We start from the raw sequence: 57,671 nt of genomic DNA, 5'->3' as shown, positions 1-57,671 counted from the left end.
GACCAGAGCACCTTATCGGGCTCGCAACCAAAGCCATTCAGCATCGCGCCCTCACGCTCGAGAACCGAAGGCTGAAACAAAGGAATCCTCGTAACATCACATTGGATGAACTGCTCATTGGCGAATCCGATTCCATGCAGAAACTCAAAAGCCGGTTAATGACCCTCGCCAATGCCGATGTCAACATTGTGATCAACGGAGAAACAGGCACAGGCAAAGAGAAAATCGCCCGTACCTTACACAGCCAGTCTGAACGCAGTGATAAACCATTTGTCGCCATTAACTGCGGCGCTATGCCAGAAAACCTAATTGAGTCGGAGCTGTTTGGTCATGAAGCAGGCAGCTTTACTGGAGCCAGTAAAAAACGGATCGGCAAAATAGAATACGCTTCTGGCGGCACCTTATTTCTCGATGAAATAGAAAGCATGCCGTTATCCGCTCAAATCCGTTTACTGCGAGTCATTCAAGAAGGTGAGCTAGAACGAGTGGGCAGTAATCAAGTCGTAAAAGTTGATTTGAAAGTTCTTTCCGCTTCAAAAGACGACTTATTCGACCTATCACAACGAGGCGTTTTCAGACAAGATTTGTACTACCGCCTAAACGTCGCCAACCTAGACATCCCACCACTGCGAGACCGAAAGTCTGATATCCCGATGCTATTGGGGTATTTCATTCACGGCGCCGAAAAGCGTCTTGGGCAGAAAGCCCCCACCCTAACGCCGATGCATTTCCAGCATCTCATGTCTCATGACTGGCCTGGGAATGTGCGCGAACTGATGAACGAAGCAGATCGGATCGTTTTGGGCATATCGGATCTTATCTTCACCAGTAACCAGCAAGAATGTCACAGTTTGGCGCATCAGATGACACAATTTGAGTTTTCTGTCCTTCACCATACCTTGATTCAATTTGATGGTCATATTGGCGCAACAGCAGAACATCTAGATATCCCACGTAAGAATCTGTACTTAAGAATGAAAAAGTTTGGCTTGAAAAAAGAAGATTACGTTTTGCCAGAAGAGTAGGTCATCGGTGACCTACTCACAGATCACATTCGTCGTCATTTGACACACTGTGAGAAGTCGAAAAACCATAACACACTAAAATTAAAGGAGTTAATTTAAATTTAACATTGGCATAACATTTGAACTATTAACGATAGGTTATCGCACAAATCGCTGGTAACCCGCACATGGATAACCCTACGTTGATAAAAATGGAGTGCACAATGAAACATGGAATCAAACTGCTGACACTAACCAGCGCAATGATGCTCGCAATGGGCAGCGCATCCGCTTGGGCAATGTCGGACAAAGACTTGGTGATCGTCACCTCGTTTTCCAATGACGTGACCGACGTTTATAAAAAAGCGTTTGAAAAAAAATACCCCAACGTAAAAGTCGAAATCTTAAAGAAAAAAACCACATCCGGTATCAAGTATCTGCAAGAAACGGCTTCTCGTAACAACTCCGATATTTTCTGGGCTTCAGCCCCCGATGCTTTTGAAGTGCTAAAAGACAACGACTTACTGGCACAGTACCAATCCTCAGTAACCGGTATTCCCGAGAAAGTAGGATCATTTCCTATTAATGACCCAGACGGTTACTACAAAGGGTTTGCGCTTTCGGGCTACGGAATGATGTGGAACGAACGCTACATGAAAGCCAAAAAGCTGCCTATTCCCAATGAATGGGAAGATTTGGCTGACCCCGTTTACCACAAACACGTAGGAATGTCGGCACCTTCACGCTCAGGAACCACTCACCTAACGGTAGAAGCGATCCTTCAAGGTAAGGGCTGGGAAGATGGTTGGGCAACGCTAAAAGCCATTTCAGGTAACTTCCGCGTAGTCACCGAGCGAAGTTTTGGTGTGCCAGATGGCGTAAACAGTGGCTCATTTGGTGTGGGTATTGTAATTGACTTCTTTGGTCTGTCGTCGAAAGCAACAGGTTTCCCGGTCGACTTCCACTATCCGACAGTGACGGCACTTGTTCCCGCTAACGTTGGTAAAGTCAAAAATGCACCGAACCAAGAAGCGGCAGGCGCTTTTATCGATTTCCTACTCTCTGACGAAGGGCAAGAGCTCCTTCTCGATGAAGGGATTCAGCGCTTACCCGTCAACCCAAATGTATACAGCAAAACGCCTGAAGGTTTCCCAAACCCATTTACAGGTGAAAAGCTTGGAACGGTGGATTTCGATCTCAACCTATCCAAATCTCGCTACAACGTCGTCAATAGCTTGTTTGACGTCATGATCACCTACCGTATGGGGGAATTGCGCAGTGCAACGAAAGCCATTCAAGAGGCTGAATCCAAAGCGAAATCTCAAAACAATGCCAAAGCGCTAGAGCTGGTTGCTCAAGCTAAAGCATTAATCAATCAAATGCCCATCACAGCGCAAGAAGCCAGTGACCCTGATTTTGCCGGTATCTTCACTAAAAAGCGTAAGAAGAAAACCGACAAAGTCGGCGCTCGTCAGGCTGAAATTGAGCAAGCTTGGGATAAAAAAGTCGTCGTTAACTACGACAAAGCGAAAGCGCTTGCCGAACAAGCTATGGATATGCTGTAAGCCTTTTCCGCTCTACAACATCTGATTCCCCCACTTGTAGGTCAGCACCACGTAATTGCGTGGTGCTGGGGGGAATTTTTATCTCAAGAACATGGAGTTTCTTATGAGTAGTGTCTCTCTTCCACAGTCAAAAGACGACACAGGACAAAAAGGCCGTGGTTTGCTGAAAAAAATTCGTGAAGATTGGGGATTATATTTATCCGCCATCATCATCGCCTTGTTCATCATCGTTTTTCTTTTTGTACCCGTGTTAAAGGTCATTTTTGTTGCTTTCCAAGATCAAGAAGGCGGCTTTTCACTGGTTAACTTTCAAGATTTCTTTGGTTCTTCTTTGTTCCAAGAATCTTTCTTTAACTCTTTCTATGTTGCCTTCATGTCGGTGGTGGTGGCGTCTATTATTGCCATGCCTTTGGCGTACTTCACCAGCCGATTCCAGTTTAAAGGTACGGTGCTGATTCAAACCTTAGGTATTGTGCCTCTTATCATGCCGCCCTTTATTGGCGCCGTCGCGATGCAATTACTGTTTGGTGAAAACGGCACAATGAACTTGCTTTTGGACGAATATTTCGGTTTCACGATCCCGGTTATGGAGGGGTTGAATGGCGTTATCTTTGTTCAAAGCGTTCACTATTTCCCATTCATTCTGATTAACTTATCTGCCGCATTGCAAAACATTGATCGCTCAATGGAAGAATCGGCGCAATCACTGGGTTCTTCAGGCTTAAAATTGTTTAGAAGAATCGTATTCCCACTCGCTATGCCTGGCTATGTTGCGGGGGCGTCGCTGGTGTTTGTGAAAGTGTTTGATGATTTAGGCACACCACTTTTACTCAACGTAAACAACATGCTGGCTCCGCAAGCGTATTTGCGCATTTCATCGGTGGGTATTTCTGATCCGATGGGGTACGTTATTTCGGTTATTCTCGTAGCGTTTTCTGTGTTTGCACTTTGGGTTTCTTTCCAAGCGTTAAAAGGAAAAGACTACTCCACCACGCAAAAAGGCGGCGGCGGTTTATCCAAGCGTGAGCTTCGTCCTATGGAAATGGTGGGTTGCTATGCGGTGATTGCCCTGATCCTCATGCTGGTTCTGGCTCCGCACTTTGCTTTGTTGCTGCTTTCATTTGGTACGATCTGGAGCTTTAGCCCACTCCCAGACGGTTTCACGATTGATCACTACACCACCGCGATCACTCAGGCTTCTGACTTCATCACCAATACTCTGCTTTACGCTGGTCTAGCGGGCATTATCGATGTCATTTTGGGCACCGCGATCGCTTACCTTGTCTGGCGCACAAAAATGGTGGGGAGAAAATGGCTCGATTTTGGTGCCATGGCCGCTCTCGCGGTACCGGGTGTTGTTCTCGGCATTGGCTATTTGCGTACCTTCTATGATGTTGAATTACCGATTGTCGGCACATCGATGGCAACGTGGTGGGGAATCATTGTGATTGCGTTGTCTGTAAGGCGCTTACCTTATGCGCTTCGCTCCTGCGTAGCCGCGTTACAGCAGGTTAGCCCTTCACTTGAAGAAGCCTCTGAAAACCTAGGAGCAACCCGCTCTCGAACCATCCGACGCATTGTCGTGCCACTAATGGCTGCAGGTATTTTGGCAGGGTTTGTCACAGCATTTGCCACTGCTGCGGTTGAGCTTTCCGCCACCATTATGCTCGTTGCACAAGAATCGGATGCCCCATTGGCTTACGGCTTGTACATCTTCATGCAAAGCGCTGCTGGGCGGGGTCCTGGTGCTGCTTTAGGTGTGATTGCCGTAGTGATAGTTGGGTTAGCGACGTACTTGTCGCACACCATTGTTGAACGTACTCGCCAAGCTCACGGCGAAAAGAGTCATTAGAGTCTGTTGACCAATAAAAAAAGGAATTTCCCATGAGTTTAGAAAACAGCCAACAAGTCGGCATTACCATTAAGGATCTCACGTTAGCATTTGGGGAAACCGAGGTGCTAAAAGGGGTGAATTTAGACATCCAGCCCGGAGAGTTTTTCGCCTTTCTTGGTCCTTCCGGTTCAGGTAAATCTACCCTGCTCCGCGCGATCGCTGGGTTTGGTCCCGTCCCTAACGGACAAATATTGTTGGGTGATGAAAACGTCATCGAACAGCCACCGTGGAAGCGCAACGTAGGCATGGTGTTTCAAAGCTACGCGTTATGGCCGCATATGACGGTGCGCCAGAATGTGGCCTATGGCTTAGAAGAACGCAAAGTGCCGAAACCGGAAATCAAAAAACGGGTGGATGAAGCGCTCAACCTCGTCGGCCTTTTTCATTTAGCTGAGCGCCGACCTTCACAACTTTCTGGTGGTCAGCAACAAAGGGTCGCCATTGCACGAACGGTAGTCGTTGAACCACGCGTGTTGCTTCTGGATGAACCCTTATCGAATCTGGATGCGAATTTGCGTGAACAAATGCGACGTGATCTTCTTGATCTGCAACGTCAATTAGGATTAACCACGATCTTTGTTACTCACGATCAGGAAGAAGCCAACACCATTTCAGATCGCATTGCGGTTTTGGATCAAGGCGTGATTCAACAGATCGGAGAACCCATTGAACTCTACGATAATCCTGCTAATAAGTTTGTTGCCGATTTCTTGGGTACTGCGAACGTATTGAATGGGCAAATCACCGAATCTGGCGGAAGCAGTGTGTTCCAATCGGAATCCGGTATTCATTTCCCGTATCAAACGAAGGAACGAGGCGATATTTCGTTGGTATTCAGACCTCAAAGCTTAGAAATTTGCCACACCTCCCCCAATGCAGACGCAATAAAATTGGAAGGAAAAGTAAAACATCGAGAGTTTTTAGGTCACTTAGTGCGTTACGGCATTGATATTGGCGGTCAAATGTTAATGGTCGATGACCCTCACTTGCGAGGTTCGACCCATATTAGAAATGGATCCCCGATCTTACTGCAACTTAACCCCGATGAAATCGTTGCGTTAAGCTAAGTTATTGACATTAGTATCAATTATCAAAGAGCCGGTCTATCTTAGTCTGGCTCTTTCACATTTTCAGAAGAAAAATCAGAGAATAAGCGCATATTAGTTGTTGTATTCTGGAGACGGTGATAATAATTAAATTAACTGTCTGTTAAAGAGTGCTTAACGTCATGGACTCGACCTACACCATCCTCATCGCCGATGATCACCCACTGTTCCGTAATGCTTTATTTCAGTCGGTACATATGGCGATCAGCGGAGCCAATCTGCTTGAAGCCGATTCTCTAGAGGCTTTACTTTCCCTTTTGGAGAAAGAGCAAGAACCCGATCTTCTGTTGTTAGACTTGAAGATGCCCGGCGCCAATGGAATGTCTGGTTTGATCCAACTTCGCGCCGAATACCCAGATCTCCCGATTGTCGTTATTTCCGCAAGTGAAGAATCCAGTGTCGTCACTCAAGTTAAAAGCCATGGTGCGTTTGGCTTTATTCCAAAATCAAGTGACATGAGAGAGCTGGTGGCGGCACTCAATCAGGTACTCAACGGAGAACCTTTCTTCCCAGAAGGGATGATCACAAATAATGCTGCATGCAATGAGCTAAGTGAAAAGATCGCCGCGTTAACCCCTCAACAATACCGCGTACTTGGTATGTTGTCTGACGGATTATTGAACAAGCAAATCGCATACGAACTCAATGTTTCAGAAGCGACCATCAAAGCACACATGACCGCCATTTTTCGCAAGCTCGGTGTCAAAAACCGAACTCAAGCCGTCATTCTTCTTCAACAAATGGAGCCAGAGTCTTAGACCTTCGGCTAAGTTAACAACGTGTTAACATCTCACTTTTCGGAACACTCCTCTTTAAGGCCCCGTTTTTAGGGGGCTTTTTCATTTTATCGCCCAGACTAAAGTAGAAAAGAGTTCTTGATTTCATCTTGCTATTGTAAATCCTGATACAAATCGTTAACAACGAGCTGTTCATGTAATGAAGAGCATTCAATATCGTAAGGAGACGGCAATGGCGTTCGAAAACAAAGAACGGGCAAAGGCCTACTGGGACAAAAACGTAAGACTCATGATTTCCTTGATGGCAATCTGGTTTGTAGTGTCATTCGGTTGTGGCATTTTGTTTGTTGATGCACTAAATCAATTCCAACTTGGCGGATACAAGCTCGGTTTCTGGTTTGCGCAGCAAGGCTCAATTTACTGCTTCCTGGCAATCATTTTCTACTACGCGTGGAAGATGCGTCAGTTAGACCGCGAATTTGACGTGGACGAGTAAGGAGTCGTTAAGATGGATCTTAAAACAATTACATATTTAGTCGTCGGTGCCACCTTTGTACTTTACATTGGTATCGCCATTTGGGCCCGCGCTGGCTCGACCAAAGAATTCTATGTTGCGGGCGGGGGAGTAAACCCTATCGCAAACGGCATGGCAACAGCAGCAGACTGGATGTCGGCAGCATCGTTTATTTCGATGGCTGGCTTGATTGCCTTTATGGGCTACGGTGGCTCTGTATTCCTTATGGGTTGGACCGGTGGTTACGTATTACTTGCTCTGCTTCTTGCTCCTTACCTTCGTAAGTTTGGTAAGTTCACAGTGCCAGAATTCGTAGGCGAGCGCTTTTATTCCAACACTGCCCGCGTTGTAGCGGTAGCGTGTTTGATCATCGCATCGGTGACATACGTTATCGGTCAGATGAAAGGTGTGGGTGTTGCGTTTGGTCGTTTCCTTGAAGTGGACTACTCAACGGGTCTGTTGATTGGTATGTGTATCGTATTCATTTACGCTGTAATGGGCGGAATGAAAGGGATTACTTACACACAGATCGCTCAGTATTGCGTACTCATTTTAGCTTACACTATTCCCGCAATCTTCATTTCACTTCAGCTGACAGGTAACCCTCTACCTCAAATTGGTTTAGGTGGGACCATGGTCGGAACCGATGTCTACTTGCTCGATCGGCTTGATCAAGTCGTCACAGAGCTTGGATTCACCGAATACACCACCGCCGTCCGGGGCGATACACTGAACATGTTCGTTTACACCATGTCTCTGATGATTGGTACGGCAGGTCTGCCTCACGTAATCATCCGTTTCTTCACCGTACCGAAAGTACGTGATGCACGAACTTCAGCAGGTTGGGCACTGTTCTTTATTGCGATCCTTTACACCACGGCTCCAGCTGTAGCAGCAATGGCTCGCCTGAACTTAATGGACACAGTAAACCCAGCTCAGAACGAATACTTGAAATACGACGAGCGTCCAGCTTGGTTCAAAAACTGGGAGAAAACAGGTCTTCTAGGATTTGACGATAAGAATGGCGACGGTGAGATTCAGTACACCTCTGACAAAGCAACAAACGAGTTAAAAGTGGACCGTGACATCATGGTTCTGGCAAACCCTGAAATTGCGAAACTGCCTAACTGGGTCATCGCATTAGTAGCAGCAGGTGGCTTGGCGGCTGCACTCTCTACTGCTGCCGGCTTATTGCTCGCGATATCGTCGTCCATATCCCACGACTTAATAAAAGGGGTGATAAATCCGAACATATCCGAGAAGAAGGAGCTCCTCGCCAGTCGGATATCGATGGCGGTGGCAATTGCGGTGGCAGGCTATTTAGGCTTGAACCCACCCGGATTTGCCGCCGGTACCGTAGCCCTCGCCTTTGGCTTGGCCGCTTCGTCGATATTCCCCGCCTTGATGATGGGTATCTTCAGCAAGAACATCAACAAGGAAGGTGCAATCGCCGGTATGATCGCAGGTATCACGATTACTTTGTTCTACGTATTCCAACTTTCTAGGTATTTTGTTCATCGCTGATTGGAAATACCTAGAAAGTTGGGGCAGCAACTGGTTCCTAGGCATTGAACCAAATGCATTTGGTGCTATCGGTGCCGCCTTCAACTTCGCAGTCGCATTTGCCGTTTCTAAAGTAACCGCAGATACACCGCAAGAAGTGAAAGACTTGGTTGAGCACGTACGTGTTCCAGCTGGCGCAGGCGACGCTCAGTCACACTAATTAAAACACACGCCACAAAAGCCCCGACAGGGGCTTTTTTTATCTCCTCATCTGAGGCATTTTAGATAAAAGTCAGCAGGAAGAAGCCCAAACATGTTTAAAAACAAGCACTTTATTATTGCCATGCTCATCGCTCCCATTCTTGCCATTATTGCGTATTTCGGTACGGACGCAGCAATAAGCGAGAAACCGCATGCTGCCAAAGAAGGGGAATCTTATAAGCTGGCAAGCAAATCCAATTGCCGCTACACCAGCGGTTTGTGCAATATGGAAAATGGGGATTTTAAAGTACAGTTTCGCTCAGAAGGGATTAAAGACGGTCAATTGACGTTAAGTTTAAAAGCAGATTTACCTTTAGAGGGCGCCAAAATCGCAATAGCAGACTCCCCTGACGATAAACGTATTCCATCAAAAATGCGTAAAATCGATGCGCAAAACTGGCACTTAACCGTTAATGCTCCACAGAATGAAGAAAGCAAGTTACTGATGGTGTTTCAGTCTGGCGACACGCTATATTACGGTGAAGCAAACACCCAATTCGTGGTTTATGAAACGCTGTTTACTGAAGACAAATAGTCGATTTAAGATAAAAATTCACTCAAGAAACGACTTAATCTGAATTTTGCACGATAGATCGATTAGCGAAATTCAGCCCTAAACAACATTAAAACTCCCCCAAAAACCGTCAACCTGACGGTTTTTCTATTTCAGCTCAATCAGGATAATCTCCAAGAAATTATAAAATAGACAATCATTAATAAATACTAACAATTTGTCCATTGATAACTATATGAATTAGAAATAATAATTCGCGCGAAAATATAGATACATCAATCAGGAAATTATAAAAGTGAATAAAACAATTCTACTGAGCGCGCTATCTCTAGCTATCGCCCTTCCAGCACAAGCTCAAGAAGACAAAGCGCCAACGTCAGTAAAAACAGAAGGCTTTTACGCAGGTTTGGATTTGGGACTTTCGGGAGAATCATCTGTCTCTGGAGAATCCATTTCTAGCGATAATTCATACAACTCTGACCTAGATATTGCATCAGGCTTCAACCTTGGTTATGAATTCAAAGCCAACGACAAAATTAATGTTGCTGCTGAGTTAGAATTTTATAACTGGGGCAACTACAAAACGTTCTCAGATAGAGCAGCTGAAGCTTATATCACTAGCACTGCATTGAATGTAAAACCAAAATACTACGTCAATGACAACATCTATATTGGTGGTACTCTTGGCTACGGTTCATACACTCTTAATCTGGACTTGGTAAACAACTTTGCAATTAAGACATCAAGTGAAAATGGCTTCATTTACGGTTTAGAAGGTGGATACCAGCACCACAACGGCGTTTTAGCTCGTGCAGGTTATAAAAAGACAAGTATTGAAGACGGTGGTATCACATTAGACCTAAGTTCGTTCTACGTAGGTATCGGCTACAAATTCTAATTGTAAAAAGAGCGCCAAAAGGCGCTCTTTTTCAACTTACCCGATTCAACACCGCCCTCAACTTCAACGGTTTTACTGGTTTGGCGATAAAACTGAATCCGTTGGATTGAATGGCGTCCAACATGTCATCGGTCCGATCGGCACTGATGATCACCCCTTCAAAGCTGTCACCCAATCTGAGTCGGCATTGCTGCAAAACTTCTAATCCCGTTCTGCCATGATCTAAGCGATAGTCGGAGAAAATCACTTCCGGTGCCCAATCGTTTTCGAGTGCTTTTAAGCTTTGGACTAAATCTTCTGCCACTTTTACATCGCAGCCCCAACGCTCCAATAGCCCTTGCATTCCTACTAAGATGTCCGCTTCGTTATCAACACAAAGAACCTTCATTCCAGCCACATCACTGGTATTGGCTGGCGCTGATATCGCTGCTTGAGGTTCAATTTGAGCACTTCGGTTTAATGCCACCGAAAAGACGGTGCCTTGCCCATGCCAAGACCTGAGCGAAATCTCGTGCCCAAGCACGCGAGCGATGCCTTTTGCTATCGCAAGCCCTAACCCCAAGCCTTGATCGCTGTGCCCCACCTCTACGCGCGTAAACTCTTCAAAAATAGCGGCTTGTTTGTCTTCAGGAATGCCAACACCATTGTCCCAAACCTCGATTCGAACTTGGTTACCCACTCGGCGAGCCCCCAGCAGTACCTTGCCTTTCGGGTTATAACGAAAAGCGTTGGTGAGGAAGTTTTGCAGCACTCGGCGCAATAATTTGGGATCAGATTCCGCCAGTAGATTGGAAGGCACCATTTTGAAATTAATACCTTGCTGTTTGGCTAACGCGCTGAACTCGGCATCCAAATTATCGAGTACGTCGTTTAAGGAAAACGCATGTACATTGGTTTCTAGTTTCCCCGATTCCAATCGAGAAATATCCAGCAAATCACCAATCAGTTCTTCCGCTGCACCAAGCGCGCTCTCAATGTGGTGAGAGAACTTTTTCGTGTCATCATCTTTGGCGGTTTCAGAAAGAGATGAAGCAAAAAGCCGCGCCGCATTCAACGGCTGCATCAAATCATGGCTGACCGCAGCTAAGAATCGGCTCTTGGAATGCGATTCTGATTCGGCACTTTGAGTGGCGGAGACCAAGCGCTTATTCAACCGTTCTAGCTCGATGGTTCGCTCATGTACCCGTGACTCCAGATTTTCGTTGGCTTCTTTCAACGCTTTTTCTGCTTCATGGAACACGGTGATATCCGTAAAACTCATCACAAAGCCGCCGCCCGGCATTGGGTTACCTTGCACCTCTATAAAACGACCATCAGGTCGAATTCGAGAAGAGGTGTGCTTGGTTCCGCGCACGAGGTGCTCAACACGTCGTTTTACGTGATCTTCAGGGTCACCAGGACCACATAGCCCTTGCTGAGCATTGTGACGAATCACATCAGCAATGGGGCGACCAACCTGAATAAGCCCCGTAGGAAAATCGAACAACTCCAGATATCGCTGATTCCACGCCACCAACCTAAGCTGCTTATCCACCACGGTAATACCTTGGCTAATATGTTCAATCGCGCCCTGTAGTAACCCGCGGCTAAAATCATACAGCTCAGAAGCTTCATCAACGATGGTCGCGACTTCTTCTAACTGCATATTTCTGCCTTGAAGCGCAGAAGTAAGGACTAACTTAGCGGAAGAGGCACCAAACACCCCAGCGAGCACCCGTTCAGTATGACGAATGAGGGCTGAAGAAGCTTGTTGGTTGGGTAGCATGTCGCCACCCTGCTGATTCCAGAAATTTCGAAATGCAGCACGGGCGCGGCTTCGCCCAACAAATCGAGACGCCAGCATCTCTAACTCTGCCACTGTCACTCGGCTTTGATACAAGCTGACATTTTCGCTTTCTGGCAACGGTGTTCCGACAAACGCTGCCGACTGTAAGCGCTCACTCAGGCTAGAGCGAGTAAAGAGAGATACTGCGATATAGAAGAATGTGTTCAGCAAAACACTCAGAAACATACCCCAGTCCGACATAGACAGCGATAGGTTTGATAGCACGTCCGGTGGCGTAACCACCCACAATAAAAAGTTACTGTCGGCGCTGCCTGCCAGCATCTCCGTTTGACTCATTAGGGTGATAAGCCACACGGTAAAGCCCGCAAATAAACCGACGTAAACCCCTTTTCGATTGCCTTCTCGCCAATACATACCACCGATTAATGAAGGCGCAAATTGTGCGATAGCAGCAAACGAAAGCAACCCAATCACCGACAACGAACTGATACTGCCAAGCACTTGATAAAATGCCCACGCTCCTGCCAATAGCAAAAGAATTAGTCCTCGGCGGATATTCAATAACATGCCAGAGAAGTGGGTATGGGTGCGCTCGGAAAGCTTCATTCGCCTTAGAATGAGCGGCAAAACTAAATCATTTGAGACCATGATGGCTAACGCGATCGTCGACACGATAACCATGCCCGACGCGGCAGACGTACCGCCCAAAAACGCCAGCAACGCTATGTTTTCTGCCCCCATGGAGAGAGGCAAACTGATCACATAGGAGTCAGGCGAAACACCTGTTAATAGCCCTTGTCCTGCCCACGCAATAGGTAAGACAAACAGCCCCATCAATACTAAGTAAATTGGAAACAGCCACCGCGCGGTGTAGAGATCTTTCGCTTTTTCGTTTTCTACCACCATGGTGTGAAACTGTCGTGGTAAACAAATAATGGCAGCCATGGTTAGTATGGTGTGAATCACGAGTGTTGGAACATTCGGTGATTCGTAGGTTTCACTGGCAATCGCCATTAAATCGAGCTCGGGCGTATGCAAAGCAACATAAGCAATAAAGCAGCCCACAGTGAGAAAAGCCACCAGCTTTACGATGGACTCAAATGCGACGGCCATCATCATGCCACGGTGGTGCTCGGTATTGTCGATGTGCCTTGTTCCAAAGAGCATGGTGAACATAGCTAACGCCAACACCACAAACCAAGAAATATTGGCGTCTTGATAACCCAAATCTTCGGTTAAATTTGGTGCTACCAGCTCTAGCCCCATGGTAATACCACGGAGCTGAAGGGCGATATATGGCAGAATCCCCACCACAGCAATAATGGTGATCGTGACTGCCAAACCTTGTGATTTTCCGTATCGGGCGGCAATGAAATCGGCAATAGACGTAATGTGTTCGCGTTTGGCGATAAGAATCAACCGTGCGAGCAATCGCCAGCCAATAGTGAAAACGAGAATCGGAGCAACATAGATGGGAATGAAAGACCAAGGATTACTGCTTGCTTGCCCTACCGTTCCGTAGAAAGTCCACGAGGTACAGTACACCGCAATCGACAAACTGTAGATCCAAGGACGCCAGCGTGACAGCCATTTCACACGGCGATCGCCATACCAAGCAATAAAAAACAACAGACCGAGATAGGTCAATGAAACGGGGATGACAATCCAACCTTGCATTAATAACTTTCCTTGTAACGCAAAAAACCAGAGCTATGCTCTGGTTTTCATTTAACGTTGTCTCATTTTTAATCTCAAACGGTTCGCTTTGAAATTGTGCTACCGCACTGATTTCTTCGAATCTACTCGTATAAAAATGGCAATGACCCCCATAGCGGCCATCATCCAGAATACATTTTCGCCCCACTTCTCATAACCCCAACCACTGAGTGTTGTCATTAATGCTATGAATGCCCCTAGAGGAATTGCATTGTACAGCGCCTGTAAGGGTACCATTTTGTTTTGGCTCTGCTTTTGAATGAATTGAATAGCAGCGATATGTGCCATAGCAAACGTCACCCCATGGAGAAGTTGAACCATGATCAGTGCCCAAATATCCGTAGTGGATGCCGTTAGTCCCCATCGCACAAATACGCCAACAGACGCCACAACAAATAATAATCGCAGTGACCACCCCATGAACATGCGTTTACTGAACGCAAATACGGAAATTTCAGCAATTACCCCTAAACTCCAGAGATAACCAATGATATCTGCTGAAATACCCGAAGACTTCCAATGCAGCGAACTAAAGGCGTAGTAAGCGGCGTGGCTCCCTTGGATTAACGACGCTAAAACCAGAAAACGAACCACGGACGAGTCTTTCAAAATCGCCGTCAGTTTTGGTCTTTCTTTGCTTTCTTCCGTTTCCGAAACAGGCATCACATTGGGGTTACGCATCACCAATAGCATTGAAGCAGCAAGCCCTGCCAATGCGGTATAAATAATGGCGCTCGCTCCGTATATCGCCACTAAATATCCCACGACTGTCGAACCCGCCACAAAAGCAATGGAGCCCCAAAGCCTTGTTCTTCCATAATCCAGTAACTTAAGGCGGGCGTAATAGTTCGCCATTGCATCGGTTAATGGAACCACAGGGCCACAAGAGAGGTTAAATAGAATGGTTGCACCAGCCAGAAGCCAAAAGTCGCCCCCAACAAATAAGTGCGCAACAATGGCGAGCATCGATGCCAAAGTGAGCCAACGAAGGGCTGGGATTAGGTGTTCAACCTTGTGCAAACGTGGGGTAATCACCAAATTGGCAAAACACCGAGAAGCCAGACCAAGCCCGATCAGCACACCAATGTCAGACGCTGAAATATCTTGTGAAGCAAACCAAATTGCCCAAAAAGGCAAATGGACGCCATAAGAGAAAAAGAAGCCGACAAAATACTGAGATATCCAGCCATATGGGGTACTGCGGAGCATTAAACACCTAATTGAATAAGGAACGGGGCGACATTATCCCAACTTCGCATCAAACTAAAAGAGAAAAATTTGAGAGATTTTTCTTCCCTGTTTAACGGAACACACCTAACAAAATGAAGCGCTTTATTATCAAACACCTATCATTTTAACAACCTAGATCGACACCCTTCGAAACCTCTGATTTGGCATTCAGCCTAATAGTATTTCCTCCGATACAACTAAGTTCTCTGCACCCATTAGACCAAAGTCGTCTGGAGCTTATCCCACTTTTTACCAACACTATTGATAATGTCATTGTGTTAGAGCTGTTCAGATATGCCGGATAAATTCAATATGAACGCCGCTCCTTTTGATCGGCTTTCAACGCACGAACAAGAACGACTAAGATCTTCTTTAGATGTAGCGTATTACCGCGAAAATGAAACCATACTTAAACCTGGTCAAACGGGGACAGCGTTACACATTCTGATAAAAGGTGGAGTAGAAGAGCGTTCAGGGGACGATCAAGAAATCTTCGCACATTATGCGAACGATGATTTGTTTGACGTGCGCGCTCAGCTAGAAGGAACCGTTAAGCACAAGTACATCGCCTTAGAAGACACCTTAAGTTATTTGCTCCCAAGTGAAGTCTTTATCGAGCTATACCAAACCAACCCGAAGTTTTCTGCCTATTTCGATTCCAACCTGTCGAAACGGCAAGAACTGGTCGAAGCGGCACAAAAGCAGCAAAATCTTGGGGAATTTATTCTCACGAAAGTCGATGACAGCATTTATCATCCAGTACTGATTCTTGATCACGATGAGCCACTCAATGCCGTAACGAAACTCATGAAAGAGCGCTCCATCGACAGTGCATTAGTACGATTGAAAGAACACGATCCGAGGCTTGCTGAATCTTCAACCCCTTACCCATTTGGCATTATTACGCGAACCAACATGCTGCATGCCGTCATGTTAGATGACCACCCACTGGATACGCCTGTAGGCACCATTGCAACCTTTCCAGTGTATTACATCGAAGATGGGGACTTCCTGTTTAATGCGATGATCACCATGACTCGTCAACGAATGAAGCGTGTGATGGTTTGCAATGGCAATGAGCCCGTTGGCATGTTAGACATGACACAAATACTGTCTAGCTTCTCAACACACTCACACGTTTTATCTCTCAGCATTGCCCGTGCTCAAACCATTGAAGAGCTCGCTCTGGCAGCCAATAGGCAGCGACATTTGGTTGAAAGCCTAATCAATAACGGCATTCGAACTCGCTTCATCATGGAGCTTATTTCCGCAGTCAACGAACAAATCATTGAGAAAGCCTTCCACCTTATCATTCCCTCCCCCATGCACGATAAATGCTGCTTGATCGTATTGGGCTCAGAAGGACGAGGGGAACAGGTACTCAAAACCGACCAAGACAATGCGCTGATATTACAAGATGGCGTTGAATGGGCAGAATGCCAAGAAATCATGGAGCGATTTACGCATACTCTGCAGCAACTCGGCTACCCTCTTTGCCCCGGCAAAGTCATGGTAAATAACCCCGATTGGGTGCATAGCCAAAGTGATTGGCAACGCACTGTTACCCGATGGATCACAAAGGGGACGGCAGAGAACGTAATGAAACTTGCCATTCTCACCGATGCTCACGCTGTGGCGGGAAACCACGAGTTACTTACCCCCGTTGCACAGCATATCTCCGACAGCATGAAGAATAACATGCTCGTGCTAATGGATTTTACTCGCCCAGCCTTGCAGTTTTCACTCCCCCTCACTCTGTTTGGGAATGTCAAAAAAAGCAAAGACGGGCTCGATATAAAAAGAGGTGGCATTTTCCCCATTGTGCACGGTATTCGCGCACTTTCGTTGGAATACGCTTTAAGTGAAAAGAACACCTTTGACCGTATAGAAGCACTACAGAAAAAGCGGATTCTTGAACCTGACACGGCTGACAACCTGACGGAAGCGCTCAAATTGTTCTTTAAATTACGTTTAGCGCAGCAGTTATCAGAGCATCACAGTGGTAACAATATAGAACTCAAATTACTGGACCGCTCTGAAAGGGATCTTCTCAGGCACAGCTTACATGTCGTGAAAAAGTTCAAGCAGTGGCTAGGCTATCATTATCAAATCCGTGACTAAGAGAAAAACAAAGACAAAGAGGTCATATGAATAGAGTGTTTCGCTGGTGGTGGCGCAGAAAATTAAAGGGAAACCCGTATCAATCATTATTTGATGCGCCCCATGAAACGGAATTTGTTTCTCTCGATTGTGAAACCACCAGCCTAGACCCTAACCGAGCCGAACTGGTCACTATTGCTGCCACAAAAATCATTGGCAACCGTATCATCACCAGCCAACCATTCCATGTTCGTTTACGTGCACCTCAATCTCTTAATGCGGATTCCGTTTGCGTGCACAAGATTCGCCATAGTGATCTTGCAGGGGGAATGAATGAAAAGGACGCACTAGAGGCGTTAATCGCATTCATTGGCAACCGCCCTGTCGTGGGCTATCACATCCGTTATGACAAAACGATTCTTGATCTAGCCTGTAAGCGCCACTTGGGCTTTCCTCTTCCAAACCCTTTGTTGGAAGTTAGCCAGATCTATCACGAAAAGCTTGAGCGCCACCTACCTAATGCTTATTTTGATCTTAGTTTGGATGCCATCTGCAAGCACTTGGGTCTGCCCCCACAAGACAACAAACACGATGCCCTGCAAGATGCCATTTCAGCCGCATTAGTTTACGTTCGGCTCACTTATGGCGACCTACCTGCTCTGACCTCTGCCTATGTGCGTTAACTTGCTCTGCAATTAAAGCGCTGATCCACCTCTCAATTTTCTAAGTAAGCCGCTGCTTATAAAGGCAAATGCCCCCTTATCATCCTAAAGTCTAATTGTAGAAAAACTGGGGGTAGCTGAGAGTTAATACCAACCGATTTCCATATCATTTCGGAAATAATGGAACTTGCTGAATTCACAAGGAGAGAGCAATGAGTGAAGCCCACGTTTATCCGGTCAAAGAAAATATTAAAGCTAAGACCCACGCTGATAACGACACTTATCTGGCGATGTACCAACAATCTGTCAGCGACCCAGAGGGCTTTTGGGGCGAACACGGAAAAATCGTAGATTGGATCAAGCCTTACACCAACGTAAAACAAACCTCCTTCGATACTGGACACGTTGATATTCGCTGGTTTGAAGATGGAACACTCAATGTTTCTGCAAACTGTATCGACCGTCACCTCGCCGAGCGTGGCAATGAAGTTGCCATCATTTGGGAAGGGGATGACCCAGCCGATGATAAAACACTGACCTTTAATGAACTCCACAAAGAAGTCTGCCGTTTCTCTAACGCCCTGAAAGAACAAGGTGTTAAGAAAGGTGATGTCGTCTGTTTATACATGCCAATGGTACCGGAAGCTGCCGTGGCAATGCTGGCTTGTACACGTATTGGTGCGGTTCACACTGTCGTTTTCGGGGGTTTTTCTCCAGAAGCACTGGCAGGTCGTATTGTTGATTCCAACGCAAAAGTCGTTGTTACAGCAGACGAAGGGGTTCGTGGTGGTCGCGCGGTTCCATTGAAGAAAAATGTCGATGATGCATTGGCTAACCCTGAAGTCGACAGCATTTCAAAAGTACTGGTTCTAAAACGCACAGGTGGCGATGTTGCTTGGGATGAGCAGCGTGATGTTTGGTGGCACGAAGCAACCGCAGCGGTATCGGATGATTGCCCGCCAGAAGAAATGAACGCAGAAGACCCACTTTTCATTCTTTACACTTCTGGTTCCACAGGTAAACCAAAAGGCGTTTTACACACCACAGGTGGTTACCTCGTCTACGCAACAATGACATTCAAGTACGTGTTCGATTACCAGCAAGGCGAAACCTTCTGGTGTACTGCAGACGTAGGTTGGATCACGGGTCACACTTACCTTATTTACGGGCCACTTGCTAACGGTGCGAAAACTATCTTGTTTGAAGGTGTGCCTAACTACCCGAAAACAAACCGCATGAGCGAAGTAGTCGACAAACACAACGTCAACATCCTTTACACCGCACCAACGGCAATTCGCGCCTTAATGGCAAAAGGGAATGAAGCCGTTGAAGGTACAAACCGCAGCAGTTTGCGCATCATGGGTTCTGTTGGTGAACCGATTAACCCTGAAGCGTGGGAGTGGTACTACAAAACCATCGGTGATGAAAAATCACCTATCGTGGATACTTGGTGGCAGACAGAAACAGGCGGTATTTTGATTTCACCACTGCCTGGTGCAACCGCATTGAAGCCGGGCTCAGCGACACGCCCATTCTTTGGCGTACAACCGGCGCTTGTCGATAACGTAGGTAACATCATTGAAGGTGCCGCAGACGGTAACCTTGTGATTCTCGACTCTTGGCCAGGGCAAATGCGTACTGTTTATGGCGATCACGAGCGCTTTGAACAAACCTATTTCTCTACATTTAAAGGCATGTATTTCACCAGTGACGGTGCTCGCCGTGACGAAGATGGCTATTACTGGATCACTGGTCGTGTGGATGATGTGCTAAACGTTTCTGGTCACCGTATGGGGACTGCAGAAATTGAATCGGCGTTGGTTGCCTTCGATAAGATTGCAGAAGCGGCTATCGTTGGTGTTCCTCACGACATCAAAGGTCAGGCAATTTATGCCTACATCACCTTGAATGACGGTGAAATACCAAGTGCAGAACTTCACAAAGAAGTGAAGAACTGGGTACGCAAAGAGATTGGTCCTATCGCAACACCAGACGTATTGCACTGGACAGATTCTCTACCGAAAACGCGTTCGGGTAAAATCATGCGTCGAATTTTACGTAAAATCGCCACAGGCGATACCAGCAACTTGGGCGATACTTCGACACTTGCCGATCCAAGCGTGGTGAATAAGCTCATCGAAGAAAATCAGAACCTGTCTTAATCTGATTCAACCTAATTTCCACCTTTATTACTTCGCCAGGTCTTTTGACCTGGCTTTTTTTATCTGAACTCCGTGTTAAGGAAAATTTTTCTGTAAAACGTCATATTAGAAAATGCCTTTCTCTTTATACGAAAAAGTCGTGCTACATTGAGAAATTACCACTCCTACTGATTGCATAGAATAGACGCTCTTTCTCAGTAACAGATAAAAGCAATGTCTAAACAATTACTTTGCACCATCACATTTGTCTCCGTTTGTTTGATATGGGGTACAACATGGATGGCGATGGAAATTGCGGTTGAAACCATCCCCCCGATTACCGCGACAGGCCTGCGGTTCCTGATTTCTGCCCCTTTATTAATCGCTGTGACACTGCTGATGAAAAAAGCCTTACTTTTCCCAAAGGGCAAACGAAAATTCATGGTGGCTGTCGCTGTATTTTACTTCGCGATTCCCTTTACCTTGATGATATTAGGTGAGCAATACATCTCTTCTGGGTTGGCCTCCATCATCTTTGCCAATATGCCGATCGCGGTTTTAGCCGTTTCTATGATCAGCTTGTCATTGCGTCTTTCTGCTCACCAATTTTTTGGATTAGGCATGGCCGTCATCGCGTTGTGTTTGATTCTATCAGGCGAACTGGAGATGGGTGACAGCAATGATAACGCAGGTATCCTAGCACTCGTGAGCGCCGTACTTATCCATGCCGTCATGTATGTGTTAACTCAAAAGTATGCAAAGGGAATCCATGTGCTCACCTATAACGCATTGCCTTCTGGTATCGCCGCGTTATTACTATTGGTTGTTGGACTGTTTATGGAACAGCCAGACACACATTATTTCACCGCCGAATCGATGTATGCCGTGGTCTATCTTGGGCTTGTTGCAAGTGTCATTGGTATTGTTGCGTACTTCTCCCTCAATCAAATGACGGCTCCCTTCACGGCTTCACTCTGTTTTCTCATATTCCCTGTGGTTGCGCTGCTTCTCGACGCTTGGATAAACGATAACCACCTATCAGAGCTGTCACAGCAACTGCTGCTGCCTTTACTCATTGGTATCGTCATTGCCAAAGTTCCACAACTTCCTACATGGTTGCTTTCTCGCTCAAGCAAATAAGTTTTCCGGGCTCGCCACTACTGTCTCCTTGAAGGCGGGTCCGGATTCTTTATCTTCCTCACAAATTTCCTTATCTTTGACATAAAATTGTCGAGGTTTGACCAGTATTTTGCTGCTAATTGCGCTGAATTGTCTATAATCGACAGTTAATTTGAGCAAGACGGTAATTTAGACCTCTAAATTTAATTATCAGCTCACAAATTTTGGAATGTCGAATTTTAACCTCTAGTTAAAGGAAGATAACCTCACGATGGCTACAAAATCACGCATTCTGGTTCTAAACGGTCCTAATCTTAATCTTTTGGGTCTTCGTGAACCGGCACATTATGGCTCTAAAACGCTCTCTCAGATCATTGATGATCTAGAACACCAAGCGGTTTCGCTTGATGTAGAGATCCAGCATCTGCAATCCAATCGTGAGTACGAACTGATTGAAGCCATACATGCTGCCATGGGAAATGTGGATTTCATTGTGATCAATCCAGCAGCGTTTACCCATACTAGCGTCGCTCTACGTGACGCGTTATTGGGCGTCGACATTCCGTTCATTGAAGTGCACCTATCTAACGTTCACGCACGTGAACCTTTCCGCCATCATTCTTACCTATCGGATAAAGCCGTCGGGGTAATTTGTGGCTTGGGTGCCCAAGGCTACCAATTCGCATTGGCTGCAGCGGTGAATCACCTGCAGTCAAATGGGTAATACCAGCAGTCAAATAAGTAATACATGACACAGAACACTCTCGATACTTGAGAGTCACCTAATTTGAGAAAGAGAAAATAAGATGGATATTCGTAAAATTAAGAAGCTGATTGAGTTAGTGGAAGAATCTGGCATCGCAGAGCTTGAAATCTCTGAAGGTGAAGAGTCAGTACGAATCAGTCGTTCCGGTCCTGCTCCTGTAGCGGCACCTATTCAATACGCAGCAGCGCCTGTCGCTCCAGCGGCAGCAGCACCTGTAGCTGCACCTGCAACACCAGCAGCAGCGGAAGCTCCGGCTGAAGCTGTACCGGCTGGACACCATGTTCTTTCTCCAATGGTCGGTACGTTCTACCGCTCTCCAAGCCCTGAATCAAAATCATTTATCGAAATCGGTCAAAGCGTTAATGCTGGCGACACTCTATGTATCGTAGAAGCGATGAAAATGATGAACCAAATCGAAGCGGACAAATCTGGCGTAGTTACAGCCATCCTAGTGGAAGACGGTCAACCTGTTGAGTTTGACCAACCACTCGTTATCATCGAATAACTGAGGCTGATTATATGCTAGATAAATTAGTCATCGCGAACCGAGGTGAGATTGCACTTCGTATCCTTCGCGCATGTAAAGAGCTGGGTATTAAAACGGTCGCTGTTCACTCAACCGCTGACCGTGACCTTAAACACGTACTATTGGCAGACGAATCCATTTGTATCGGTCCTGCTCGTGGTATCGACAGCTACCTAAACATTCCAAGAATTATTTCTGCTGCGGAAGTCACTGGTGCTATCGCTATTCACCCTGGCTACGGTTTCCTATCTGAAAACGCTGACTTTGCAGAGCAAGTTGAACGCAGCGGTTTCATTTTCGTCGGCCCTAAAGCCGAAACCATCCGCATGATGGGTGACAAAGTTTCCGCTATCACGGCAATGAAAAAAGCAGGCGTTCCATGCGTACCTGGTTCAGACGGTCCGCTAGATGACGACGGCAGCAAAAACAAAGCGCACGCGAAACGCATTGGCTACCCTGTGATCATCAAAGCCTCTGGCGGCGGCGGCGGTCGCGGTATGCGTGTGGTTCGTAGCGAAGAAGAATTGATTGAAGCGATTGCAATGACTCGTGCGGAAGCAAAAGCAGCATTCAACAACGACATCGTTTACATGGAGAAATTCCTAGAAAACCCACGTCACGTTGAAGTTCAGATCATTGCAGACGGTCAGGGTGGTGCAATCCACCTAGGCGAACGTGATTGCTCAATGCAGCGTCGTCACCAAAAAGTAGTGGAAGAAGCGCCAGCACCGGGTATCACGGCAGAAATGCGTAAATACATCGGTGAGCGTTGTACTCGCGCTTGTTTGGAAATTGGCTATCGCGGTGCGGGTACATTTGAGTTCCTATACGAAAACGGCGAATTCTACTTCATCGAAATGAACACTCGTATTCAAGTAGAGCACCCAGTTACTGAAATGGTAACGGGCGTAGACCTCATCAAAGAGCAACTTCGTGTTGCTGCTGGTCAACCGCTTTCTTACACTCAAGACGACATTAAGATCAGCGGTCATGCGGTTGAATGCCGAATCAATGCCGAAGATCCAGAGCGCTTCTTGCCTTCTCCAGGTAAGGTGGAACGTTTCCACGCACCTGGCGGTATGGGCGTACGTTGGGAATCACACATCTACACGGGCTACACAGTACCTCCTCATTACGATTCGATGATTGGTAAACTGATCACCTTTGGTGAAAACCGTGATGTTGCGATTGCTCGTATGAAGAACGCATTGGGTGAAATGATCGTTGAAGGCATCAAAACCAATGTGTCTCTGCAAGAAATGATCATGAATGATGAGAACTTCCAACACGGTGGTGCAAACATTCACTACCTTGAGAAGAAACTCGGTCTTCAGTAAGCGTTTACGCCGATAAAGACAAACCGCACTCCCCGCACTTGAGAAAGTGTCGGGGAGTGTTTTTTTTGTCCAAATCAGCTAGACTCCTCCACCAATTTCAATATGACAAAAAGGTGCACTCCATGCCCTGGATTCAAATCAAACTCAATGCGAGCGACAAGAACGCTGAACAAATCGGCGATATGCTGATGGAAAACACAGGCGCATTATCCGTTACCTTTTTAGATGCCAAAGATACTCCTGTGTTCGAACCGCTTCCGGGTGAAACTCGCTTATGGGGTGAAACGGACGTTGTCGCACTGTACGACGCTGAAACCGATACCAAACAAGTCTTAAATCAAATTGCAGATAGCGATCTGTTAGAAGATGGTTTTGCGCACAAAGTCGAGCAACTTGAAGACAAAGACTGGGAGCGCGAATGGATGGAGAATTTCCACCCAATGCAATTTGGCAAGCGTTTGTGGATTTGCCCAAGCTGGCGAGATATTCCGGATCCAAATGCTGTGAACGTTATGCTCGATCCAGGTTTAGCTTTCGGCACCGGTACGCACCCAACAACTTCACTCTGCCTTGAATGGCTTGAAGGAATTGAGCTCGAAGGTAAAACAGTGATCGATTTTGGCTGTGGCTCTGGCATTCTGGCTATCGCTGCAATCAAACTGGGCGCAAGTAAAGTCATTGGGATTGATATCGATCCACAGGCTATTCAAGCTTCCAGAGCAAATGCAGAGCGAAATGGCGTAGCGGACCAGCTCGAATTGTTTCTGCCACAAGATCAGCCTGACAACCTTATTGCAGACGTTGTGGTTGCCAATATTCTTGCAGGGCCACTGCGTGAGCTCTCTGGTGTTATTAAAGGATTACTGAAACCTGAAGGCATGCTCGCGATGTCTGGCGTGTTAGATACACAAGCAGAAGACGTAGCAAATTACTACCGAGACGAACTGAACATCGATCCGATTATTGAACAATCAGAATGGTGCCGAATTTCGGGCAAGAAAAATGCCTAAAAGCAAGAGAAAGTAAGCGCTTCTACTCTAATTGACTGAAATTTAGGCATTTTAAAAAACAAATTGTAAATGCTCAAAAATTAAGCTTTTCTCTTTGCGAAAAAATGCGTAAAATGCGCGCCCTTGCTGGTATAGAACTGAATGCTGTTTTGAAGATCGGAAACTATCAACTTAAGAACAATCTTATCGTCGCTCCTATGGCAGGAGTCACCGATAGACCCTTTCGAGAGTTATGTCTCCGATACGGTGCGGGCTTGGCTGTCAGTGAAATGATGTCGTCAAACCCCAAAGTATGGAAAACAGCGAAATCCCAACAACGCATGGTACATGAAGGCGAATCGGGCATCCGCTCAGTACAAATTGCAGGGGCAGATCCCCAGCAGATGGCAGAAGCCGCTCAATATAATGTCGATAATGGTGCACAAATTATCGATATCAATATGGGTTGCCCTGCTAAGAAAGTAAACAAGAAGCTTGCCGGCTCAGCATTACTTCAGCATCCGGACATTGTCGAAAAGATACTGACCGCTGTTGTAAATGCCGTTGATGTTCCCGTGACATTGAAAACCCGTACAGGCTGGAATACAGACAATAAGAACTGTGTTCAAATTGCTAAAATGGCCGAAGACTGCGGCATACAAGCTCTTGCTCTACATGGGCGAACTCGGGCTTGTATGTACAAAGGCGAGGCAGAATATGAAAGCATCAAAGCGGCTAAACAGGCGGTTTCCATACCGGTTATTGCTAACGGTGATATCGATAGCCCGGAAAAAGCCAAATTCGTACTGGAATACACTGGTGCGGACGCTTTGATGATAGGTCGCCCTGCCCAGGGTCGTCCGTGGATTTTTCAGGAAATCCACCACTATTTGGAAAACGGCAGCACGATGGCTTCCCTTCCTGTATTGGAAGTGAAAGACATTATGCTTGGTCATGTGAAGGCACTTCATGAGTTTTATGGGGAGTTTTTAGGTCCTAGAATCGCGCGTAAGCACGTTGGCTGGTACTTAAAAGAACGTGAGCAAGCAAGTGAGTTTCGCCGTACCTTCAACGCTATAGAAGCGGCTCCGCTGCAACTGGACGCGCTAGAAGGTTATTTTGATAACGTTGCATCATAATTACAGAAAAGAGCTAGACCGAATATGTTCGAACAAAATCTGACTTCCGAAGCATTGACAGTAACTACAGTGACCTCACAAGACCAGATCACTCAAAAGCCATTACGTGACTCAGTAAAAGCGTCTCTTAAAAACTACCTTGCTCAACTTAATGGCCAGGAAGTCAACGACCTGTACGAACTAGTATTGGCAGAAGTAGAGCAGCCACTACTAGACACCATCATGCAATACACTCGTGGTAACCAAACACGCGCAGCAACTATGATGGGTATCAACCGCGGTACGCTTCGTAAGAAACTTAAAAAATACGGCATGAACTAATCACAGATCAGTTTTCTACCGAATTTTAAAGCCCTGACTACTTGGTCAGGGCTTTTTTTATTGGAATCCAAATCTCGCACTCACTTCTGAACTCATTCACATAAAGACCAATAAAATTACTGTACAGCTCAAAAGCGTATTTTCCTTCATAAGCAATTACTTAACCACCTTCCCAAAGTAGCCCGAAATCAATCCTTTTATGTGCCTTTGGTCGAATTTATCTATCTAGCTCTCCTTTTTATAATCAATTAAAGGCTAACTTTAAATTGGTACACGTCGTTGACGTGTAACGAACACGATGTAGCTTAAAAAAATAAAAATAACGCCTAGCGAACGAATCACTAAACAAAGGATTGTCGATATGAATGGAATTAGCTTGCGCTCCGTGTCCATCAAATCACGGCTGTACATTATGACGCTTACTATTGCGTTACTTATGCTCGCCCCACTTGCCTACATAAAATACGCTTACTTTGGTGACCTGCTTACCGCTAAACAAGTAAAAACTCGCCATTTGGTCGAGACAGCGCACAGTGTAATTGAGCATTTTTACCAACTCGAAAAAAATGGAACTCTTACTAAAGTAGAAGCACAGACCCAAGCTAAGGCTGCACTAAATGGTCTGCGGTACGAGAAAAATGATTACTTTTGGGTAAACGACACCCGCCCCTATATGGTTAATCACCCAATTAAACCTCAACTTAATGGTAAGGACTTGTCCGGTGTAAAAGATCCCACAGGAAAATCACTTTTCATTGAATTCGTTAACGAGGTTAAGCGAAACAACGGCGGTGGGTTCGTCAATTACATGTGGCCAAAGCCTAGTTCGGAAGTAGATGTAGAAAAAGTGTCTTATGTAAAACTCCATGAACCTTGGGGGTGGATTGTTGGAAGTGGGGTATACATTGATGATGTAGACGCGCTGTTTTGGGAGCGAGCCCAGTCAATCATTATGATTATAATTGCCTGCTTGATTACTATGGCTCTCATTGCCACTTGGTTTGGCTACAGCATTACCAAACCTTGTATTGACACCGAAGAAGCACTTAATGATATCGCCGAAGGAGATGGCGACCTCACCAAAGACTTACCTTCGAATGGAAAGGATGAACTCAGCCACATCGCTGCGGCATTTAATCTATTTACCAACAAAATACGCTCTATTGTCACCGACATGATTCCTGTAAGTGAAGGCATTACTAGCGCCGCTACACAACTTAACCAAGTGGCGTCAGATGCGTCAATGAAGGCGGGTGAACAACATCAATCCGTCGATACAGTTGCCTCTGCGATGAATGAGCTCCACGCCAGTAACCAAGAAGTCGCTACGTCAGCCTCTTCTGCCGCAGATGCTGCACAACAAGCTGCACAATTGGGTGAGCAAGGGGTTAGTGTTATCGATAGCGCGACCAGCCATATGAGCTCACTGTCCGACCTACTGACAGAAACAGAAAAAAGTACTCTTCAACTTGCTCAGGATTCTGAAACGGTGAGTACGGTATTGGATGTTATTCGGGGTATTGCTGAGCAAACTAACTTATTGGCGCTCAACGCAGCTATTGAAGCCGCTCGTGCTGGGGAACAAGGACGAGGCTTTGCGGTGGTGGCAGATGAAGTACGCACCTTAGCAACTCGAACGCAAGCAAGTACTGATGAGATAGAGCAAATTGTAGGTAACCTACAAGCTAGAGCAAAAACGGTTACCTCTGCAATGGAGAAAACACAAGTCCAATCCAATGCCACCCACGGACAAGCTAAGGAAGCACGAGAAACATTGGCCGAAATTGGGCAACAAATCAGCCATATATTGGATCTTAACCAGCAAATAGCCGATTCAAGTGCTCAGCAGACTCTTGCTACCGAAGAGATCAGTAAAAATTTGGTCATCATTTCAGAAAACAGCGACCAGTCGGCAGCCCAAGCAACGCAAGTTGCACAAGCAAGTGAAGTATTGCTTAGTAATGGGCAAAACCTCCAAAAGATAATCCATCACTTCAAGGTTTAATCGTTCAAGGTGCGATTGGATAAACACGCTAAAACGCCACATCGAGTGGCGTTTTTTGTTGTCTATCACACACTAGAAACCGCGCTTCATTTTCCTCACCTTTCGTGATTAATATCAATTTAAATTCATATCAATTAAATGAGAATGATTATCGAAAACATTTAGTCACTGATGGAGAATCCCATGAAAGCCGCTGTGGTGAATGAGTTTAAAGGACCGCTGGTCATTAAAGATATTCCGCTGCCAAACGTAAAGGCACGCGATGTGTTAGTTAAGATCCACGCTTGTGGCGTATGCCACACCGATTTACACGCCTGTCATGGTGATTGGCCTGTGAAGCCTAAAATGCCATTGGTCCCCGGACATGAAGGTGTAGGTGAAGTTGTCGAAGTCGGCAGTGAGATCCACCACTTAAAAGTGGGGGATCGCGTTGGAATTCCGTGGCTCTATAGTGCTTGTGGTCATTGTGATTACTGCTTAGAAGGTCAAGAAACCCTTTGTCTCGATCAGCATAATGCTGGCTACTCTGTCGATGGCGGGTATGCTGAATACTGCCTCGCGAATGGCGAATATGCGATTAAAATCCCTGAAGGTCTCAACTACGTCGATGCCGCGCCTTTATTCTGCGCAGGCGTAACCACCTACAAAGCCTTGAAAGTCACCAGTGTAAAACCTGGGCAATGGGTCGCGATTATTGGTGCAGGTGGCTTAGGCCACTTGGCGATTCAATACGCAGTAGCAATGGGTATGAATGTCATCGCGGTAGATACTGGAGATGAGAAGCTGGCACTGGCAAAAGAACTCGGTGCTACTCATTGTATCGACTTTATGAAACAGAAGCCTTCAGAGGTCATTCAAGAGCTGGTTGGAGGGGTACATGGTGTTGTCTGCACCGCAGTATCCAAGCCTGCGTTCCAAGAAGCATACAGAGCCATCCGACGAGGCGGTTCATGTGTATTGGTTGGGTTGCCCCCTGAAGACATGCCTATCCCTATTTTTGATACCGTGTTGAATGGAGTGAAGGTGATTGGTTCTATTGTTGGTACGCGAAAAGACCTGCAAGAATGTCTGCAATTTGCGGCTGATGGTAAAGTGAAAGCCATCACGGAAGTAAAGCAGCTTGAAGACATCAATGACATCTTTGCTGATATGGAAAAAGGCGAAATTACTGGTCGAATCGTGATGGAGTTTGCGTAACTCTCCTTCACCCAAGCACAGTAATTCTCAACTGCAGATACACAATGGGCAGTTCTAAAGCTGCCCATTTTTATTCATCATTAACCGTTAGCCACTTTCTTTAAGCAACGTGACTTATTGTCGCTCATCACAGCAAACTCCACGACCATGCACTTTTTCTCCTGCCAATGCCTCGAGAATTGAACAATGGCTAGCATCGTCATCGACGTGCCCACAGCACGCATCATTGATTTTCTTCAATGCTCGACGAATTCGTGTTAAGTCATGAATTTTTTCATCGATAAGGGTCAGTTTCGCCGACGTGATCGACTTTACTTCAGCACAACTGTGTTCTGTCGCTTCTAACTTAATATCTAAAAGTTCACGAATTTCATCCAAACTCAACCCAAGAGACTTAGATTTGAGGATAAACTGAACCTGTTTTTGATTTTCTTCATCATAAAGCCGATAGCCGGACTCGCTTCGCCCAGCTGGCGATATCAATTTATTCTTTTCGTAGAAGCGTAACGTGTCAGTGCTGACTTCGCACCTTTTCGCTAACTCACCAATCTGAAACATGTTTTTTTAACCTTATTGTTACGATTTTGGTGTCAAAAACGGATTTTCCTAATTATTTTTGTGACGCCAAACGATTGCGCGAGCTTTTTTGTAATAATTTAGTTAGAATACGCGCCATCAAATTTCGAGTTGAAATGAATACATCGACCAATCAAAGGTCTTTACCAAAACTGGCCAATATCTTTGCTCACATGTCTCTAATAATAATGGCATGACCTAAGGAATGATAATTCTATTTATCCTTAATGAGCGTAAGAACAAGTACATTTTTGGCAAATATCTTTAATCTAACTACTCTGTGAATTTGAGGAAGATGGAAGCAATGAATAACGCTCGTCCTATTCGCCGCGCTCTTATCAGCGTATCAGACAAAACTGGTATCGTTGAGTTTGCAAAATCTCTTGCCGACCGCGGTATTGATATCCTGTCTACTGGTGGCACAGCCCGCCTTCTTGCCGAACAAGGCATCTCTGTAACTGAAGTATCCGATTACACTGGATTCCCTGAGATGATGGACGGTCGCGTTAAAACGCTTCATCCTAAAGTTCACGGTGGTGTTCTTGGTCGTCGCGGTCAAGACGATGCCATCATGGAAACACACGGCATTAACCCTATCGATATGGTTGTAGTTAACCTATACCCATTTGCAGAAACTGTTGCTAAAGAAGGTTGTACGCTGGCTGATGCTGTTGAGAACATTGATATCGGTGGTCCAACAATGGTTCGCTCTGCAGCGAAAAACCACAAAGACGTCACTATCGTTGTGAACGCACACGACTACGATCGCGTTATCGCCGAAATGGACGCTAACGAGAAATCTCTAACACTAGAGACTCGCTTCGACCTAGCTATCGCTGCGTTCGAACACACAGCTTCTTACGACGGCATGATCGCCAACTACTTCGGCACTATGGTTCCATCATATGGTGAGAACAAAGAAGGTGATGAAGAGAGCAAATTCCCTCGCACGTTCAACCAACAGTTCGAGAAAAAGCAAGACATGCGCTACGGTGAGAACAGCCACCAAGCTGCAGCATTCTACGTTGAAGCAAACCCTGAAGAAGCATCAGTGTCTACTGCTCGCCAAATTCAAGGTAAAGCACTGTCCTACAACAACATCGCTGACACTGACGCAGCTCTTGAGTGTGTGAAAGAGTTCGACGAGCCAGCATGTGTGATCGTTAAGCACGCTAACCCATGTGGTGTAGCACTAGGTGAAAACATCCTAGAAGCTTACGACCGTGCGTTCAAAACAGACCCAACGTCTGCATTTGGCGGCATCATCGCATTCAACCGTGAACTAGACGCTGCAACTGCAACCGCTATCACTGAGCGCCAATTCGTTGAAGTTATCATTGCCCCTTCTGTTTCAGCTGAAGCAGTAGAAATCGTAGCGGCTAAGAAAAACCTTCGCCTACTTGAGTGTGGCGAGTGGACAACTAAGACGACTGGCTTTGACGTGAAACGCGTTAACGGTGGCCTACTAGTTCAAGACCGTGACCAAGGCATGGTTGAAGCGTCTGACCTTAAAGTGGTTTCTAAACGCCAACCGACAGAAGAAGAGCTAAAAGACGCGCTATTCTGCTGGAAAGTTGCGAAATACGTAAAATCCAACGCGATCGTTTACTCGAAAGGCGACATGACTATTGGTGTGGGCGCTGGTCAAATGAGCCGTGTTTACTCTGCTAAAATCGCAGGCATCAAAGCCGCAGACGAAGGTCTTCAAGTTGAAGGCTGCGTTATGGCATCTGACGCATTCTTCCCATTCCGTGATGGCATCGATGCTGCTGCAGAAGCGGGCATCAAATGCGTGATTCAGCCAGGTGGCTCTATGCGTGATGACGAAGTTATTGCAGCTGCTGACGAACACGGAATGGCGATGATCTTTACTGGCATGCGTCACTTCCGCCACTAATTTCCTCTTCGTATTTGGCACTGTGGCGTTGTTAGCTGCTTTCGCCCACCCCGGTCACATAGCGGACTATGCTCCCGGGGATGGGCTCAATTGCTTCCTAGCCACATCACCAACTACTTTGAGCAAGACTTATAATTTTGTATTTTTAAATATTCCAATATTTTAAATACGTAGAGCAAGTCAGTGACTTTAGTTCAAGGAACACACGCGGAGCTTATGACCATAAGTGAGCATGTTTGACACAGAAATAAAGGCTCTGAAGCAGCTATAAGGATTTTAAAACATGAATGTACTAATTATCGGTGCCGGTGGTAGAGAGCATGCTTTGGGCTGGAAAGCAGCACAGAACCCAAATGTTGAAACTGTTTTCGTTGCACCTGGCAACGCAGGGACAGCGCTTGAGCCTAAACTCGAAAATGTCGCTATCGGTGTAGAAGACATTGAAGCACTTGTCGCATTTGCCAAAGAAAACGCTATTGAGCTGACCATTGTCGGCCCTGAAGCGCCGTTAGTTATCGGTGTCGTCGATGCCTTCCGTGCAGCTGGCTTACCTATCTTTGGTCCAACAGAAGCTGCAGCTCAGCTCGAAGGCTCTAAAGCGTTCACAAAAGATTTCTTAGCACGTCACGCCATCCCTACAGGGGCTTACGCTAACTTTACAGAAATTGAGCCTGCGTTAGCTTACGTTCGTGAACAAGGCGCACCAATTGTTGTTAAAGCGGATGGTCTTGCGGCTGGTAAAGGCGTAATCGTTGCAATGACATTGCAAGAAGCGGAAGACGCTATTAAAGATATGTTGGCTGGCAATGCATTTGGTGAAGCAGGTAGCCGAGTGGTTATCGAAGAATTCCTAGACGGCGAAGAAGCGAGCTTCATCGTGATGGTCGACGGTAAAAACGTGCTTCCGATGGCCACCAGCCAAGACCATAAGCGTGTAGGTGATAAAGATACAGGTCCTAACACTGGCGGCATGGGGGCATACTCTCCAGCTCCTGTCGTCACTCAAGAAATCCACAACCGTATCATGGAAGAAGTTATTTACCCTACCGTGAATGGCATGGCTTCTGAAGGTCACCCGTACACAGGCTTCCTTTACGCTGGTCTGATGATCGACAAAGACGGTACGCCAAAAGTGATCGAGTACAACTGCCGCTTTGGCGACCCTGAAACTCAGCCTATCATGATGCGTATGGAATCCGATCTTGTAGAACTGTGTTTAGCTGCAATTGATGAAAAGCTGGATCAAGTAGAATCTAAGTGGGATTCACGTGCGTCAATCGGTATTGTATTGGCTGCCGGTGGCTACCCAGCGGCATACAACAAAGGCGATGTGATCTCTGGCCTCCCTCAACAGGAAACGGCAGGCGAGAAAGTATTCCACGCAGGAACAGACAACAAAGACGGCGACATTGTGACTAATGGTGGTCGTGTACTTTGTGCAACCGCTCTGGGCAACAGCGTATCGGAAGCACAACAACGTGCTTACGAGCTTGCAAAACAGATTCACTGGGAAGGTGTATTCCATCGCAGCGACATTGGTTATCGAGCGATTGCTCGTGAGCAAGAAAAGTAATATTTTCTCGCGCACGTAAAAAAATCGCACGTATAAAAATAATTAAGGCACTCATTGAGTGCCTTTTTTGTATTTGTTTAGCAGCAAGTGCCTAGCTTACTTACTACCTAGTTTGCTTACTGCTTAGTTCTGCTCGATAAACGACGGGCGCTTAATACAATCCTGGTTATCCTCTGACAACATCAGCAAATCACTCACAGAAAGCGTTTTAAGCTCTTTTTGACCAATAAAGGCTACGTAGCTATCTACTGTAGATAAACGATTAACTACGAAACTGGGGAGCGTCTGGTTGAAGGCTAACTTTTCGTATTCCCTGTCATCGCAGGTTTCGAACGTTTCGCCATCCCAATACCCTTGAACAAGTTCTAGATTTTCCTTGTCTTGGGCTTCTGTTGTTTCTACAACAAAATTGGCTTCTTGTTGATAGCGTTTGATTTGTTTTTCAGGAATAGGCAGGACTTTACCATCCAACCTTAGCTGTTGATAAACAGCCTCACCAGAAGCACTAAATCGTAAATGGACACGATAAGGTACGAGCTCTTGCTCATCATTGGTTCGATAACCTTCTCGAATCAACTCACGCAGTACATCCCCTTGCCAAGCATAATCAGTACGGTAATAACCGTAATCTCCAGACGTCACATAGTCAGCAGCCGAATAGGCACTGCCTAGCCTTTTGGTAAACCAATAAAAGCTTGTGGAATCACCAATAGACTGACCACCAGAATAATAAGCATACTGGTTAGCTTGTGGTGTATTTGAACTTGAAGAACAGCCAACTAACGTGGCGAGTAACAGAGGTGCGTAAAAGTATCGCTTCATAAAATAGCTACGCCGAGTAAAAACTCGGCGTAGTATAGATTAGTTCACTGATTCTTTCAGCGCTTTACCAGCGACAAATGCCGGAACATTTGCTGCTGCAATTTGAATCTCGTCGCCAGTCTTAGGATTGCGACCAGTACGAGCTGCACGATGGTTTACTTTGAATGTACCAAAACCGATAAGTTGAACCTGGTCACCCTCTTTAAGAGCTTCAGTCACTCCACCAAGAGTCGCTTCAAGAGCTGCTTTTGCTTGTGCTTTAGATAGATCAGCTTTTTCTGCGATGAAGTCGATGAGTTGGGTCTTGTTCATTAGGTTTCCCTTCTTGTATGTTTTTCGAAATCTAATTCACTGTAATCCATAAATGCCTGTTGTGGCAAAGGTTTGTCACCTCACTTTCGCTCTTCTGCCGATTTTTTAGCCGGATTATGAGCTTTACCTCACAATTTGTTACGAGTTTTCTCACTCTTGAGCTTGTTTTTCTCCTGTTCAGAACCGATTTATAACTTAGTCGATAGTTAGTTTCCATTGGGATTCTATTGATATCGACGCTAACAATTGATTGTAGGAAACTATGTTACTGCTCGCTCTATATGTCTCCATTGCGATTGGAGTGTCATTTATCTGCTCAGTTTTAGAAGCGGTATTATTGAGTATTACCCCCAGCTATATTGCCCAGCTTCGACAACAAGGCCATCCGTCAGCTCAAAAATTGTATGAATTGAAGGAGGACATAGACAGACCACTCGCCTCCATCTTGACGCTCAATACGATAGCTCACACGATTGGCGCCGCCACAGCAGGTGCACAAGCTGCTGTTGTATTTGGTAGTCAGTGGCTCGGTGTATTTTCCGCGGTACTTACGTTCGGTATTCTTGTCTTCTCTGAAATCGTTCCTAAGACTATAGGCGCAACATACTGGCGACAGCTTGCTCCATCGGCGGCAACGACACTTCGCTGGATGGTATGGGCACTTACCCCCTTTGTTTGGTTTTCAGAACAGATCACCAAACGTCTAGCCCATGGGCATCAAGCACCTAAAATGCGTGACGAATTGTCAGCTATGGCAATATTGGCGAAAGAATCAGGTGAATTTGCAGAAGGCGAATCTCGTATTTTGCATAACTTACTGAACATTCAAGATGTACCTGTAACTCAGGTAATGACGCCACGCCCAGTTGTTTTCCGCGTCAATGCTGAGATGACGATCAATGAGTTCCTAGAAGATCATAAAGATACGCCTTTTTCTCGCCCATTGGTTTACAGCCAACAAACCGACAATATCCTTGGCTTTGTCCATCGGTTGGAGCTATTTAGAATGCGCCAATCTGGCGAAGGTGAGAAACAGTTGGGGGCAGTGATGCGCCCTATTCACGTAATCTTAAACAATAAAGGGTTACCGAAAGCGTTTGACCAAATGATGGCGCAGCGCGTACAGCTCTCACTAATTGTGGATGAATACGGCACAATTCAAGGTATTGTTACCCTTGAAGACATCTTCGAGTACTTACTCGGTGAAGAAATTGTCGATGAAGCAGACAAAACAAGCGACATGCAGTTCCTAGCCAACCAGCGCTGGGAAAAGTGGAAAGAAACACATGGCGTAATTGAAAGTCGGGATGACGACGATGAGGCTGAACCACCTGTTGTCGAAAACACCGATAAAAATCAATAACTCATCAAGGCTCCTCATAGGAGCCTAATTTTTTAGTCGTGAGTGAGCTCTATCCCGATATTACTGATAGGGTCATCACGCAGCTCCTGGCGTAAATCCTTTATCAGTTCGATATCTCTTTCTTCCGTCTCTTTTAGAGGGCGGAAGATTGCCCACTGCACATCCCACTCTGCGCACACGGCTTCATTTTCTTTCTGGTTTTCATTCGTTATTTCTTCACCAGTCTGAGCTTCTTCCAATTGCGCTACGGTATTAACCGACTGCTCACTGACTTTAAGCATGGATTCAAACAACGTATCTCTGTCCAGCAAGCCATGCAAAAGTGTTGATAAAGCGATACAGGCATCAACCGCAGGGTAAACACCATAAAAATCAAACTCATCAGTAGACGGGATAAGTTCTTCTAGCTTTTCGAGTTGACGCTCAAAATTTACTTTTGCGCTTTTAACCGTGAGCATCTCCCAAACACTGTCTAAAATATCTTTGTAGACACGAGATTCTGCAAACTCTGTATTCTGGCAAAAAGCCGCATAATTGGGGTACATACGCTCGCAAAGAGACGCCATAAACGTAATTTGCTGCCAAGGTTCAAACTTTTCTAGGCGAATCTGGAGTGGGTTCTGTAACATGGTGACTCAACGATTGTAGGAAAAGACAGCGGAAGTGTACTTGATTCGCCAGAGGGAAAAAAGCAAGCCTATGAATAATTTTACCAACAAATTGTACATCGCATCGAAAGATCATGCTGAATACACTTCAATGCTCAACAACGCACAGCTAGACGACCTTGTCATTACTCAAGACAAAAGCCTCGCGAACATTGTATTGGCCGATCCCCCTTTGGTTGCTCACGATTTAAACCAGTTTTCCAAAATGGAGTGGTTGCAATCCACCTTCGCAGGTGTGGATGCTTTGGTGGCAAGCGGTCTCAGACAAGATTATGATCTTACCAATGTAAAAGGTATTTTCGGTCAGCAAATTTCTGAGTATGTCGTTGGGCACACGATCAATTATTTCCGCCACCTATTTACTTATCAACAGCAACAATTGAAGTCTCAATGGCAACCTCACCCTTATCAATCTCTTGACGACAAATTGATATTGATACTTGGAACAGGTGATATTGGCTGCCACCTTGCTAAAGTGTGTAACGCATTAGGTATGAAAACTGGGGGGGTCAACCGAACAGGGATCCCAGCAAAGGCTTCTCCTTTTAAATACACCTTCCATGTCGGTGAATTCCGATCTGCCGTAAAAGATGCCGATATCATCGTCAGCACCCTCCCTTCAACAGAAGATACGCGTGGCTACTTGAATGCCGCTAGGCTAGCACATGCTGATAACGCATTACTCTTTAACGTAGGGCGTGGAGATGTACTTGTGGAAGACGATTTAATTCCGGCTATAGAAAACGGCAACATCGCTCATGCGTTCCTGGATGTATTTGAGCAAGAGCCTTTGGCGAAGTCCTCACCATTTTGGCTGCACGATAAAATCACCGTTACGCCTCATATTGCTGCCGTCAGTTTTCCTCATCAAGTTTTCGATCAGTTCAAAGAAAACTACTTAAGATGGTATGACGGGTTTAAACTGCAAAACTTAGTCGACTTCAAAAAAGGTTACTGATCGATGAGTAAGCTCGCTGCGCTTCTCAGCGATATTCGACAATGTAAGTTATGCGAGCCCGAACTACCTCTTGGCGCGAATCCAATTATTCAAGCCTCTGAATGTGCGCGCTTACTCATTATTGGTCAAGCTCCTGGAACAAAAGTGCATCACTCTTCCATCCCTTGGAATGATCCCAGTGGCGATAGATTAAGAAAGTGGCTAAACATAGACAAAGATGTGTTCTACGACGCATCTAAGATAGCGATCATGCCAATGGGGTTATGCTACCCAGGAAAAGGAAGGAGTGGCGATCTTCCACCAAGAAAAGAGTGCGCGCCACGTTGGCATGCTTCCGTTTTGGATAATCTTCCGAACATTGAAATGACACTTCTAATAGGGCAATACGCTCAACAGTACTACCTTCAAGATAGACCAAAGACGTTAACAGACACCGTTAAAGACTGGCAAACATGGGCACCTGAATATTTACCACTTCCCCATCCTTCACCAAGAAACACCTTGTGGCTCAAAAGGAACCCTTGGTTCGAAGCTGAAGTAGTCCCTTTCATACAGAAGACCGTTTTACAGGCTTTATAGCATTTGGATCATAATGATCTAAACACCCCAAAAGCTACACGCATGGATCTGGGAGAAGAAAATTCAGCCTTAACAGATTGAAATAAAATAACAAAATAAAGGTGTGCAGCTATCTTACTAATTGGCCTACTATGATCTAAATACTTTTAGACCTGTACAAAAAAGCGCGCCTGCTAAGCAATGCGCGCTTGATACATATACTAGCTTGCTACAAATAATAAATAGTTACTTATGGTAGGGCTTAGACAGCTCATGCACCGCTTCAACAAACACACCAGCGTTTTCTGGCGGCACGTCAAGGTGAATACCATGACCAAGGTTAAAGACATGACCAGTGTTACCCTCGCCAAAGCCTTCCAGAATAGTCGCCACTTCTTGGCGAATTCGATCTGGCTGAGCGTACAGCATTGAAGGGTCCATATTGCCCTGAAGCGCGACTTTATCACCAACACGCTTTTTCGCGTCTGCGATATTGATGGTCCAATCAAGACCTACAGCATCACACCCCGTCGCTGCGATAGACTCTAACCACATACCGCCGTTCTTAGTAAACAAGGTAACAGGAACACGTCGACCATCGTTTTCAGGTATCAATCCATCCACAATCTTGTGCATGTAACGCAGTGAGAACTCGTTGTAATCACGAGGTGTCAGTACACCGCCCCAAGTATCAAATACCATCACAGACTGAGCACCAGCCTTGATTTGGGCATTCAAGTACTCAACAACGCTGTCAGCTAACTTATCTAGCAGCAAATGAAGTGTTTGCGGTTCTGCGTACATCATCTTTTTAATTTTGGTGAAAGCTTTTGAACTTCCCCCTTCGACCATATACGTAGCCAATGTCCAAGGGCTACCAGAAAAACCAATTAGAGGCACTTCACCTTGGAGATCTTTGCGAATTTGGCGCACAGCATTCATGACATACTGAAGCTCTCCTTCCGGATCAGGGATACCGATTTTATCAACATCAGCTTTGCATGTGATTGGGCAGCTAAACTTAGGACCTTCACCCGTTTCGAAATAAAGCCCGAGACCCATAGCGTCAGGGATAGTTAGTATGTCAGAAAACAGAATGGCTGCATCAAGTGGGAAACGACGCAAAGGCTGGAGCGTCACTTCAGAAGCCAGCTCGGCATTCTTGCAAAGTGACATGAAATCCCCTGCTTCAGCGCGAGTTGCTTTGTATTCAGGAAGATAACGACCTGCTTGACGCATCATCCAGACAGGCGTGTAATCGACAGGCTCTTTTAAAAGAGCTCTCAGGTAGCGATCGTTTTTTAATTCAGTCATTCCGGCTTCTTAAATATGTTGGAAAGTCGCTATTCTACCACTTATCTCCATTATGGAAATCTGGGCTTTGCAACCTGGATCATGTTATTAGCGATAAAAATCAATGTGAAATTGATTCATTAGAGAGCGCATGTTACAAATTTGATCGCTAGCGAAAACTATAATAACTGGGTATATGAATACTCAGTATCTCATAACGACATCTTACTTACCCCTCCGGTCTGACCGGAGGTTTTTTTTATTTTAAAGCTAAAAAAACTTATTTACTTTCAATTACCTGAGTGATTAACGCTTTGGCGATCGTGCCTTCAGGTGCTACCTCCGGTAACTGATTAAAATCAAACCATTGCGCATCCACCAGCTCCGTTCGATCTATTCTGATTTCTCCACCAGCATAATCAGCAATAAACCCCATCATTAAACTGCTCGGAAATGCCCACGGCTGGCTTCCAAAATATTTTATATTGGATACTTTAATCCCAGTTTCTTCTTCCACTTCACGTGTGACACACTGCTCTAGCGTTTCCCCAACTTCAACAAACCCCGCTATCACCGTATACATACTCCCCTTGTGACGATTATGCTGAGCGAGTAATAACTGCTCCCCTTTTCGAACCGCAACGATGATGCAGGGAAATATACGCGGGTAATGTAACGTCCTACAATCAGAACACTGCATGGCCAGTTGATTGCAATTCAAATGGTTCCGTCCCCCACACTGGGGGCAAAATCTCAAACTTTGACTCATGTGACCAAATTGAATCGCTCGGCTTATCAGCAAAAAAAGTTCTTCTGGCAAATGAAGTAATGAACGCAAAGAGACTAAATCAAGGGTGTGCTCCACATCTTGATAGTTTAACCAAACCAATTTTTTCCCTTGATAGCATCCGATTTGATGAGCATTCTCAGCCTTTAAATTCAATGAGCTAGCACTGCCAAAAGGTAGCGTCCCATCTTTAAACCAGACATCGCTACCTTCTACTACACACCAATATACAGACTCTTCATTTTTGAGCATGCCTAACCCTCTTTGCTTGAAGTTCAACCATTTTACTGGCAATCTAATTTCTTACCAGAGTTTGTAGCTCAGTAAGATCCGATCTATAAATTCTATATAGAGCAAGAGATTGCATTTTAAATGGACTCCTCTGGTTTCAGAGGCTTAGATTGCTGATTGGCTAGTAATCAGATCATGAGGACATGGTCATGCTGAATAAATTCAAACAAGTACAAGAACAGTGGGGTGGCTCCAGCGAAGTCATCGATCATTGGCTAGATACACGTCAATCGCTGGTCGTGGAGTATTGTAAGCTTGCAACTCCACAAACCGCAAAGGGGACGGCTGTTTCTGGTCTGCCTTCTCCTGACGTTTTACAACACTTCTGCCAACATTTGGTCGACTACATCTCTGAAGGTCATTTCAAAATTTACGATATGGTGATGGATCGCTGGAAATCGACTGGCTACTCACCTACTGATGAAATCAACGACACTTACGGTAAGATCGTTCTCACTACCGATCCTTTACTGAATTTCACCGACAAGTACGCAACGGTTAGCGAAGACGATCCGTTAAAGGAACTCGAAAGTGAATTGTCATTGATTGGGGAAATTCTAGAAACACGCTTTGAAGTTGAAGACCAGCTCATTCAGCTGATTGCAGACAGTCTAGCTGTACCTCCAGGTGCATAACTGTTCCTTAGCTTCGATATTTCTTAGCTAAGTTGAGTAGCTCCTTTCACCGAAATATATCAGATACAAAAAAGGCACCTTTCGGTGCCTTTTTCTTATCTTAGCGCTGATTACTCTTCAGTAGAGAAACCCGCGTTTAGAAGCGCTGCTAGGTTATCTGTCGCTTGCTCAGCTGAAGGACCTTGGTCTTCGCGTTGCTTTTGACGCTCCTGATGGTAGGCAAAACCAGTACCAGCAGGGATTAGACGACCAACAATTACGTTCTCTTTCAGGCCACGAAGGTCATCACGCTTACCAGAAACCGCAGCTTCTGTTAGTACGCGTGTTGTCTCCTGGAACGAAGCCGCAGAGATGAACGATTCTGTTGCCAAAGAAGCTTTGGTAATACCAAGAAGCTCGCGCTCATAGCGAACCAGCTCTTTGCCTTCAGCTTCTAGCTGACGGTTAGCAATCTTAACCTGAGAGTATTCAACCTGCTCACCAGGTAGGAACTCAGAATCACCAGCGTGAGTGATTGTACACTTACGTAGCATTTGACGAACGATAGTCTCAATGTGCTTATCGTTAATCTTAACCCCTTGCAGACGGTATACTTCTTGAACTTCGTTCGCGATGTATTCTGTTACTGCACGGATACCACGTAGACGTAGAATATCATGCGGTGCTTCTGGACCGTCGGCGATAACATCACCACGTTCGATCTTCTCACCTTCAAACACGTTCAACTGACGATGCTTAGGAATCATTTCTTCATAAGCTTCACCACCCTCACGAGTGATCACTAGACGACGCTTACCTTTAGTCTCTTTACCAAAGCTCACAGTACCTGTGTGCTCAGCAAGGATTGCAGGCTCTTTTGGCTTACGTGCTTCAAACAGGTCAGCAACTCGTGGAAGACCACCGGTGATATCTTTGTTACCACTAGATTTCTGAGGAATACGTGCAAGCGTGTCACCCACACCTACTTCTGCACCGTCTTCTAACTGTACGATTGCTTTACCAGGTAAGAAGTAGTGAGCTGGCATATCAGTACCCGGAATCATTACATCGTTACCTGCAGCGTCGATCAGCTTAACCGCTGGACGCATGTCTTTACCTGCAGATGGACGAGCCGCTGCATCGGTTACTTCACTTGAAGAAAGACCTGTTAGATCGTCGGTTTGACGAGAAACAGTTACACCGTCGATCATGTCCACAAACTGGATACGACCTGCCACTTCAGTGATGATTGGCATGGTGTGCGCTTCCCAGTTAGCAACCGTTTCGCCTGCATCTACTGGGTCATTGTCTTTCTTACTTAAGATAGAACCGTAAGGCAGTTTGTGCTTCTCTTTTGTACGACCGAACTCATCAATGATGGTAAGTTCTGAAGCACGAGAAGTAATCACTAGCTTATCGTCTTTGTTGGTTACAAACTTCGCGTTGTGAAGCTTGATAGAACCTTTGTTCTTCGCTTGAATGCTGTTCTCAGCTGCTGCTGTCGACGCCGCACCACCGATGTGGAACGTACGCATCGTAAGCTGTGTACCCGGCTCACCGATAGACTGAGCAGCGATAACACCTACTGCTTCACCTTGGTTAACTAGGTGACCACGTGCTAGGTCACGACCGTAACACTGTGCACAACAACCGAAGTCAGAATCACACGTTACTACAGAACGTACTTTCATCTTATCAACAGAGTTTTCGTCGATAATCTGACACCACTTCTCATCAATCAGAGTATTACGTGGGATCAATACGTCTTCTGTACCTGGCTTCACGATGTCTTCAGCAACAACACGACCAAGCGCAAGCTCTGTCAATGCTACTTTAACGTCACCACCCTCGATGTGAGGCATCATGTCGATACCTTCGTGAGTGCCACAATCGTGTTCGTGCACTACGACATCCTGAGCTACGTCTACTAGACGACGCGTCAAGTAACCGGAGTTCGCTGTCTTAAGTGCGGTATCCGCAAGACCCTTACGAGCACCGTGAGTAGAGATAAAGTACTGAAGTACGTTCAGACCTTCTTTAAAGTTCGCGGTGATTGGCGTCTCGATGATTGAACCATCTGGACGCGCCATCAGACCACGCATACCGGCAAGCTGACGAATCTGCGCTGCAGAACCACGAGCACCGGAGTCTGCCATCATGTAGATGCTGTTGAACGATTCTTGCTGCTCTTCTTCACCGTCACGGTTAATAACTGTTTCAGAAGACAGGTTATCCATCATTGCTTTCGCAACGCGGTCGTTCGTAGACGCCCAGATATCGATAACTTTGTTGTATCGCTCACCCGCAGTAACAAGACCAGATTGGAACTGCTCTTGAATTTCGCGAACTTCTTCTTCTGCGTCAGAAATTTCAGTGTACTTCGCGTCTGGTACAACCATGTCGTCGATACCAACAGATACACCAGACATTGCCGCGTAAGCAAAACCTGTGTACATGATTTGGTCAGCGAAGATAACCGTGTCTTTCAAGCCAAGCTTACGGTAAGCCTCGTTAAGAAGCGTTGAGATTTGCTTCTTACCAAGCTTTTGGTTCACTAGGCTGAATGGAAGACCTGATGGCACGATTTGCCAAAGCATTGCACGACCGATAGTGGTATCAACTAAACCAGTATTCGTTGTGCTGTTGCCGTCTTCATCAACAACAGTTTCAGTAATACGTACTTTTACGCGAGTGTGAAGCTCAACAGAGTCCGTGCGGTATGCTTTTTCAGCTTCCTCAGGACCAGCAAGGTACATACCCTCGCCTTTTGCGTTGATCTTGTCACGAGTCATGTAGTAAAGACCCAATACAACGTCCTGAGAAAGTACGATGATCGGATCACCTGACGCTGGCGACAGAATGTTATTCGTCGACATCATCAGTGTACGTGCTTCAAGCTGCGCTTCCAGAGTTAGAGGTACGTGTACCGCCATCTGGTCACCATCGAAGTCGGCGTTGTATGCCGCACACACTAGTGGGTGAAGCTGAATCGCTTTACCTTCGATAAGTACTGGTTCAAACGCCTGGATACCAAGACGGTGAAGTGTTGGTGCACGGTTCAGCAGTACTGGGTGTTCGCGGATAACTTCGTCTAGGATATCCCAAACGATCGCTTCTTCGCGCTCTACCATCTTCTTAGCTGCTTTGATTGTCGTCGCCATGCCACGAGTTTCTAGCTTGCTGTAGATAAATGGTTTGAATAGCTCAAGTGCCATCTTCTTAGGAAGACCACACTGATGCAAACGTTGGTATGGACCAACTGTGATTACAGAACGACCAGAGTAGTCTACACGTTTACCTAGAAGGTTCTGACGGAAACGACCTTGTTTACCCTTGATCATATCAGCAAGAGATTTCAGAGGACGCTTGTTAGAACCAGTGATCGCACGACCGCGACGACCGTTATCTAGAAGGGCATCAACAGACTCTTGCAGCATACGCTTTTCGTTACGTACGATGATGTCCGGAGCCGCTAGCTCTAGAAGACGCTTCAAACGGTTGTTACGGTTAATAACACGACGGTAAAGGTCGTTCAGATCAGACGTCGCAAAACGACCGCCATCTAGTGGAACTAGAGGACGTAGATCTGGCGGAAGCACAGGAAGAACCGTTAGGATCATCCACTCAGGGTTGTTACCCGATTGAATGAACGCTTCAACGATTTTCAGACGCTTAGTTACCTTCTTACGCTTAGTTTCAGAGTTAGTTGTCTCTAGCTCTTCGCGCATTTGCTCAGCTTCACGACCAAGATCCATAGTGCTTAGCAGATCTTTGATCGCTTCAGCACCCATCTTAGCAGTGAATTCATCGCCCCACTCTTCCAAGCGGTCTAGGTATTCTTCTTCTGTTAGCATCTGACCTTTTTCTAGATCAGTCATGCCTGGTTCTGTAACGACGTACATTTCAAAGTAAAGTACGCGTTCGATATCACGCAGTGGGATATCCATCAACAAACCGATACGAGACGGCAGTGATTTTAGGAACCAGATATGGGCAACAGGAGAAGCCAATTCGATGTGACCCATACGATCACGGCGAACTTTAGTTTGTGTAACTTCAACGCCACACTTCTCACAGATTACACCACGGTGCTTCAGGCGCTTGTATTTACCACAAAGACATTCGTAGTCTTTAACTGGACCAAAAATACGCGCACAGAACAGACCATCGCGCTCAGGCTTGAACGTACGATAGTTGATCGTTTCAGGTTTTTTCACTTCACCGAAAGACCACGAACGAATCATGTCTGGTGAAGATAGACCGATTTTGATTGCATCAAATTCTTCGGTCTTATGCTGTGCTTTTAGAAAGTTTAATAAGTCTTTCACAATCAGCTCCTGTAAGGAGTTAAAAGGAGCTCACCCGCTAAAGTGAGCACCTTCTACCAAATAATCGCTTTCCTTACCTCTTAATGATTCATTAAGAGGGAAAAAGATTACTCTTCGTCTTCTAGCTCGATGTTGATACCCAGTGAGCGAATCTCTTTCAACAATACGTTGAACGATTCTGGCATACCAGGTTCCATGCTGTGGTTGCCGTCTACGATGTTCTTATACATCTTAGTACGACCATTCACATCATCCGATTTCACCGTTAGCATTTCTTGTAGAGTGTAAGCAGCACCGTATGCTTCAAGTGCCCATACTTCCATCTCACCGAAACGCTGGCCACCGAACTGAGCTTTACCACCAAGTGGTTGCTGAGTTACTAGGCTGTAAGAACCGGTTGAACGTGCGTGCATCTTGTCATCAACCAAGTGGTTCAGTTTCAGCATGTACATGTAACCTACAGTTACAGGACGCTCAAACTCATCACCAGTACGACCATCAAACAGACGTAGCTGACCAGATTCAGGCAGGTCACCCAACTTCAATAGCTCTTTGATCGATGCTTCTGGAGCACCATCGAAGATTGGAGTTGCGATTGGCAGACCACCTCGAAGGTTCTGTATCAAGGTACGTACTTCTTCATCGCTTAGTGCTGCAACATCGACTTTCTGACGCGTATCACCCAGATCGTATACTTCTTGTAGGAAGTTACGGAACTTATGCAGTTCTTGCTGTTCTTTCAGCATCTGGTTGATCTTGTCGCCAATACCTTTCGCAGCAAGGCCCATATGAACTTCAAGGATCTGACCGATGTTCATACGAGACGGTACACCCAGCGGGTTAAGCACGATGTCTACAGGCTCGCCTCTTTCATCGTAAGGCATGTCTTCAACAGGGTTGATCTTAGAGATAACACCCTTGTTACCGTGACGACCAGCCATCTTATCACCAGGCTGAATACGACGTTTAACGGCTAGGTAAACCTTAACAATCTTAAGAACGCCAGGTGCTAGGTCATCACCTTGAGTGATTTTACGACGCTTAGTTTCAAACTTCTTATCGAAGTCTGCTTTCAGCTCGTCCCACTGCTCAGCAAGTTGCTCTAGCTGCGCTTGAAGATTTTCATCATCAAGAGACTGCTCAAGCCATTTCTTACGATCGATTGTGTCTAGCTTCGCTTCAGAGTAACCACCAGAAATCAATACTGCTTTAACACGAGCAAGAAGACCGCCTTCCAGAATCTGGAATTCTTCAGTCAAATCTTTCTTCGCTTCTTTAAGCTGCATTTGTTCGATTTCAAGCGCACGCTTGTCTTTCTCTACGCCATCGCGAGTGAAGACTTGAACGTCGATGATGGTACCGGAAACAGAGTTTGGTACACGCAGTGATGTATCTTTAACGTCAGATGCTTTTTCACCGAAGATTGCACGTAGTAGTTTCTCTTCTGGCGTTAGCTGAGTTTCACCTTTAGGCGTTACTTTACCAACTAGGATGTCTCCACCCTTAACTTCAGCACCGATGTAAACGATACCTGACTCGTCTAGTTTAGACAGAGCAGATTCACCTACGTTTGGAATATCAGCTGTGATCTCTTCAGAGCCAAGCTTAGTATCACGCGCCACACAAGAAAGTTCTTGAATGTGAATAGTCGTGAAACGGTCTTCCTGAACAACACGCTCAGAAACAAGGATGGAATCCTCAAAGTTGTAACCGTTCCAAGGCATGAACGCGATACGCATGTTCTGACCAAGTGCCAGCTCACCAAGGTCAGTTGAAGGACCGTCAGCAAGAACGTCACCACGTGCTACTGGCTCACCCGGTAGTACAGTTGGACGCTGGTTGATACATGTGTTCTGGTTAGAACGCGTGTACTTAGTCAGGTTGTAAATGTCGATACCTGCTTCCCCAGGAACCAGCTCATCTTCATTTACTTTCACAACGATGCGTGATGCGTCAACCGACTGGATAACACCGCCGCGCTTAGCAACTGCTGTTACACCGGAGTCAACGGCTACGTTACGCTCGATACCAGTACCAACAAGAGGCTTATCAGCACGTAGAGTCGGAACGGCCTGACGTTGCATGTTCGCACCCATCAAGGCACGGTTTGCATCATCGTGCTCTAGGAATGGGATAAGCGATGCTGCCACAGATACAACCTGGTTTGTCGCAACGTCCATGTAATCAACTTGATCACGTGGGTGCAGACCAGATTCACCTTTTTGACGAGCTGTAACCAATTCTTCTACGAATGTGCCTTCCTCTGTTAGACCAGAGTTAGCCTGAGCGATGATGAATTGACCTTCTTGAATAGCAGATAGGTAATCTACTTCATCGGTAACAATCCCATCTACTACGCGACGGTACGGAGTTTCTAGGAAACCGTACTCGTTACAACGCGCAAACGCAGATAGAGAGTTGATTAGACCGATGTTTGGACCTTCAGGCGTTTCGATAGGACATAGACGACCGTAGTGAGTTACGTGTACGTCTCGTACTTCGAAGCCAGCACGTTCACGAGTCAAGCCACCAGGACCCAATGCAGAAATACGACGCTTGTGCGTGACTTCTGAAAGAGGGTTGTTCTGATCCATAAACTGTGAAAGCTGTGAAGAACCAAAGAATTCTTTAACTGCCGCAGAAATTGGCTTCGCGTTGATTAGGTCTTGAGGCATGATCGCATCAAGGTCGCCTAGACTTAGACGCTCTTTAACCGCACGCTCTACACGTACTAGACCAACACGGAATTGGTTTTCTGCCATTTCGCCTACGCTACGAATACGACGGTTGCCAAGGTGGTCGATATCGTCCACTTCGCCTTTACCGTTACGGATCGCGATAAGCTTCTTCATCACTTCGATGATATCAACTTCATCAAGTGTGCCTTGCTCTAGAGCGTCTTCGCGCTCAATAGAACTGTTGAACTTCATACGACCAACAGTAGATAGGTCGTAACGTTCCTCAGCAAAGAATAGGCTTTCGAATAGCGCTTCTGCTGCTTCTTTTGTCGGTGGCTCACCCGGGCGCATCATGCGGTAGATTTCTACCAATGCAGAGATGCGATCAGTTGTGCTGTCGATACGCAATGTATCTGACATGAACGGACCGTGGTCTAGGTCGTTTGTAAACAGCACTTCAAGCTTCTTGTGACCAGCTTGAGACAAGTTAGCCAATGCTTCTAGGCTAATCTCTTGGTTTGCACCAACAATAATTTCGCCAGTGGCTTCGTTGATGTAATCATTCGAAGATACTTTACCTACGATGTACTCGATAGGAACTTCGATGTAATCAACGCCGTCTTTTTCTAGCTGACGAATGTGACGTGCAGTCACACGGCGACCAGTCTCGACATAAGTTTTACCGTTCGCTTCAATGTCAAATGATGCAGTTTCACCACGTAGACGATCAGGAACCAACTCCATAAGAAGAGTTTGGTCTTTCACTTCGAAATTCACTTTCTCGAAGAAGATATCTAAGATTTCTTCAGTCGTTTTACTCAGTGCACGAAGGATGATTGAAGCAGGTAGCTTACGACGACGGTCGATACGTACGTACAAGTTATCCTTAGGATCGAACTCAAAGTCTAACCATGAGCCACGGTAAGGGATAACACGTGCGTTGTATAAAACTTTACCTGATGAGTGGGTCTTACCCTTATCGCTGTCGAAGAACACGCCTGGGCTTCGGTGCAGCTGGGATACGATAACCCTCTCGGTACCATTAATTACGAAGGTACCATTGTCTGTCATGAGTGGAATTTCACCCATGTAGACTTCTTGTTCTTTAATGTCTTTTACAGTACCTGCTGGCGCATCTTTATCAAAAACAACTAGGCGTAGTTTTACGCGTAGTGGCTTTGAGTAAGTGACGCCGCGAATTTGACATTCTTTAACATCAAAAACTGGCTCACCAAGACGGTAGCTAACGTATTGCAGCTCAGAATTGCCGTTGTAGCTCTGAATTGGAAACACAGAACGAAAAGCAGCTTCAAGACCGTATTGTCCTTCAGGATCCTGTTCGATAAATTTGTCGAACGAATCGAGCTGGATCGATAGCAGGTATGGAATGTCCAAAACTTGTGGACGAGTACCAAAGTCCTTACGGATGCGCTTTTTCTCGGTATAAGAGTAAACCATGGGGTTCCTCAGCTCGCTGATAAGTGACCCAAACTGTCCGCCCGTTCCTAGTTACTTAAGGAGGGGTAAGGGACAGTGACTAAACAACTGTTTACTGTAGAACGAATTAGCAAGGTTGCTGACTCGTTTTTTTGCATGGATAAAGGCGCTTAAACAGCAGGAAAATTCGCCTATACCCTACAGCGCAAAAAGGCCGGTGGTCAATAAACCACCAGCCATTAGCCTGTCGGCTAAGAAATTAAGTAATAATTACTTAACTTCAACAGAAGCACCAGCTTCTTCTAGTTGTGCTTTAAGAGCATCAGCTTCAGCTTTGTCAACACCTTCTTTCAGAGGTGCTGGAGCGCCGTCAACTAGACCTTTAGCTTCTTTAAGACCTAGACCTGTAGCACCACGTACTGCTTTGATTACAGCAACTTTGTTACCGCCAACAGCAGTTAGGATTACGTCAAATTCAGTTTGCTCAGCAGCAGCTTCGCCACCAGCAGCACCGCCAGCTACAACAGCAGCTGCAGCAGTAACGCCGAATTTTTCTTCCATAGCTTCGATAAGCTCAACAACTTGCATTACAGACATTTCTGCAACTGCGTCTAGGATTTGCTCGTTAGTAATAGACATAACAATTCTCTTTTAAGTCAACAATAAGTTTATTTTGCAACCAGTAAAAAGCAAGCCTTAAGCTGCTTCTTCTTTTTGATCGCGGATAGCAGCGATAGTACGTACCAGCTTGCCAGCAGAAGCTTCTTTCATGCACATCATTAAGCGTGCAATTGCTTCGTCGTAAGTTGGTAGTGTTGCTAGTACTTCAGCGTCAGTTACTGCGCCTTCAAATGCAGCAGCTTTAATCTCGAAGTCAGAGTTCTCTTTTGCGAAGTCTTTAAAAAGACGCGCCGCAGCACCTGGGTGCTCGTTAGAGAACGCGATTAGAGTAGGACCAGTGAAAGTGTCTACAAGACACTCATAGTCAGTACCCTGAACCGCACGACGTGCTAGCGTGTTACGCACGACTTTCATGTAAACACCCGCTTCACGAGCTTGTTTACGTAGAGAAGTCATTGCGCCAACGTTAACGCCACGAGAGTCAGCTACAACTGCAGAAAGTGCACCACTGGCAGCTTCGTTGACTTCAGCAACAATTGCTTGTTTGTCTTGAAGGTTTAAAGCCATCTTGGATTTACTCCTGGTTGTCGTTACACCACTCACATCAAAATGACGTGAGAGTTAAAACGGTGCAGTTCCAGAAGAAAGGCTATCTATTAAAAAGTCAGCTTTCTTTAGGTTCGGACACCGTCTACGTAGGTTTGATTAAGTCTGCTAATGCAAACGCCTACGGTCTTGGACGGAGACTTAGTCTTCTCGAAAGAAAAACTTAGCCCCAACCACAAATATTAGGCGCGAAATTATACATAAATTTCACGCCTAATCAAATTTATTATGCTGTTTGAGTGTTCAGGCTTGCCTGATCAACTGAAACGCCAGCACCCATTGTAGTAGAGATGCTGATTTTCTTCAGGAAAGTACCTTTCGCTGAAGATGGCTTAGCTTTCTTAAGAGCAATAAGAAGAGACTCTAGGTTCTCTTGAAGTTGCTCAGCTGAGAAGTTAGCTTTACCGATAGTCGTGTGGATGATGCCGTTCTTGTCGTTACGGTAACGAACCTGACCAGCTTTAGCATTTTTAACTGCTTCAGCAACGTTAGGAGTTACAGTACCAACTTTAGGGTTTGGCATTAGACCGCGAGGACCTAGGATAGTACCTAGTTGACCAACAACACGCATTGCATCAGGAGAAGCAACAACTACGTCGAAGTTCATTTCGCCTTTCTTCACTTGCTCAGCAAGATCTTCCATACCTACGATATCTGCGCCAGCTTCTTTAGCTGCTTCAGCATTTGCACCTTGAGTGAACACTGCAACGCGGATTTCACGACCAGTACCGTGAGGTAGTACAGTTGCACCACGTACGTTCTGATCAGATTTACGTGCATCGATGCCTAGGTTAACAGCAACATCTACAGACTCAACAAATTTAGCAGTTGCCAGTTCTTGAAGAAGTGCAACAGCTTCGTTGATTTCGTATTCTTTAGTTACGTCAACTTTTTCGCGGATTACGCGCATACGCTTAGTAAGTTTTGCCATAATATTAACCCTCTACCACTAGGCCCATTGAACGAGCAGTACCTGCGATAGAACGCTTCATCGCTTCGATGTCAGCACCTGTCATGTCTGCAGCTTTAGTTTCTGCGATCTCTTGAAGTTGAGCGTCAGTAACTGTACCCACTTTTTCAGTGTTTGGACGACCAGAACCCGACTTAACACCCGCTGCTTTCTTAAGAAGAACTGCTGCTGGTGGAGTCTTTGTTTCAAAAGTGAAAGAACGGTCGTTGTATACTGCGATAACAACTGGGATCGGTAGACCTTTCTCTACAGATTCTGTTTTTGCGTTAAACGCTTTACAGAATTCCATGATGTTCACACCATGCTGACCTAGTGCAGGACCAACCGGTGGACTTGGGTTTGCCATACCCGCTGCAACTTGCAGCTTGATATAAGCTTCAACTTTCTTAGCCATGATATTTCCTAAATTTTGGGTTCAAGCGCCAACCTGTTGGTAAGCTCCCCGTTAGATAAAAACCTTTCTACTTCCTTCGAAGTAAAAAGGCGCGAAATTATAATCATAATCCGCGCCTTTAACAACCCTATAATAGGTGTTTTTTTAGTCAAGCTTATCGACTTGACCAAACTCGAGTTCAACCGGTGTTGCACGACCAAAGATCGATACAGACACTTTAATACGGCTTTTCTCGTAATCCACTTCTTCAACCGTTCCGTTAAAGTCAGCAAATGGTCCTTCGTTAACACGAACCACTTCACCAGCCTCAAACATCGTCTTAGGACGAGGAGCTTCGCTTGCTTTCTCAAGACGGTTTAGAATTGCATCCGCTTCTTTATCAGAAATTGGAGCAGGACGATCAGAGGTACCACCAATGAAGCCCATGACACGCGGCACACTGCGCACTAAGTGCCATGATTCATCATTCATGATCATCTGAACTAGGACATAGCCTGGGAAGAACTTACGCTCACTCTTACGGCGTTGACCTGCACGCATTTCCACAACTTCTTCTGTTGGAACAAGAACTTCACCAAAAAGTTCTTCCATATCGTGCATCTTAATGTGCTCGCGAAGAGATTGTGCAACACGACCTTCATATCCAGAGAAGGCTTGAACCACATACCAGCGTTTTTTAGGAGCTTCACTCATGTATTAAAACCCTCAAACTCCAGTCGCTAGAGCAACCAAACGAACCATAATGCCGTCGATTCCCCAAAGCGCTAAAGCCATAACTATACTAACTGCTAATACAATCAATGTTGTTTGCATGGTTTCTTGGCGAGTTGGCCAAACTACCTTGCGAACTTCAACTTTTGCTTCATTTGCAAAAGTGATTGCTGCTTTACCTTTACCCGTTGTAGCGATAACAGCCAATGCAGCACCGACGAGTGCTACTGCACCTGCTGCACGGAATACTACGTTCAGCTCATACAATGTAAACTCTTCACCACCACCAAGAAGAGCGTTTCCAACAACAGCAGCGGCAAGCAGAATAACAGCGACAATCCACTTTAATGTATCTGCTGCATTTGAGCTATCAGGAGTTTCAGCATTTGCTTTCATAAAACCAACCTGTGACAAGTCTTAAATATAGACGACAACAACCCCGCTGTTGCAGGGCACATTCCATCGCATTGGAACCCAACGCATACCATGAAAAAAATGAGATCTTTTTCACAAAATTCTTTGCTTTGAGCAGAAAATGACAAACCTTGTCATTCATCTCTTTTTATAGCGCAGAAAAAGGGCATCAAATGATGCCCTTTTTACTAGTTGTTCGTCAAATCTTATTCAAAGATTTTCGCAACAACACCAGCACCTACAGTACGACCACCTTCACGGATTGCGAAACGTAGACCTTCATCCATTGCAATTGGAGCAATTAGAGTCACTGTCATTTGTACGTTGTCGCCAGGCATTACCATTTCAACGCCTTCAGGAAGAGTGATGTCACCCGTTACGTCCGTAGTACGGAAGTAGAACTGTGGGCGGTAACCTTTGAAGAATGGAGTGTGGCGACCACCTTCGTCTTTAGACAGAACGTATACTTCTGACTCAAACTTAGTGTGTGGGTTGATTGAACCCGGAGCAGCCAGTACTTGACCACGTTCAACTTCGTCACGCTTAGTACCACGTAGAAGTGCACCAACGTTCTCGCCCGCACGACCTTCGTCTAGAAGCTTACGGAACATCTCAACACCAGTACATGTAGTTACTGTTGTTTCTTTGATACCAACGATTTCTACGTCGTTACCTACGTTTAGGATACCACGCTCGATACGACCCGTTACAACCGTACCACGACCCTGGATAGAGAACACGTCTTCGATTGGTAGTAGGAACGGCTGATCTACAGCACGCTCTGGCTCTGGGATGTAAGAATCTAGTGCTTCTGCAAGCTCTACAATCTTGTCTTCCCATTGCTTCTCGCCGTTTAGAGCGCCAAGAGCTGAACCTTGGATAACTGGTAGGTCATCACCTGGGAATTCGTACTCAGAAAGAAGTTCACGAACTTCCATTTCTACTAGCTCTAGAAGCTCTTCATCATCAACCATGTCACACTTGTTCATGAATACGATGATGTAAGGGATACCAACCTGACGGCCTAGTAGGATGTGCTCACGAGTTTGAGGCATTGGGCCATCAGTCGCAGCTACAACTAGGATACCACCGTCCATTTGCGCAGCACCTGTGATCATGTTTTTAACATAATCGGCGTGTCCTGGGCAGTCTACGTGTGCGTAGTGACGAGTTGGAGTGTCGTACTCAACGTGAGAAGTTGCGATTGTGATACCGCGCTCACGCTCTTCTGGAGCGTTATCGATTGATGCGAAGTCTTTCGCTTCACCGCCGTACACTTTAGATAGAGTAGTACAGATTGCAGCAGTTAGAGTTGTTTTACCGTGGTCAACGTGGCCGATAGTACCAACGTTTACGTGCGGTTTCGTACGTTCAAATTTTTCTTTAGACATGGGGTGTCCCTCAAGGTACGGATTTAGGTGGCTTTAAGACCACGCAACCAAAATAATGGTGATTGTATTACAAAAAGGAAGGTCACTACTAAGAGCTGGTGCTGATAGGCGGATTTGAACCGCCGACCTCACCCTTACCAAGGGTGCGCTCTACCGACTGAGCTATATCAGCACTTTAAATGAGTTGGAGCGGGCAGCGGGAGTCGAACCCGCATCATCAGCTTGGAAGGCTGAGGTAATAGCCATTATACGATGCCCGCAACACGTAACTCTGTGAGCTATTTCCTTTAGGAATATGGTGGAGGGGGACGGATTCGAACCATCGAAGGCAGTGCCGGCAGATTTACAGTCTGCTCCCTTTGGCCACTCGGGAACCCCTCCAAATTTTTAAAACTTTTTCTCGCTCTCTATTATTACACAGAGGGAAAAAGTGGTGCCGACTACCGGAGTCGAACTGGTGACCTACTGATTACAAGTCAGTTGCTCTACCTACTGAGCTAAGTCGGCACACGAGTGGGGCGAATTCTATTGAATGATTTTGTACCTTGCAATAGAAAATTGAAAAAAAATACAAATTTCCTTTAACTTCGGGTTATTTGCGCACAAATCCATCAAGATTTCATGATTCATACTCAACAATTGGCGTCCAAATCGTTTGCAAGTGACGTAGCATAGTGTATTGTCACTCTCCCTGATTTATATGGATATCTGAGTACTTTATGAGCCCTTACATGTCTTTTAACCGTCAACAATGGTCGGAGCTACGTGACTCTGTACCTATGATGTTGTCAGAAGAGGATCTGAAAGAACTCCAGGGCATCAATGAAAGTCTCACGATGAAAGAAGCCGTAGACATCTACCTTCCTCTATCACGATTGTTAAACTTGTATGTGGAAGCAAGGCAAAGTCGAAATTCTGTATTACATCGCTTCTTAAATCAAAAAGAGCACGCGCCACCTTTTGTTATTGGCATTGCGGGTAGTGTGGCAGTAGGGAAAAGTACAACTGCTCGATTGCTAAAAGCGCTGCTCTCTCGTTGGGAAAATCATCCTAAAGTAGAACTCATTACTACTGACGGGTTCTTATATCCTAACAAGGTGCTAAACGAAAACGGATTGATGAAAAAAAAAGGATTCCCAGAATCCTACGACATGAAAAAATTGGTTCAATTTGTCTCGGATGTAAAAGCATGCAAGAGAAATGTAAAAGCGCCTGTTTATTCACATCTTACTTATGACATCACATCGAATAAAAAAGTCGTTGATTTACCAGATGTTTTGATTATCGAAGGGTTAAACGTACTCCAAAGCGGTATGGATTACCCACATGACCCTCATAGAGTGTTTATCTCAGATTTTTTAGACTTCTCTCTCTTTGTGGATGCACAACCAGAAATGATCCAAACGTGGTATGTCGAACGATTTATGAAATTTCGACAGGGAGCATTTACGAAGCCAGGTTCTTATTTTGGTCATTACACTAAACTAACCAAAAGCGAAGCTCTCGAGAAAGCTCAAAGTATTTGGCAAACCATAAATGGAAAGAATTTACAGCAGAATATTTTACCGACACGTGAGCGCGCACAGCTCATTTTGCAAAAAGGGCAAAACCATATGGTAGAAAAAGTTCTGCTGAGAAAGTAGCTCGGTTACTCAATTCCTCTCAGGGAAATTTCTCCCCCAATATAGGTTTCAATGCCTTTGTCTGTTTCAATTAGTATACCGCCCTGCGCATCAATTCCTCTCGCTATTCCATATAGCTCTTTGGGTCCTAGTATCAATTTGATAGGTCTTCCAAGATAATTATCTAAACGATTCCATCGTTCAACGAAACCTTCCATACCATAGAGTTCATAGCTTTCTAGAGATCGCTCCCAAGCGTTAATAATAGCTAAAGCCAATGCATTTCTGTCAATGTTCTCATTAGGTAAGATTTGCTCTAATGAAGTCCAAGGCTGGGTAATGTTTTCTGTTTTGTCTGGCATAGCAATATTTAACCCCATACCAATCACTAGATGCGCAGCTGCTCCAGCCTGCCCAGACATTTCAACGAGAATGCCGGCTAGCTTTTTGTCTTCATAGTACAGATCATTAGGCCATTTGAGCTTTACACCTTGAATACCAAGAGATTCAAAAGCCTCAACTACTGCGACGCCCACTACTAGACTGAGCCCCATTGCCGCAGCAATTCCTGCATCTAATCGCCAATACATCGACAAATACAAATTACTTCCAAAAGGAGATACCCACTCTCTCCCGCGTCGACCTCGACCTTGGCTCTGGTATTCAGCCAAACACACATCACCACGATTCAGCTCTCCGGCACAATCCAACAAGAATTGATTCGTTGAATTGATGATAGGAAACACTTTTAACATTCGACCTGAAGAACTGGCCAATTTTTCTTCATCGAGTAAAGAAAGAGGTCTAGGTAATCGATAACCTTTTCTTTGGACACTGAATACATCGAGCCCTAACTCTTGTATGCTTTTAATATGTTTACTTATTGCTGCTCTAGAAACGCCAAACTGCTCACCAAGGGCTTCACCTGAATGGAATTCTCCATCGGCGAGTTGTTTTACAATGCCGTATTTTACGGAATCTACTTTCATTATTTATCCTTTAGACATTCCGCAAGACACGTTTCACCTAAACTTCCTATAAAGCGCACTTCATGCTCCAGCTCAACCTGATATTTTTTAAATACAGTCTGCTTTACAAGAGCTGCAAGGCTGACAACCTCGTTTGACGTGGCTTCTCCAGTATTTACCAACACCAACGCCTGTTTTGGATGCACCATAACGCCACCGATTTTCTCACCTTTTAAGTTAGCTTTATCAATCAACCATCCTGCAGCTAACTTAACCCCCTCTTTAGTGGGGTAACCTACGATATCTGGGTATTGCCTTTCTAAACGATCGAACTGATCTTGTGAGATCACGGGGTTCTTGAAAAAGCTACCTGCATTTCCTTGTTTACAAGGGTCTGGAAGTTTAGAACGGCGAATATCACAAACGCGCTCGTAAACATTAAACGCGGTTTGATCTTCTTTTGGCAAATCAGACAAAGCGCCATATTTTGTTTTAGGCGCCCAACTTTTGGGGAGTTTAAAACCAACCGAAACTACAATAGCTTTGTTCTTCAGAAAACGCTTAAAAATCGAATCTCGATAACCAAATTGGCACTCATCATTAGTCAAACGCTTGATCTGCTGGCTTTCAAGACAATAGATTTCAACGTATTCACATACATCTTTTAGCTCAACACCATACGCTCCAATATTTTGAATAGGGGCAGAACCTACACAGCCAGGAATAAGAGCGAGATTCTCTAGCCCAAAATAGCCATTTTCAAGTGTCCACTCAACAAACTCAGGCCAA

General features: G+C 45.6%; 46 protein-coding genes, 4 tRNA genes and 1 pseudogene (2 of these 51 only partly in view). 28 read left to right on the top strand and 23 right to left on the bottom strand.

Annotated features, from left to right (window positions below):
* The 9 genes and pseudogenes from LDO37_RS01300 to LDO37_RS01260 all read left to right on the top strand — a co-directional run.
* On the top strand, positions 1 to 1,025 hold the 3' portion of the coding sequence (locus LDO37_RS01300) for a sigma-54-dependent transcriptional regulator (protein WP_126609113.1). It extends 319 nt beyond the left edge of the window; 1,025 of the gene's 1,344 nt are visible here — the last part of the coding sequence; its start codon lies off the left edge, out of view; its stop codon occupies positions 1,023 to 1,025.
* Positions 1,026 to 1,228: 203 nt separating this feature from the next.
* Positions 1,229 to 2,569, top strand: coding sequence for an ABC transporter substrate-binding protein (locus LDO37_RS01295; protein ID WP_126609114.1), 1,341 nt, complete (start codon positions 1,229 to 1,231; stop codon positions 2,567 to 2,569).
* A 103-nt stretch (positions 2,570 to 2,672) separates the two neighbouring features.
* Positions 2,673 to 4,421: an ABC transporter permease gene (locus LDO37_RS01290; RefSeq protein WP_126609115.1), complete on the top strand. Its 1,749-nt coding sequence runs from the start codon at positions 2,673 to 2,675 to the stop codon at positions 4,419 to 4,421.
* Positions 4,422 to 4,453: 32 nt separating this feature from the next.
* Entirely contained in the window at positions 4,454 to 5,530 is a 1,077-nt protein-coding gene (locus tag LDO37_RS01285) for an ABC transporter ATP-binding protein (protein WP_126609116.1), read from the top strand.
* A 161-nt stretch (positions 5,531 to 5,691) separates the two neighbouring features.
* Positions 5,692 to 6,327 (top strand): response regulator, encoded by a 636-nt coding sequence (locus tag LDO37_RS01280; RefSeq protein WP_104400321.1) that lies wholly within the window; start codon positions 5,692 to 5,694, stop codon positions 6,325 to 6,327.
* A gap of 211 nt (positions 6,328 to 6,538) precedes the next feature.
* Positions 6,539 to 6,802: a DUF4212 domain-containing protein gene (locus tag LDO37_RS01275; protein ID WP_126609117.1), complete on the top strand. Its 264-nt coding sequence runs from the start codon at positions 6,539 to 6,541 to the stop codon at positions 6,800 to 6,802.
* A 12-nt stretch (positions 6,803 to 6,814) separates the two neighbouring features.
* Positions 6,815 to 8,543, top strand: a pseudogene (locus LDO37_RS01270) (sodium:solute symporter family protein).
* Between the two features lie 93 nt (positions 8,544 to 8,636).
* Positions 8,637 to 9,119: a hypothetical protein gene (locus LDO37_RS01265; RefSeq protein WP_126609118.1), complete on the top strand. Its 483-nt coding sequence runs from the start codon at positions 8,637 to 8,639 to the stop codon at positions 9,117 to 9,119.
* Between the two features lie 274 nt (positions 9,120 to 9,393).
* Complete coding sequence (locus LDO37_RS01260; protein WP_185829898.1) at positions 9,394 to 9,996, top strand: porin family protein; 603 nt, start codon at positions 9,394 to 9,396, stop codon at positions 9,994 to 9,996.
* Between the two features lie 31 nt (positions 9,997 to 10,027).
* On the opposite strand, the gene LDO37_RS01255 is transcribed toward LDO37_RS01260, so the two are convergent.
* Together LDO37_RS01255 and LDO37_RS01250 are read right to left on the bottom strand one after the other, a co-directional pair.
* Positions 10,028 to 13,459 carry a hybrid sensor histidine kinase/response regulator gene (locus LDO37_RS01255; RefSeq protein ID WP_126609120.1) on the bottom strand — a complete coding sequence of 1,144 codons (3,432 nt, stop codon included), beginning with the start codon at positions 13,457 to 13,459 and terminating at the stop codon, positions 10,028 to 10,030.
* Between the two features lie 99 nt (positions 13,460 to 13,558).
* Positions 13,559 to 14,707 (bottom strand): 3-phenylpropionate MFS transporter, encoded by a 1,149-nt coding sequence (locus LDO37_RS01250; protein ID WP_126609121.1) that lies wholly within the window; start codon positions 14,705 to 14,707, stop codon positions 13,559 to 13,561.
* Positions 14,708 to 15,022: 315 nt separating this feature from the next.
* Between LDO37_RS01250 and LDO37_RS01245 the strand changes: the two genes are divergently transcribed.
* The 12 genes from LDO37_RS01245 to adhP all read left to right on the top strand — a co-directional run bounded on the left by LDO37_RS01245 (position 15,023) and on the right by adhP (position 29,030).
* Complete coding sequence (locus LDO37_RS01245; RefSeq protein WP_126609122.1) at positions 15,023 to 16,849, top strand: DUF294 nucleotidyltransferase-like domain-containing protein; 1,827 nt, start codon at positions 15,023 to 15,025, stop codon at positions 16,847 to 16,849.
* A gap of 26 nt (positions 16,850 to 16,875) precedes the next feature.
* Positions 16,876 to 17,511: a 3'-5' exonuclease gene (locus LDO37_RS01240; RefSeq protein WP_126609123.1), complete on the top strand. Its 636-nt coding sequence runs from the start codon at positions 16,876 to 16,878 to the stop codon at positions 17,509 to 17,511.
* Positions 17,512 to 17,702: 191 nt separating this feature from the next.
* Positions 17,703 to 19,652, top strand: a complete 1,950-nt coding sequence (gene acs / locus LDO37_RS01235) for an acetate--CoA ligase (protein WP_101114217.1) — start codon at positions 17,703 to 17,705, stop codon at positions 19,650 to 19,652.
* Positions 19,653 to 19,865: 213 nt separating this feature from the next.
* Positions 19,866 to 20,771: a DMT family transporter gene (locus LDO37_RS01230; protein WP_126609124.1), complete on the top strand. Its 906-nt coding sequence runs from the start codon at positions 19,866 to 19,868 to the stop codon at positions 20,769 to 20,771.
* 250 nt (positions 20,772 to 21,021) lie between these two features.
* Positions 21,022 to 21,474 carry a type II 3-dehydroquinate dehydratase gene (aroQ, locus tag LDO37_RS01225; protein ID WP_126609125.1) on the top strand — a complete coding sequence of 151 codons (453 nt, stop codon included), beginning with the start codon at positions 21,022 to 21,024 and terminating at the stop codon, positions 21,472 to 21,474.
* A gap of 82 nt (positions 21,475 to 21,556) precedes the next feature.
* Positions 21,557 to 22,021 (top strand): acetyl-CoA carboxylase biotin carboxyl carrier protein, encoded by a 465-nt coding sequence (gene accB / locus LDO37_RS01220; protein ID WP_126609126.1) that lies wholly within the window; start codon positions 21,557 to 21,559, stop codon positions 22,019 to 22,021.
* Positions 22,022 to 22,035: 14 nt separating this feature from the next.
* Positions 22,036 to 23,379, top strand: a complete 1,344-nt coding sequence (accC, locus tag LDO37_RS01215) for an acetyl-CoA carboxylase biotin carboxylase subunit (RefSeq protein ID WP_104400308.1) — start codon at positions 22,036 to 22,038, stop codon at positions 23,377 to 23,379.
* Positions 23,380 to 23,501: 122 nt separating this feature from the next.
* Complete coding sequence (gene prmA / locus LDO37_RS01210; protein WP_126609127.1) at positions 23,502 to 24,389, top strand: 50S ribosomal protein L11 methyltransferase; 888 nt, start codon at positions 23,502 to 23,504, stop codon at positions 24,387 to 24,389.
* Between the two features lie 149 nt (positions 24,390 to 24,538).
* On the top strand, positions 24,539 to 25,507 hold the full coding sequence (gene dusB / locus LDO37_RS01205) for a tRNA dihydrouridine synthase DusB (protein ID WP_185829899.1): 969 nt from the start codon (positions 24,539 to 24,541) through the stop codon (positions 25,505 to 25,507).
* A gap of 24 nt (positions 25,508 to 25,531) precedes the next feature.
* A complete protein-coding gene (gene fis / locus LDO37_RS01200; RefSeq protein ID WP_002542007.1) occupies positions 25,532 to 25,828 on the top strand; it encodes a DNA-binding transcriptional regulator Fis in 297 nt (98 codons plus the stop codon).
* Between the two features lie 361 nt (positions 25,829 to 26,189).
* The gene (locus LDO37_RS01195) at positions 26,190 to 27,833 is read left to right on the top strand and encodes a methyl-accepting chemotaxis protein (RefSeq protein WP_126609128.1); all 1,644 of its coding nucleotides are present in this window, start codon (positions 26,190 to 26,192) and stop codon (positions 27,831 to 27,833) included.
* A gap of 183 nt (positions 27,834 to 28,016) precedes the next feature.
* A complete protein-coding gene (gene adhP, locus LDO37_RS01190; RefSeq protein WP_104400304.1) occupies positions 28,017 to 29,030 on the top strand; it encodes an alcohol dehydrogenase AdhP in 1,014 nt (337 codons plus the stop codon).
* Positions 29,031 to 29,144: 114 nt separating this feature from the next.
* Here the strand turns inward: adhP and zntR are convergent, their stop codons facing one another.
* Complete coding sequence (gene zntR / locus LDO37_RS01185) at positions 29,145 to 29,588, bottom strand: Zn(2+)-responsive transcriptional regulator (RefSeq protein WP_101114234.1); 444 nt, start codon at positions 29,586 to 29,588, stop codon at positions 29,145 to 29,147.
* 322 nt (positions 29,589 to 29,910) lie between these two features.
* Here zntR and purH point away from each other — a divergent pair, with 322 nt between their 5' ends.
* Both purH and purD read left to right on the top strand, forming a co-directional pair.
* Positions 29,911 to 31,503 carry a bifunctional phosphoribosylaminoimidazolecarboxamide formyltransferase/IMP cyclohydrolase gene (purH, locus tag LDO37_RS01180; RefSeq protein WP_126609129.1) on the top strand — a complete coding sequence of 531 codons (1,593 nt, stop codon included), beginning with the start codon at positions 29,911 to 29,913 and terminating at the stop codon, positions 31,501 to 31,503.
* Between the two features lie 283 nt (positions 31,504 to 31,786).
* The gene (purD, locus tag LDO37_RS01175; RefSeq protein ID WP_101114236.1) at positions 31,787 to 33,076 is read left to right on the top strand and encodes a phosphoribosylamine--glycine ligase; all 1,290 of its coding nucleotides are present in this window, start codon (positions 31,787 to 31,789) and stop codon (positions 33,074 to 33,076) included.
* A gap of 123 nt (positions 33,077 to 33,199) precedes the next feature.
* Here the strand turns inward: purD and LDO37_RS01170 are convergent, their stop codons facing one another.
* The gene (locus tag LDO37_RS01170) at positions 33,200 to 33,898 is read right to left on the bottom strand and encodes a DUF1481 domain-containing protein (RefSeq protein ID WP_101114238.1); all 699 of its coding nucleotides are present in this window, start codon (positions 33,896 to 33,898) and stop codon (positions 33,200 to 33,202) included.
* 39 nt (positions 33,899 to 33,937) lie between these two features.
* On the bottom strand, positions 33,938 to 34,210 hold the full coding sequence (gene hupA, locus LDO37_RS01165) for a nucleoid-associated protein HU-alpha (RefSeq protein WP_101114240.1): 273 nt from the start codon (positions 34,208 to 34,210) through the stop codon (positions 33,938 to 33,940).
* A 262-nt stretch (positions 34,211 to 34,472) separates the two neighbouring features.
* On the opposite strand from hupA, the gene LDO37_RS01160 reads away from it, so the two are divergent.
* Entirely contained in the window at positions 34,473 to 35,573 is a 1,101-nt protein-coding gene (locus LDO37_RS01160; protein ID WP_126609130.1) for a CNNM domain-containing protein, read from the top strand.
* Between the two features lie 32 nt (positions 35,574 to 35,605).
* Here LDO37_RS01160 and LDO37_RS01155 read toward each other — a convergent pair whose 3' ends face one another.
* Positions 35,606 to 36,202, bottom strand: coding sequence for a YjaG family protein (locus tag LDO37_RS01155; RefSeq protein WP_104400298.1), 597 nt, complete (start codon positions 36,200 to 36,202; stop codon positions 35,606 to 35,608).
* 70 nt (positions 36,203 to 36,272) lie between these two features.
* On the opposite strand from LDO37_RS01155, the gene LDO37_RS01150 reads away from it, so the two are divergent.
* Complete coding sequence (locus LDO37_RS01150; RefSeq protein WP_126609131.1) at positions 36,273 to 37,199, top strand: D-2-hydroxyacid dehydrogenase; 927 nt, start codon at positions 36,273 to 36,275, stop codon at positions 37,197 to 37,199.
* 3 nt (positions 37,200 to 37,202) lie between these two features.
* On the top strand, positions 37,203 to 37,778 hold the full coding sequence (locus tag LDO37_RS01145; RefSeq protein ID WP_126609132.1) for a uracil-DNA glycosylase family protein: 576 nt from the start codon (positions 37,203 to 37,205) through the stop codon (positions 37,776 to 37,778).
* Positions 37,779 to 38,003: 225 nt separating this feature from the next.
* On the opposite strand, the gene hemE is transcribed toward LDO37_RS01145, so the two are convergent.
* Together hemE and nudC are read right to left on the bottom strand one after the other, a co-directional pair.
* Positions 38,004 to 39,071: a uroporphyrinogen decarboxylase gene (gene hemE, locus LDO37_RS01140; RefSeq protein ID WP_126609133.1), complete on the bottom strand. Its 1,068-nt coding sequence runs from the start codon at positions 39,069 to 39,071 to the stop codon at positions 38,004 to 38,006.
* A gap of 259 nt (positions 39,072 to 39,330) precedes the next feature.
* A complete protein-coding gene (gene nudC, locus LDO37_RS01135) occupies positions 39,331 to 40,089 on the bottom strand; it encodes an NAD(+) diphosphatase (protein ID WP_126606383.1) in 759 nt (252 codons plus the stop codon).
* A gap of 182 nt (positions 40,090 to 40,271) precedes the next feature.
* Between nudC and rsd the strand changes: the two genes are divergently transcribed.
* Positions 40,272 to 40,763 (top strand): sigma D regulator, encoded by a 492-nt coding sequence (gene rsd / locus LDO37_RS01130; protein WP_101114254.1) that lies wholly within the window; start codon positions 40,272 to 40,274, stop codon positions 40,761 to 40,763.
* A 110-nt stretch (positions 40,764 to 40,873) separates the two neighbouring features.
* Here rsd and rpoC read toward each other — a convergent pair whose 3' ends face one another.
* The 13 genes from rpoC to LDO37_RS01065 all read right to left on the bottom strand — a co-directional run bounded on the left by rpoC (position 40,874) and on the right by LDO37_RS01065 (position 54,799).
* On the bottom strand, positions 40,874 to 45,070 hold the full coding sequence (gene rpoC, locus LDO37_RS01125) for a DNA-directed RNA polymerase subunit beta' (protein ID WP_224056042.1): 4,197 nt from the start codon (positions 45,068 to 45,070) through the stop codon (positions 40,874 to 40,876).
* A 107-nt stretch (positions 45,071 to 45,177) separates the two neighbouring features.
* A complete protein-coding gene (rpoB, locus tag LDO37_RS01120; protein ID WP_224055300.1) occupies positions 45,178 to 49,206 on the bottom strand; it encodes a DNA-directed RNA polymerase subunit beta in 4,029 nt (1,342 codons plus the stop codon).
* Positions 49,207 to 49,455: 249 nt separating this feature from the next.
* Positions 49,456 to 49,824, bottom strand: a complete 369-nt coding sequence (gene rplL, locus LDO37_RS01115; RefSeq protein WP_101114257.1) for a 50S ribosomal protein L7/L12 — start codon at positions 49,822 to 49,824, stop codon at positions 49,456 to 49,458.
* 57 nt (positions 49,825 to 49,881) lie between these two features.
* Positions 49,882 to 50,373, bottom strand: a complete 492-nt coding sequence (rplJ, locus tag LDO37_RS01110; RefSeq protein WP_101114258.1) for a 50S ribosomal protein L10 — start codon at positions 50,371 to 50,373, stop codon at positions 49,882 to 49,884.
* 265 nt (positions 50,374 to 50,638) lie between these two features.
* The gene (rplA, locus tag LDO37_RS01105) at positions 50,639 to 51,343 is read right to left on the bottom strand and encodes a 50S ribosomal protein L1 (protein WP_101114259.1); all 705 of its coding nucleotides are present in this window, start codon (positions 51,341 to 51,343) and stop codon (positions 50,639 to 50,641) included.
* Between the two features lie 4 nt (positions 51,344 to 51,347).
* Entirely contained in the window at positions 51,348 to 51,776 is a 429-nt protein-coding gene (gene rplK, locus LDO37_RS01100) for a 50S ribosomal protein L11 (protein WP_101114260.1), read from the bottom strand.
* A gap of 144 nt (positions 51,777 to 51,920) precedes the next feature.
* On the bottom strand, positions 51,921 to 52,469 hold the full coding sequence (nusG, locus tag LDO37_RS01095; RefSeq protein ID WP_101114261.1) for a transcription termination/antitermination protein NusG: 549 nt from the start codon (positions 52,467 to 52,469) through the stop codon (positions 51,921 to 51,923).
* Positions 52,470 to 52,481: 12 nt separating this feature from the next.
* Complete coding sequence (gene secE, locus LDO37_RS01090; RefSeq protein ID WP_101114262.1) at positions 52,482 to 52,883, bottom strand: preprotein translocase subunit SecE; 402 nt, start codon at positions 52,881 to 52,883, stop codon at positions 52,482 to 52,484.
* Between the two features lie 224 nt (positions 52,884 to 53,107).
* Entirely contained in the window at positions 53,108 to 54,292 is a 1,185-nt protein-coding gene (gene tuf / locus LDO37_RS01085; RefSeq protein ID WP_221768496.1) for an elongation factor Tu, read from the bottom strand.
* Positions 54,293 to 54,388: 96 nt separating this feature from the next.
* A tRNA-Thr gene (locus tag LDO37_RS01080) sits at positions 54,389 to 54,464 on the bottom strand.
* A 13-nt stretch (positions 54,465 to 54,477) separates the two neighbouring features.
* Positions 54,478 to 54,552: transfer RNA gene (locus tag LDO37_RS01075), tRNA-Gly, on the bottom strand.
* Between the two features lie 36 nt (positions 54,553 to 54,588).
* A tRNA-Tyr gene (locus LDO37_RS01070) sits at positions 54,589 to 54,673 on the bottom strand.
* 50 nt (positions 54,674 to 54,723) lie between these two features.
* Positions 54,724 to 54,799 (bottom strand) — tRNA-Thr (locus LDO37_RS01065).
* A 212-nt stretch (positions 54,800 to 55,011) separates the two neighbouring features.
* Between LDO37_RS01065 and coaA the strand changes: the two genes are divergently transcribed.
* Positions 55,012 to 55,935, top strand: coding sequence for a type I pantothenate kinase (gene coaA / locus LDO37_RS01060; protein ID WP_126606377.1), 924 nt, complete (start codon positions 55,012 to 55,014; stop codon positions 55,933 to 55,935).
* Between the two features lie 5 nt (positions 55,936 to 55,940).
* On the opposite strand, the gene birA is transcribed toward coaA, so the two are convergent.
* A complete protein-coding gene (gene birA / locus LDO37_RS01055) occupies positions 55,941 to 56,903 on the bottom strand; it encodes a bifunctional biotin--[acetyl-CoA-carboxylase] ligase/biotin operon repressor BirA (protein ID WP_126606378.1) in 963 nt (320 codons plus the stop codon).
* Positions 56,903 to 57,671: the 3' portion of a UDP-N-acetylmuramate dehydrogenase gene (gene murB, locus LDO37_RS01050; RefSeq protein ID WP_126606384.1), read on the bottom strand. The gene runs 275 nt beyond the window's last position; 769 of the gene's 1,044 nt are visible here — the last part of the coding sequence; its start codon lies off the right edge, out of view — the gene reads right to left on this strand; its stop codon occupies positions 56,903 to 56,905. The genes birA and murB overlap by 1 nt, the downstream gene beginning before the upstream one ends.

This window comes from Vibrio penaeicida, from assembly GCF_019977755.1.
Lineage (GTDB): Bacteria > Pseudomonadota > Gammaproteobacteria > Enterobacterales > Vibrionaceae > Vibrio > Vibrio penaeicida.
Note: the sequence above shows the minus strand (reverse complement) of the source record. Positions and strands in the feature narration are given on the sequence as shown.

Coding starts and splice junctions, on each gene's coding strand:
- LDO37_RS01295 (WP_126609114.1), top strand. CDS start 1,229: ATGAAACATGGAATCAAACTGCTGACACTAACCAGCGCAATGATGCTC.
- LDO37_RS01290 (WP_126609115.1), top strand. CDS start 2,673: ATGAGTAGTGTCTCTCTTCCACAGTCAAAAGACGACACAGGACAAAAA.
- LDO37_RS01285 (WP_126609116.1), top strand. CDS start 4,454: ATGAGTTTAGAAAACAGCCAACAAGTCGGCATTACCATTAAGGATCTC.
- LDO37_RS01280 (WP_104400321.1), top strand. CDS start 5,692: ATGGACTCGACCTACACCATCCTCATCGCCGATGATCACCCACTGTTC.
- LDO37_RS01275 (WP_126609117.1), top strand. CDS start 6,539: ATGGCGTTCGAAAACAAAGAACGGGCAAAGGCCTACTGGGACAAAAAC.
- LDO37_RS01265 (WP_126609118.1), top strand. CDS start 8,637: ATGTTTAAAAACAAGCACTTTATTATTGCCATGCTCATCGCTCCCATT.
- LDO37_RS01255 (WP_126609120.1), bottom strand. CDS start 13,459: ATGCAAGGTTGGATTGTCATCCCCGTTTCATTGACCTATCTCGGTCTG.
- LDO37_RS01250 (WP_126609121.1), bottom strand. CDS start 14,707: ATGCTCCGCAGTACCCCATATGGCTGGATATCTCAGTATTTTGTCGGC.
- LDO37_RS01245 (WP_126609122.1), top strand. CDS start 15,023: ATGCCGGATAAATTCAATATGAACGCCGCTCCTTTTGATCGGCTTTCA.
- LDO37_RS01240 (WP_126609123.1), top strand. CDS start 16,876: ATGAATAGAGTGTTTCGCTGGTGGTGGCGCAGAAAATTAAAGGGAAAC.
- acs (WP_101114217.1), top strand. CDS start 17,703: ATGAGTGAAGCCCACGTTTATCCGGTCAAAGAAAATATTAAAGCTAAG.
- LDO37_RS01230 (WP_126609124.1), top strand. CDS start 19,866: ATGTCTAAACAATTACTTTGCACCATCACATTTGTCTCCGTTTGTTTG.
- aroQ (WP_126609125.1), top strand. CDS start 21,022: ATGGCTACAAAATCACGCATTCTGGTTCTAAACGGTCCTAATCTTAAT.
- accB (WP_126609126.1), top strand. CDS start 21,557: ATGGATATTCGTAAAATTAAGAAGCTGATTGAGTTAGTGGAAGAATCT.
- accC (WP_104400308.1), top strand. CDS start 22,036: ATGCTAGATAAATTAGTCATCGCGAACCGAGGTGAGATTGCACTTCGT.
- prmA (WP_126609127.1), top strand. CDS start 23,502: ATGCCCTGGATTCAAATCAAACTCAATGCGAGCGACAAGAACGCTGAA.
- fis (WP_002542007.1), top strand. CDS start 25,532: ATGTTCGAACAAAATCTGACTTCCGAAGCATTGACAGTAACTACAGTG.
- LDO37_RS01195 (WP_126609128.1), top strand. CDS start 26,190: ATGAATGGAATTAGCTTGCGCTCCGTGTCCATCAAATCACGGCTGTAC.
- adhP (WP_104400304.1), top strand. CDS start 28,017: ATGAAAGCCGCTGTGGTGAATGAGTTTAAAGGACCGCTGGTCATTAAA.
- zntR (WP_101114234.1), bottom strand. CDS start 29,588: ATGTTTCAGATTGGTGAGTTAGCGAAAAGGTGCGAAGTCAGCACTGAC.
- purH (WP_126609129.1), top strand. CDS start 29,911: ATGAATAACGCTCGTCCTATTCGCCGCGCTCTTATCAGCGTATCAGAC.
- purD (WP_101114236.1), top strand. CDS start 31,787: ATGAATGTACTAATTATCGGTGCCGGTGGTAGAGAGCATGCTTTGGGC.
- LDO37_RS01170 (WP_101114238.1), bottom strand. CDS start 33,898: ATGAAGCGATACTTTTACGCACCTCTGTTACTCGCCACGTTAGTTGGC.
- hupA (WP_101114240.1), bottom strand. CDS start 34,210: ATGAACAAGACCCAACTCATCGACTTCATCGCAGAAAAAGCTGATCTA.
- LDO37_RS01160 (WP_126609130.1), top strand. CDS start 34,473: ATGTTACTGCTCGCTCTATATGTCTCCATTGCGATTGGAGTGTCATTT.
- LDO37_RS01155 (WP_104400298.1), bottom strand. CDS start 36,202: ATGTTACAGAACCCACTCCAGATTCGCCTAGAAAAGTTTGAACCTTGG.
- LDO37_RS01150 (WP_126609131.1), top strand. CDS start 36,273: ATGAATAATTTTACCAACAAATTGTACATCGCATCGAAAGATCATGCT.
- LDO37_RS01145 (WP_126609132.1), top strand. CDS start 37,203: ATGAGTAAGCTCGCTGCGCTTCTCAGCGATATTCGACAATGTAAGTTA.
- hemE (WP_126609133.1), bottom strand. CDS start 39,071: ATGACTGAATTAAAAAACGATCGCTACCTGAGAGCTCTTTTAAAAGAG.
- nudC (WP_126606383.1), bottom strand. CDS start 40,089: ATGCTCAAAAATGAAGAGTCTGTATATTGGTGTGTAGTAGAAGGTAGC.
- rsd (WP_101114254.1), top strand. CDS start 40,272: ATGGTCATGCTGAATAAATTCAAACAAGTACAAGAACAGTGGGGTGGC.
- rpoB (WP_224055300.1), bottom strand. CDS start 49,206: ATGGTTTACTCTTATACCGAGAAAAAGCGCATCCGTAAGGACTTTGGT.
- rplL (WP_101114257.1), bottom strand. CDS start 49,824: ATGTCTATTACTAACGAGCAAATCCTAGACGCAGTTGCAGAAATGTCT.
- rplJ (WP_101114258.1), bottom strand. CDS start 50,373: ATGGCTTTAAACCTTCAAGACAAACAAGCAATTGTTGCTGAAGTCAAC.
- rplA (WP_101114259.1), bottom strand. CDS start 51,343: ATGGCAAAACTTACTAAGCGTATGCGCGTAATCCGCGAAAAAGTTGAC.
- rplK (WP_101114260.1), bottom strand. CDS start 51,776: ATGGCTAAGAAAGTTGAAGCTTATATCAAGCTGCAAGTTGCAGCGGGT.
- nusG (WP_101114261.1), bottom strand. CDS start 52,469: ATGAGTGAAGCTCCTAAAAAACGCTGGTATGTGGTTCAAGCCTTCTCT.
- secE (WP_101114262.1), bottom strand. CDS start 52,883: ATGAAAGCAAATGCTGAAACTCCTGATAGCTCAAATGCAGCAGATACA.
- tuf (WP_221768496.1), bottom strand. CDS start 54,292: ATGTCTAAAGAAAAATTTGAACGTACGAAACCGCACGTAAACGTTGGT.
- coaA (WP_126606377.1), top strand. CDS start 55,012: ATGAGCCCTTACATGTCTTTTAACCGTCAACAATGGTCGGAGCTACGT.
- birA (WP_126606378.1), bottom strand. CDS start 56,903: ATGAAAGTAGATTCCGTAAAATACGGCATTGTAAAACAACTCGCCGAT.